The 43,353-nt window shown below is 64.2% G+C and carries 41 protein-coding genes and 2 pseudogenes (1 of these 43 cut by a window edge); 27 read left to right on the top strand and 16 right to left on the bottom strand.

Annotation, left to right across the window (positions count from 1 at the left end; all coding sequences use genetic code 11):
* The 7 genes and pseudogenes from HUN39_RS12760 to thiD form a co-directional block, all read left to right on the top strand.
* Window positions 1-115 (top strand): annotated as a pseudogene (locus HUN39_RS12760) (IS5/IS1182 family transposase); the annotation flags it as partial.
* Window positions 116-252: 137 nt separating this feature from the next.
* Window positions 253-1,407, top strand: a complete 1,155-nt coding sequence (locus tag HUN39_RS12755) for a sensor histidine kinase (RefSeq protein WP_232366077.1) — start codon at window positions 253-255, stop codon at window positions 1,405-1,407.
* 77 nt (window positions 1,408-1,484) lie between these two features.
* A complete protein-coding gene (gene queG / locus HUN39_RS12750) occupies window positions 1,485-2,639 on the top strand; it encodes a tRNA epoxyqueuosine(34) reductase QueG (RefSeq protein WP_175094875.1) in 1,155 nt (384 codons plus the stop codon).
* 130 nt (window positions 2,640-2,769) lie between these two features.
* A complete protein-coding gene (locus HUN39_RS12745) occupies window positions 2,770-3,999 on the top strand; it encodes a hypothetical protein (RefSeq protein WP_175094874.1) in 1,230 nt (409 codons plus the stop codon).
* A gap of 2 nt (window positions 4,000-4,001) precedes the next feature.
* Window positions 4,002-5,006 (top strand): WD40 repeat domain-containing protein, encoded by a 1,005-nt coding sequence (locus HUN39_RS12740; protein WP_175094873.1) that lies wholly within the window; start codon window positions 4,002-4,004, stop codon window positions 5,004-5,006.
* A 511-nt stretch (window positions 5,007-5,517) separates the two neighbouring features.
* Complete coding sequence (locus HUN39_RS12735; protein ID WP_175094872.1) at window positions 5,518-6,231, top strand: DUF4336 domain-containing protein; 714 nt, start codon at window positions 5,518-5,520, stop codon at window positions 6,229-6,231.
* A gap of 32 nt (window positions 6,232-6,263) precedes the next feature.
* Window positions 6,264-7,067, top strand: coding sequence for a bifunctional hydroxymethylpyrimidine kinase/phosphomethylpyrimidine kinase (thiD, locus tag HUN39_RS12730; RefSeq protein ID WP_175094871.1), 804 nt, complete (start codon window positions 6,264-6,266; stop codon window positions 7,065-7,067).
* 181 nt (window positions 7,068-7,248) lie between these two features.
* Here thiD and HUN39_RS12725 read toward each other — a convergent pair whose 3' ends face one another.
* Window positions 7,249-7,698, bottom strand: a complete 450-nt coding sequence (locus tag HUN39_RS12725; protein ID WP_175094870.1) for a GatB/YqeY domain-containing protein — start codon at window positions 7,696-7,698, stop codon at window positions 7,249-7,251.
* 184 nt (window positions 7,699-7,882) lie between these two features.
* Here HUN39_RS12725 and carA point away from each other — a divergent pair, with 184 nt between their 5' ends.
* A complete protein-coding gene (gene carA / locus HUN39_RS12720) occupies window positions 7,883-9,073 on the top strand; it encodes a glutamine-hydrolyzing carbamoyl-phosphate synthase small subunit (protein ID WP_175094869.1) in 1,191 nt (396 codons plus the stop codon).
* Here carA and HUN39_RS12715 read toward each other — a convergent pair.
* The gene (locus HUN39_RS12715; protein WP_232366076.1) at window positions 9,070-9,711 is read right to left on the bottom strand and encodes a hypothetical protein; all 642 of its coding nucleotides are present in this window, start codon (window positions 9,709-9,711) and stop codon (window positions 9,070-9,072) included. The genes carA and HUN39_RS12715 overlap by 4 nt on opposite strands.
* Before the next feature lie 85 nt (window positions 9,712-9,796).
* Between HUN39_RS12715 and HUN39_RS12710 the strand changes: the two genes are divergently transcribed.
* Genes HUN39_RS12710 through HUN39_RS12700 form a run of 3 tightly spaced genes read left to right on the top strand, consistent with a single transcriptional unit; the run spans window position 9,797 to window position 11,485 of the window.
* Window positions 9,797-10,369, top strand: a complete 573-nt coding sequence (locus HUN39_RS12710) for a DUF2975 domain-containing protein (RefSeq protein ID WP_175094868.1) — start codon at window positions 9,797-9,799, stop codon at window positions 10,367-10,369.
* Window positions 10,369-10,587, top strand: a complete 219-nt coding sequence (locus HUN39_RS12705; protein WP_175094867.1) for a helix-turn-helix domain-containing protein — start codon at window positions 10,369-10,371, stop codon at window positions 10,585-10,587. Before HUN39_RS12710 ends, HUN39_RS12705 begins: the two co-directional genes overlap by 1 nt.
* Window positions 10,588-10,603: 16 nt before the next feature.
* Window positions 10,604-11,485: a hypothetical protein gene (locus tag HUN39_RS12700; RefSeq protein WP_175094866.1), complete on the top strand. Its 882-nt coding sequence runs from the start codon at window positions 10,604-10,606 to the stop codon at window positions 11,483-11,485.
* A gap of 4 nt (window positions 11,486-11,489) precedes the next feature.
* On the opposite strand, the gene HUN39_RS12695 is transcribed toward HUN39_RS12700, so the two are convergent.
* Window positions 11,490-12,245 carry a GyrI-like domain-containing protein gene (locus HUN39_RS12695; protein WP_175094865.1) on the bottom strand — a complete coding sequence of 252 codons (756 nt, stop codon included), beginning with the start codon at window positions 12,243-12,245 and terminating at the stop codon, window positions 11,490-11,492.
* A gap of 141 nt (window positions 12,246-12,386) precedes the next feature.
* On the opposite strand from HUN39_RS12695, the gene dapF reads away from it, so the two are divergent.
* Together dapF and HUN39_RS12685 are read left to right on the top strand one after the other, a co-directional pair.
* Window positions 12,387-13,250: a diaminopimelate epimerase gene (dapF, locus tag HUN39_RS12690; protein ID WP_175094864.1), complete on the top strand. Its 864-nt coding sequence runs from the start codon at window positions 12,387-12,389 to the stop codon at window positions 13,248-13,250.
* Window positions 13,247-14,425 carry a MiaB/RimO family radical SAM methylthiotransferase gene (locus tag HUN39_RS12685; RefSeq protein ID WP_175094863.1) on the top strand — a complete coding sequence of 393 codons (1,179 nt, stop codon included), beginning with the start codon at window positions 13,247-13,249 and terminating at the stop codon, window positions 14,423-14,425. The genes dapF and HUN39_RS12685 overlap by 4 nt, the downstream gene beginning before the upstream one ends.
* Here the strand turns inward: HUN39_RS12685 and HUN39_RS12680 are convergent.
* Both HUN39_RS12680 and HUN39_RS12675 read right to left on the bottom strand, forming a co-directional pair.
* Window positions 14,406-15,566, bottom strand: a complete 1,161-nt coding sequence (locus HUN39_RS12680) for a PQQ-dependent sugar dehydrogenase (RefSeq protein WP_232366075.1) — start codon at window positions 15,564-15,566, stop codon at window positions 14,406-14,408. The two genes, HUN39_RS12685 and HUN39_RS12680, sit on opposite strands and share 20 nt — an antisense overlap.
* A gap of 137 nt (window positions 15,567-15,703) precedes the next feature.
* Entirely contained in the window at window positions 15,704-16,096 is a 393-nt protein-coding gene (locus tag HUN39_RS12675; RefSeq protein ID WP_175094861.1) for a PRC-barrel domain-containing protein, read from the bottom strand.
* A 329-nt stretch (window positions 16,097-16,425) separates the two neighbouring features.
* On the opposite strand from HUN39_RS12675, the gene HUN39_RS12670 reads away from it, so the two are divergent.
* Complete coding sequence (locus tag HUN39_RS12670) at window positions 16,426-17,124, top strand: TerC family protein (protein ID WP_175094860.1); 699 nt, start codon at window positions 16,426-16,428, stop codon at window positions 17,122-17,124.
* A gap of 107 nt (window positions 17,125-17,231) precedes the next feature.
* On the opposite strand, the gene HUN39_RS12665 is transcribed toward HUN39_RS12670, so the two are convergent.
* Window positions 17,232-18,107, bottom strand: coding sequence for a tetratricopeptide repeat protein (locus HUN39_RS12665; RefSeq protein ID WP_175094859.1), 876 nt, complete (start codon window positions 18,105-18,107; stop codon window positions 17,232-17,234).
* Window positions 18,108-18,224: 117 nt separating this feature from the next.
* Window positions 18,225-18,449: pseudogene (gene rpsU, locus HUN39_RS12660) on the bottom strand (30S ribosomal protein S21); the annotation flags it as partial.
* A gap of 263 nt (window positions 18,450-18,712) precedes the next feature.
* Between rpsU and HUN39_RS12655 the strand changes: the two are divergent.
* The 5 genes from HUN39_RS12655 to HUN39_RS12635 all read left to right on the top strand — a co-directional run bounded on the left by HUN39_RS12655 (window position 18,713) and on the right by HUN39_RS12635 (window position 22,705).
* Window positions 18,713-18,880, top strand: coding sequence for a hypothetical protein (locus HUN39_RS12655; protein ID WP_175094858.1), 168 nt, complete (start codon window positions 18,713-18,715; stop codon window positions 18,878-18,880).
* On the top strand, window positions 18,877-19,662 hold the full coding sequence (locus HUN39_RS12650) for a metal ABC transporter ATP-binding protein (protein ID WP_175094857.1): 786 nt from the start codon (window positions 18,877-18,879) through the stop codon (window positions 19,660-19,662). The genes HUN39_RS12655 and HUN39_RS12650 overlap by 4 nt, the downstream gene beginning before the upstream one ends.
* Entirely contained in the window at window positions 19,652-20,521 is an 870-nt protein-coding gene (locus tag HUN39_RS12645; protein WP_175094886.1) for a metal ABC transporter permease, read from the top strand. The genes HUN39_RS12650 and HUN39_RS12645 overlap by 11 nt, the downstream gene beginning before the upstream one ends.
* 4 nt (window positions 20,522-20,525) lie before the next feature.
* A complete protein-coding gene (locus HUN39_RS12640; protein ID WP_175094856.1) occupies window positions 20,526-21,401 on the top strand; it encodes a metal ABC transporter substrate-binding protein in 876 nt (291 codons plus the stop codon).
* A gap of 149 nt (window positions 21,402-21,550) precedes the next feature.
* The gene (locus HUN39_RS12635; RefSeq protein WP_175094855.1) at window positions 21,551-22,705 is read left to right on the top strand and encodes a CobW family GTP-binding protein; all 1,155 of its coding nucleotides are present in this window, start codon (window positions 21,551-21,553) and stop codon (window positions 22,703-22,705) included.
* Here HUN39_RS12635 and HUN39_RS12630 read toward each other — a convergent pair.
* Entirely contained in the window at window positions 22,696-23,226 is a 531-nt protein-coding gene (locus HUN39_RS12630; protein ID WP_175094854.1) for a DUF6101 family protein, read from the bottom strand. The two genes, HUN39_RS12635 and HUN39_RS12630, sit on opposite strands and share 10 nt — an antisense overlap.
* A 218-nt stretch (window positions 23,227-23,444) precedes the next feature.
* Here HUN39_RS12630 and HUN39_RS12625 point away from each other — a divergent pair, with 218 nt between their 5' ends.
* From HUN39_RS12625 to lpxK, 4 genes are all read left to right on the top strand, one after another.
* Window positions 23,445-24,266 carry a 3'(2'),5'-bisphosphate nucleotidase CysQ gene (locus HUN39_RS12625; protein ID WP_332310758.1) on the top strand — a complete coding sequence of 274 codons (822 nt, stop codon included), beginning with the start codon at window positions 23,445-23,447 and terminating at the stop codon, window positions 24,264-24,266.
* On the top strand, window positions 24,263-24,523 hold the full coding sequence (locus tag HUN39_RS12620; RefSeq protein ID WP_175094853.1) for a DUF4170 domain-containing protein: 261 nt from the start codon (window positions 24,263-24,265) through the stop codon (window positions 24,521-24,523). Before HUN39_RS12625 ends, HUN39_RS12620 begins: the two co-directional genes overlap by 4 nt.
* A gap of 119 nt (window positions 24,524-24,642) precedes the next feature.
* Complete coding sequence (locus tag HUN39_RS12615; protein WP_175094852.1) at window positions 24,643-25,923, top strand: 3-deoxy-D-manno-octulosonic acid transferase; 1,281 nt, start codon at window positions 24,643-24,645, stop codon at window positions 25,921-25,923.
* Window positions 25,924-25,950: 27 nt separating this feature from the next.
* Window positions 25,951-26,955, top strand: coding sequence for a tetraacyldisaccharide 4'-kinase (gene lpxK / locus HUN39_RS12610; RefSeq protein WP_175094851.1), 1,005 nt, complete (start codon window positions 25,951-25,953; stop codon window positions 26,953-26,955).
* Here lpxK and HUN39_RS12605 read toward each other — a convergent pair.
* Together HUN39_RS12605 and HUN39_RS12600 are read right to left on the bottom strand one after the other, a co-directional pair.
* Window positions 26,952-27,173 carry a DUF2093 domain-containing protein gene (locus HUN39_RS12605; RefSeq protein ID WP_014890019.1) on the bottom strand — a complete coding sequence of 74 codons (222 nt, stop codon included), beginning with the start codon at window positions 27,171-27,173 and terminating at the stop codon, window positions 26,952-26,954. The two genes, lpxK and HUN39_RS12605, sit on opposite strands and share 4 nt — an antisense overlap.
* A 184-nt stretch (window positions 27,174-27,357) precedes the next feature.
* Window positions 27,358-29,253: a porin gene (locus HUN39_RS12600; RefSeq protein ID WP_175094850.1), complete on the bottom strand. Its 1,896-nt coding sequence runs from the start codon at window positions 29,251-29,253 to the stop codon at window positions 27,358-27,360.
* A 368-nt stretch (window positions 29,254-29,621) separates the two neighbouring features.
* On the opposite strand from HUN39_RS12600, the gene HUN39_RS12595 reads away from it, so the two are divergent.
* The gene (locus HUN39_RS12595; protein WP_175094849.1) at window positions 29,622-30,272 is read left to right on the top strand and encodes a Fe2+-dependent dioxygenase; all 651 of its coding nucleotides are present in this window, start codon (window positions 29,622-29,624) and stop codon (window positions 30,270-30,272) included.
* Window positions 30,273-30,540: 268 nt separating this feature from the next.
* Here HUN39_RS12595 and HUN39_RS12590 read toward each other — a convergent pair whose 3' ends face one another.
* The 3 genes from HUN39_RS12590 to HUN39_RS12580 all read right to left on the bottom strand — a co-directional run bounded on the left by HUN39_RS12590 (window position 30,541) and on the right by HUN39_RS12580 (window position 37,600).
* Complete coding sequence (locus HUN39_RS12590) at window positions 30,541-32,304, bottom strand: OprO/OprP family phosphate-selective porin (protein WP_175094848.1); 1,764 nt, start codon at window positions 32,302-32,304, stop codon at window positions 30,541-30,543.
* Window positions 32,305-32,588: 284 nt separating this feature from the next.
* Window positions 32,589-36,362 (bottom strand): AAA family ATPase, encoded by a 3,774-nt coding sequence (locus HUN39_RS12585; RefSeq protein WP_175094847.1) that lies wholly within the window; start codon window positions 36,360-36,362, stop codon window positions 32,589-32,591.
* Window positions 36,359-37,600 carry an exonuclease SbcCD subunit D gene (locus tag HUN39_RS12580; RefSeq protein ID WP_210266952.1) on the bottom strand — a complete coding sequence of 414 codons (1,242 nt, stop codon included), beginning with the start codon at window positions 37,598-37,600 and terminating at the stop codon, window positions 36,359-36,361. Before HUN39_RS12580 ends, HUN39_RS12585 begins: the two co-directional genes overlap by 4 nt.
* Window positions 37,601-37,952: 352 nt before the next feature.
* Here HUN39_RS12580 and HUN39_RS12575 point away from each other — a divergent pair, with 352 nt between their 5' ends.
* The 3 genes from HUN39_RS12575 to HUN39_RS12565 all read left to right on the top strand — a co-directional run bounded on the left by HUN39_RS12575 (window position 37,953) and on the right by HUN39_RS12565 (window position 40,623).
* Complete coding sequence (locus HUN39_RS12575; protein WP_175094846.1) at window positions 37,953-38,525, top strand: HNH endonuclease; 573 nt, start codon at window positions 37,953-37,955, stop codon at window positions 38,523-38,525.
* A 27-nt stretch (window positions 38,526-38,552) separates the two neighbouring features.
* A complete protein-coding gene (locus HUN39_RS12570; protein WP_175094845.1) occupies window positions 38,553-39,065 on the top strand; it encodes a hypothetical protein in 513 nt (170 codons plus the stop codon).
* Window positions 39,066-39,432: 367 nt separating this feature from the next.
* Entirely contained in the window at window positions 39,433-40,623 is a 1,191-nt protein-coding gene (locus HUN39_RS12565) for a hypothetical protein (protein WP_175094844.1), read from the top strand.
* A gap of 164 nt (window positions 40,624-40,787) precedes the next feature.
* On the opposite strand, the gene HUN39_RS12560 is transcribed toward HUN39_RS12565, so the two are convergent.
* From HUN39_RS12560 to hemN, 3 genes are all read right to left on the bottom strand, one after another.
* A complete protein-coding gene (locus HUN39_RS12560) occupies window positions 40,788-41,882 on the bottom strand; it encodes an ATP-dependent DNA helicase (protein ID WP_175094843.1) in 1,095 nt (364 codons plus the stop codon).
* A gap of 71 nt (window positions 41,883-41,953) precedes the next feature.
* Entirely contained in the window at window positions 41,954-42,343 is a 390-nt protein-coding gene (locus tag HUN39_RS12555) for a hypothetical protein (protein WP_175094842.1), read from the bottom strand.
* Between the two features lie 24 nt (window positions 42,344-42,367).
* Window positions 42,368-43,353: the 3' portion of an oxygen-independent coproporphyrinogen III oxidase gene (gene hemN / locus HUN39_RS12550; RefSeq protein ID WP_175094841.1), read on the bottom strand. The gene runs 361 nt beyond the window's last position; the window shows 986 of its 1,347 coding nt (coding positions 362-1,347); its start codon lies off the right edge, out of view — the gene reads right to left on this strand; it ends in the stop codon at window positions 42,368-42,370.

The following is a 43,353-nucleotide window of genomic DNA, read 5'->3' as shown; positions in this document are numbered from 1 at the left end:
GCGCATGTTCTGCCGGTTGAAGGACTTCAGGCGCATCGCCACGCGCTACGATCGAAGCGCGACTAACTTTCTCGCAGCCGTCTGCATCGCCGCGACAATCAGCTATTGGTTATGAGTCTGGACCCTAACGTCGCTGAGCGATCGGCGGCGCCAGATCCGGGCTCAAGCGCCGCTGTCGCAACGCCGCACTGCTGCCGCGCTTGACAGCTATCGGGTGGAGTGAGGGAAGTAGCTGCAATACGGGACCATCGTATGAGCGCACCCACCGAGCGCGAGAGTGAAAAGATTGAGTCGAAAGCCGCCGACGCCGGCGATGCATCGCGCGGACTGCGGCAGCGCATTCGACAACAGGAGATATTGGCGGAACTCGGCGTTTCCGCCCTCCAAGGCGCTTCGCTCGATCAGCTGCTGACGGACACCGTGCGACTCACGGCGCAAGGACTGGACGCGGACTTCTGCAAGGTGCTGGAGCTGCTTCCGTCCGAGAACCAGTTTCTGGTGCGCGCCGGCGTCGGCTGGAGTCGTGGCGTGGTGGGCGTCGCGAAAGTCGGCGCGGATCTCGACTCGCCTGCTGGATACGCATTACGCAGCGGCCAACCGGTCATCTCCAATCACCTCGAAAAGGAGACGCGGTTCAGAACTCCCGAATTGCTACGCCAGCACGGCGTTCGCCGGGCAATGAACGTGATCCTGCAGGGTGACGGAAAACCTTATGGCATCCTCGAAGTCGACAGCCGCTCGCCGACCGAGTTCGTTGAGCAGGACATCGCTTTTCTGCAGGGCGCCGCGAATCTTCTTGGCATGGCGATCGAACGCGAGCGGGAAGAGCGCAAACTTAGAGCGGCGCTCGCGCGCAACGAAGCGCTGCTCAAAGAAATGAATCATCGCGTGAAGAACAGCCTTTCCATCGTCGGCAGCATGCTCCACCTGCAAGCCAACGACGCCGGCGACGAACAGGTGTCCGAACTTCTCAACGAAGCCTCTCACCGCGTCGAAGCGATCGCAAAGGCGCATGACCGGCTGTCTCGCGGCTCGGACGTCGATTGCATGGACGTTGGCAAATACATCGAAGCGCTGTGTCATGATTTGGATGAAAGCGTCGCGCAATGCGACGTGCGCACCGAGATCGATGAAGGAATCGTCATCGCAACCGACCGGGCGGTTTCGACCGCGCTGATCGTCAACGAGTTCATCGCCAATGCGGCGAAATACGCTTACGAAAGCCAGTCGGGAATCATTTCGGTGAAGGTCGCGCGCCAGGGCGGCGAGAATTTCATCGTTTCCGTGCGCGACGAAGGCGCGGGAATGCCCGATGACGTCGCGTCGCTCGATCGCAAGGGGCTCGGCATGCGGATCATTGCGTCATTTACGCGTCAACTCAGTGCGACGATCGAAACGAAAGCATGATCCTGGCGCCGAGTTCATCGTCTCGATCCCTCTACGAGCGCCCTGCTGACATGCAGGCGCTTGTCCCGAATGCATCGATGGCTTCACCGGCAGGTCGCGAAGGTCGACGGCCCGCAGCTGCGACGCCCGAGGAGGAAATTCGCGCCCGTGCGCTCGAGCTTGGCTTCGACGTCTGCCGCTTCGCGCGGGCGGATGTTGCGCCGGAGCAGGGCGATCGGCTGCGCGAGTGGCTACGGGACGGCGCGCATGGCGACATGGCCTGGATGCGCGAGACGGCCGAGCGGCGAGTCGCGCCGCAAGCGCTCTGGCCCGAAGCGGCAAGTCTCGTCATGCTCGGCTTGAACTATGGGCCGGACGGAAATCCCCTCGCTTCGCTGACGAAACCGGACTGCGCGACGATCTCCGTCTATGCGCGCAACCGCGACTATCACGACGTCATCAAGGGCCGGCTGAAACAGCTCGCTGGATTCATCCTCAGCCGCGCCGGGGGCGGCGACGCCAAGGTCTTCGTCGACACCGCGCCCGTCATGGAAAAGCCGCTCGCGCAGACGGCCGGCGTCGGCTGGCAGGGCAAACACACGAATCTCGTGTCACGCGATTTTGGCTCGTGGCTTTTTCTGGGCGCAATCTTCACGACTCTTCGCCTCGAACCCGACCCGCTAGAGCGCGATCATTGCGGCTCGTGCAGCAAATGTCTTGACGTTTGTCCCACGGCGGCCTTCCCAGCGCCTTACCGACTCGATGCGCGGCGCTGCATTTCCTATCTGACGATCGAGCACAAGGGCCCTATACCCCTCGAATTTCGCGCCAAGATCGGCAATCGCATCTATGGCTGTGACGACTGTCTGGCGGTCTGCCCCTGGAACAAATACGCGAGCGCCGGGCGCGAGGCGAAGCTCGCCGCGCGCCCCGAATTCGGCTCCCCGCCGCTTGCGGAATTGGCGCGCCTCGACGACGCGGCGTTCCGAGCGCTTTTTTCGGGTTCCCCAATCAAACGCGTCGGAAGGGACCGCTTCTTGCGCAATGTTCTGATTGCGATCGGCAATTCGGCTCGGCCCGAGCTTGCCGCCGAGGCCGAGCGGCTGATCGAAGACGCCGCCGCCATTGTTCGCGGCGCCGCCGTCTGGGCGCTCGGCAGACTGGCGCCGACGCGAGCGGCGGAGCTGCGCCCCCATCGATTGGCGGTCGACCCCGACGCGGCGGTCCGCCAAGAATGGCGCCAAACGGCCTGAAACAGGCAAAAGCGCCACAGTCGCCTAAAAATCGGGGTCTTTCCCAGATTTACTGCATTGCGGCAGGCTACTCGCCGGCGATTTCGTTCTAATCTCTATCGAATATCCCCTACTCAAGCGCACCTTCGCCATGTCTGTCCTTTCGCGCCGCAATGCCGACGAACCCGCAGAGGAGGCTTCTCGCCTTCTGCTGCGGATTGGCGTGTTTTTGCTGTTCGTGATCTCGCTCATCGCGCCGATTCTGGCGCGGCAGACGGTTTATGTGCTGCTGCCGATCGGGGCGGCGCTGCTGCTCGCCGCCGCGACACTGACGCCGGCGGAAGGGTCGGGGCGCTCCCTGCGCGCGATTCTGCGCTCGCCGCCGTTTCTCGCCGCGCTGTTGCTCGCCGCCTGGACGGCGCTTTCGCTGCTCTGGACGCCGTTCGAGGGACCGGCGGAACGCTTTGCCAAAATTACGGCGACGCTCGCCCTGGTTGCGCTCGCCACCGGATTTCTGCCGCTGCGCACCAAAACCTCGAATCTCAACCTGCTGCCGATTGGCGTCGCCACGGCGACGCTCTCGCTTGCCGCCGTCACTTTGCTGCTGAAGCCGCAATATACGCTCGATGACATTCTCGATGTCGGACCGCTTGGCCGCGCCGGACTTGGACTGGCGCTGCTCGTTTGGCCGGCGATGGGCGCACTCGCGGTTCGCGGCCGATGGTATTCGGCAGCCGCCCTCGCGGTGGCGACGGCGATCGCCTGCTATCTTTCCGGCGCCCCGAACGGCACGCCCGCGCTGGCCGTTGGAGCGGCTGTTTTCGCCGCCGCCTTCGGCCGCGCCCGGCTGCTGGCCATTTTCCTTGCGGCGCTCATGACGGCGATCGTGCTGCTCGCGCCGCTGACCGCCTATGCGGCGCATCTGATCTGGCCCGAACATCCGCCCGGCTTCTTCAGACATCTCGCCTTCTGGGGTCAGATGATCGAGGCGGACGGCTGGCGCACCTTGCTCGGACACGGCTTTGGCGCGGCCACCTGGGGCGTGCTCGGCGGCTATCTGACGCCGGCGACGCCGCGCAGCCTGATCTTCAAGATCTGGTTCGATCTCGGCGTGCTCGGCGCGGCCGCGGCGGCGCTCGTCGCCGCCCGCACCAGCCTGTTCGTCGGCCAGTCGCGTCCGGCGCTTGCGCCCTTTCTTCTGGGCGGCCTCGGCGCGGGATTCGCCATTTGCCTGTTCGGTCCCGCGGCCGAGCAGCTGTGGTGGCTGACCCTCGCGGGACTCGACGCCATCGCCTTTGCGCTCGTGATGCGCGGGCAATTCCGCAAACGTCGCCCGCGCCTGCCAATCGGCTGGAGCGCGCCTGCCGAGGACCAAGCCTAGCCGTGACGCTGTCTCCCACGCTCGTCGACAAAGTCGAATCCCTCGGGCTTCGTGAGCCTGTCGCAGCCGCGGCGTTCCTCGGCGGCGCGCCGGTCTTCGCGCTCGCCGACGGGACGCTGCATTTCGGCGACGGCGCCGAGGGACGCCGCATTCCGGCCCATCAAGACGCGGCCATCCTCGTCGTCGCGCAGGACGGCGACCGGCTCGTCACCGGCGGAGACGACGGGCGCGTTGTGGCGACCGACGCGAAAGGCGGCGTCGAAGTCATCGGCGACGAAAAGGGCAAATGGATCGACGCCGTCGCCGCGCGTGGGGGCGCAGTGGCGTGGACAGCAGGAAAGGTGGCGCGAGCACGCTCGGCCAAGGGCGACGCGAAGTCGCTGGATCTGCCGTCGACCTCGCGCGGCCTCGCCTTCTTCCCCAAAGGCTACCGGCTGGCGATCGCGCATTACGGCGGCGCGACCCTCTGGTTTCCGAACGCCGGCAAGCCGGAAGCGCTCGACTGGGCCGGCTCGCACCTTGACGCCACGATCTCTCCCGACGGGCGCTTCCTCGTCACCTCGATGCAGGAGAATATGCTGCACGGCTGGCGTCTCGCCGATTCCAAGCACATGCGCATGGCCGGATATCCCGGAAAAACGCGCAGCTTCTCCTGGTCGCATGACGGGAAATGGCTGGCCACCTCGGGCGCCGACGCCTGCATCGTCTGGCCCTTTTCGGGCAAGGATGGTCCAATGGGCCAGGCGCCGCGCGAATGCGGCGTGCATTCGGCGATCGTGACGCGCGTCGCCTTCCATCCCGCCGCTTTGGTCTTGGCGATCGGCTACGACGACGGCCTGATCATGCTGGCGCGGCTTTCGGACGGATCAGAGATTCTGGTTCGCCGTCCGGCCCAGGATGATGACCGCGCGCGGATCAGCGCGCTGGCCTGGGACGAGAAAGGCGCGCGTCTCGCCTTCGGCGCGGAGAACGGCGACGCCGGCGTGCTGAGCCTGCCGAAGGCGTGACCGGCCGAGGCGTAAGGAAAAATAGATTTGCTTCGAGAAGTTCACATGAGGAGCAATTTGTATGAAGCCTTCTCTCATTGTCCTCGGCGTGTTCATGCTTTCATTGTCAGGCCTTGATGCATCTGCATCGGACAATCGCGGCGCTGCGCGCGACCAATCGTCCTGTTTCGCAGCTTTGGCGGAATCGATAAGACGCCACACACCTAATTCGACGCGCCTTAATCCTGGATATGCAGAAGCGACGTTCCGCGTCAGGCCGGGCGGACGCGTCTCGGTCGTTGCCGCCTCGGGCACGACGCCAGAACATGCGGCGCTAATGCGCTGGATCATCGCGTCTTCGCGCGGCCCGAAAAACTGTGGCGAGCACCTCTTGCATCAAAGCCTCACATTGCACTGATCGGCATTCGGTTCGAGCCGCGCTAGCGGCTGAGGCGGCGTCTTTGCGCCATGTTGAGCTGCTATCAGACATCGGGTTTGAAAAGAGTGGTCTCGGGCGAACCGGGAGACGCCAATGGGTCTTGAGCAAATCGGTGACTCGCTCTGGCTCGCCGACGGCGACATTGTCGACTTCTTCAGCTTCCCCTACCCCACGCGCATGCTGATCGCGCGGTTCGCCGACAGCGCGCTTTGGGTATGGTCGCCAGTGAAACTTTCCGCCGAGTTGCGCGCCGAGGTCGATGCGCTCGGCCGAGTGGCGCATCTCGTCAGTCCCAACAAGCTCCACCATCTCTATCTTGGCGAGTGGAAGGAAGCTTATCCCAACGCGAAGCTCTGGGGGCCGCTTTCGACGATAAAGCGCCGTCCCGAACTCGCCTTCGAAACCCCGCTTCAGGATTCGCCGCCGCCTGAGTGGGGCGGCGCTATCGATCAGGCCTGGTTTCGCGGCTCTTTCATGATGGATGAAATCGTCTTTTTTCATCGTCCGTCGGGCTCCACGATTTTCGCCGATTTGATCGAAGCCTTCAGCGACGAATTTCTCTGCGCGCATTGGAGCTGGTGGCGGCGAGGGCTCGCGCGTCTCGACGGGATCACCCGCGCCGCGCCGCACGCGCCGCTCGAATGGCGCCTCTCTTTCCTCGACCGCGGGCCGGCGCGCGCCGCCCGCGACAAAATCCTCGGCTGGCCGATCAAACAGGCCGTCATCGCGCATGGCGAGTGGCCGAGCGCCAACGCAAGTGCATTTGTGCGCGGCGCTCTGGCGTGGGTCGGCTCCGAGCGAAGGTGACGGAGCCAGTCGCGCCGCGCTAATTTGCGGGGATGGCGCACATCCCCAAATTGCTTTCCATCGCCGGCTCCGACCCCTCCGGCGGCGCGGGCGTGCAGGCGGACCTGAAAATCTTCTCGGCCTTCGGCTGCTACGGCATGGCGGCGATTACGGCGCTCACCGCGCAGAACACGCAGGGCGTGACCGCTTCCTATCCTGTCGCGCCGGAGATCGTCGCCGCGCAGATCGAGGCGGTGCTGTCGGACATCGCTCCCGACGCGATCAAGATTGGCATGCTGGCGACGCCGGACATCGCCCGGGCGGTCGCCGAGACGCTGGCGCGCCACGGCGCGCGCAACGTCGTGCTCGACCCAGTCTTGGTTCCGACGCAGGGCGTCAGCCTCGCCTCGGCCGGGCTGAAGGCTGCGTTGGTCTCGAGCCTCCCGCCCTTGGCGCGGCTCGTGACGCCCAATCTCCATGAGGCGAGCGCGCTCACGCAAACGCCCCTCGCCACCAGCGCCGAGGAGATGGCGGCGCAGGGGCGGCTCCTCTGCGCAGCCGACGCCCACGCGGTGCTGGTCAAGGGCGGCGATCTCGAGGGCGAACCTGTCGACGTTCTCTTCGCCGCAGGAGAGAGGCGCATCTTCCGTGGGAGACGCATCCCGACGCGCAACACGCATGGAACGGGTTGCGCCCTGTCGTCGGCCATCGCTTGCGAACTCGCCAAGGGCGCGTCGCTGATCGACGCCATCGCCGCAGCAAAGGTCTGGCTGGAGGGCGCGCTGGAGGCGGCGGATCAGCTGCGATTGAGCGAGGGCCGCGGGCCGCCGCACCATTTTTACGCTCTGTGGCGCTAGCCCCCTCCCCAGCCCTCCCCCGCTTCGCGGGAGAGGGCGCAGATTGCGCCGTCATTAACGCTGGAGATTCTTGCAGCCTCGCGAATTCTTGTTGCAAGCCATGAATCGCGCCGTTCTCCCTTCTCCCGCGTTAGCGGGGGAAGGCGACGCGAAGCGCCGGAAGGGGGCCCGCCGGTGGCCTCTAGCCCGACAGCGCCGCCTTCACCGCCGCGCTGGCTTTGCCGAAGTCCATCCGTCCCGTGTATTTGGCCTTGAGCGAAGCCACGACCTTGCCCATGTCCTTGATCGAGGCCGCGCCGGTCTCGGCGATCGCCGCCTTCACGGCCTCCGCCACTTCCGCTTCAGAGAGCTGCTGCGGCAAATAGGCGGAAATGATCGCGATCTCGCCGCGCTCCTTGCCCGCGAGATCCTCACGCCCGGCTTTTTCATAGATTTCCAGCGATTCCTGCCGGCTTTTGATCATCTTCTGCAGCAGCGCGAGTTCGTCGTCGCCGCTCAGCGTCTTGCCGGCGCCGCGCGCCTCGATGTCCTTGTCCTTCAGCGCCGCGTTGATGAGCCGCAGCGCGTCGACCTTGGCGCGCTCGCCCGCCTTCATCGCCGTCTTAAGGTCCGCCGCTATCTTCTCGCGCATGTTGTGTCCTTGGGGTTTCCAATTCCGGGGCGGATGCATTACATCCACAGCCAATCGCGTCATGCCCGCGCTTGTCGCGGGCATCCACGTGGCGCCGCGGCCGTGGATGGCCGGATCAAGTCCGGCCATGACGCGCGGCGAGAGCGCTGTCAAGCCAGCGACGCGCCGGAGAGCTGAGACCTATATGACCATCGATCAAGATAACGGCTGGAAGAAACCCCTCCACACCGGCGTGCTGGTTCTCGCCAGTGGAGAAGTGATCGAAGGATATGGGCTCGGCGCCGTTGGCGAAGCGGTCGGCGAAGTCTGCTTCAACACCGCCATGACCGGCTATCAGGAAATCCTCACGGACCCGTCCTACGCCGCGCAGATCGTCACCTTCACCTTCCCCCACATCGGCAATGTCGGGACCAACGATGAAGACATCGAAACGGTCGATCTCGACAAGAGCGCCGGCGCGGTCGGAGCCATCTTCGGCGCGCCCTGCACCGACCCTTCAAATTTCCGCGCCCAGAAGCCGCTCGCCGACTGGCTCGCCTCGCGCGGCGTTGTCGCGATGTGCGGAATCGACACGCGCGCGCTGACGACGCTGATTCGCGAACGCGGCATGCAGAACGCCCTCATCGCCTATGCGCCGGATGGCTGCTTCGACATTGCGGCGATGAAAGCCAGGGCCGCCGCCTGGCCGGGGATCGACGGCATGGACCTGGTGCCGAGCGTCGGTTCAAAGGAGCGCTACGACTGGCGCGAGACGACATGGCGACTCGGCGGCGGCTATGGCGCGCGCAACGGCGCGCCGAGGTATCGCGTGGTCGCGATCGACTATGGCGTGAAGCGCAACATCCTGCGGCTTCTCGCCGAACAGGATTGCGAAGTGGTGGTCGCGCCGGCAACCGCGACAAGCGGGGAAATTCTGGCGCTCAAACCCGACGGCGTCTTTCTCTCGAACGGTCCCGGCGATCCGGCCGAAACCGGTAAATACGCCGCGCCGGTGATCCGCGACCTGCTCGCGGCGAAGGTGCCGACCTTCGGCATTTGTCTCGGCCATCAGATGATGGCGCTCGCCGTCGGCGCCAAGACGAAGAAAATGCCGCAGGGTCATCACGGCGCCAATCACCCGGTCAAGGACTTCACCACCGGCAAGGTCGAGATCGTCTCGATGAATCACGGCTTCGCGGTCGATCGCGACAGCCTGCCGGCAAACGCCGTCGAGACGCATCGTTCGCTTTTCGACGGCTCGAACTGCGGCATTGCGCTCACCGACCGCCCGGCCTTTTCGGTGCAGCATCATCCCGAAGCCTCGCCCGGCCCGCAGGACAGCCATTATCTTTTCCGCCGCTTCGTCGAGATGATGGAGAAGGCGCGGGCGGCCTAACGGTTTACGACCATCGGCGCCTCGGCGCGGTTAGCGAATTTCTCGCAAGGCGGCACGAGCTGATCGAGCGGCTTTTCCTTCGTCGCCGCCTCGCGCATGTCGAGATTCTTGAGCACCGTGAGATAGGGGCCCGAAGGCTGCGTGCGCAAATAGGTCGTCGTCAGCAGCGGACCTTCCGGGAGGTCGCCGCGCCGGCAGGCGTCGGCGCCAACGCCGAAGGAACCATGCGTCTTGCCGGGATCGCGCGCCTTCTCTTCCAGAAATTCCTTCTGCCGGGCGCGGATCGCCGCATAATCGGCCGGGTCGACGCGATAGGCATAGAGGCGCGTTCCGGCCTTCCGCTCGCCGGAAAGCGGCGCGACGTCTTCCGGCGCGGTCGTTTCCCTAAGCGCGAAAATCATCTCATGCTTCGCGTTTTCTTGGCCGTCGCGCCACCAGCCGATTTTCAGAGTCACGCCGCCCTTCTGCGGCTCGAAACTTTCAGGCAGTCGCACCGCCGCGCGCAGCGCGGCCGGATCCACGGAAGCGGCGTCGAAATTGCGCAGCGCCCACATGGTTGAGACCGGCACATGGCTGCAGGCGGCAAGCATGGCGGCGGCGAGCGCCAGGCTAGACAGGCGACGAACAATGCACGACATAGAATGCCTCATGTTTTTGGATTAGTTTTTAATGTTTGACATTAAATTTTTCTTGTGTCAACGTAAGCGACATAAGGAGACCGCCATGACCGACTTCCCTGCCCTTTCTTCCTTTGACGACCGTCGCCTCGACTCGCTGCGCCGCCGTATCGGCTGGCTCTGCCAAACGCTGCGCTTCGCGCTCGTCGCCTATTGCCTCTGGATTCTCTTCACGATCGCGACGTTCTGGAGCGACGAGTCGCTGGTCGTTTCCCGATTTGCGTCGCTGAAGGTCGATGTCGAAGGCCTGTCCGCCGATCAGCGACTCGCGGCCTTCGGCGTCAGCTTCGTGATCTGGACGCTGCTCGTCGTCGCCTGCTACGCCGGCTGGAGACTGTTCTCGGGCTATCTTGAGGGGCGCATCTTCACGCCCGATGCGGCCGGATGGCTGCGCTGCCTTGCGCTGGCAGGCCTCATCGCGGCGCTCGTCGATATCGCCGCGCGACCGCTAACATCGCTCATCCTCACGGCGCATAAGGCGGCGGGCGCGCATATGGTGTCAGTCTATCTGCGACCTGAAGATCTTTCGACAATCATGCTGCTCGCGACGCTCCTCGCGCTCGCCCATATCCAGAAGACGGCGGCCGACATCGCCGATGAAAACGCGCAGATCGTCTGATGCCGATCATCGTCAATCTCGACGTGATGCTGGCGAAGCGCAAAATGCGCTCGCGCGATCTCGCCGCGCAAATCGGCATCGCCGAACAGAATGTGAGCCTGCTGAAGTCTGGCAAGGTGAAGGGCGTGCGCTTCGACACGCTCGAAAAAATCTGCGAAATTCTGCAATGTCAGCCGGGCGACATTCTCGAATATCGGCCGGACGACAAACCCGCCTAACAGTCGCGAGACAGGCATGCCGCGTATCATGGCGAAGGCTTGGGGGTTCGGATTGGCGTTCATCGCAGCGGCCATGCTGGCGCTGGCGCTGCGACCGGACCTTCGCCTCGCCGCGCGCGTCGCCTGGAACGATCCTCGCCTACTGCCCGCTTTCGCGGACGATGCGCGCGTTCACTATGAGCCTGAGGCGCGGGCCTGCGCCGAAGCCGTCGCGGAAATCGCGCCGCGCGCCATTGCGCAGATCGAGGCCGCGCACGGACGCCCCTTTGCGCAGCCGCCGATCGTCGGCGTTTACGCCTCCTACGAGAATTACGCGAACGCCAACGCCATGGATGATCCCGGCATCGCCGCCGTGACGCGCGCCGGCGCCGCGCTGTTGTCGCCGACGCTCTGCAGCAAGGAGCGCGAGCGCCTCGAAGGCGTTCTCACGCATGAGCTGTCGCATGTGCATCTTTCGGGCTGGCGGCCGCTTGGCGCGCCGCGTCCGCCGCAATGGTTCACGGAAGGACTCGCGGTGATGGCGTCGCACGGCGGCGGCGCCGAGGGGGTAAGCGAAGCCGAAGCCGCGCAGGCGATCCTTGACGGCTATCGCGTCGTGCTCGACGAGCGTCGATGGATCGACTTCGCCGGGCTCGCCTTTGAGCGCGAACCGCCGCGCGATCCGAAGCTCGATGCGCTCACCCAGCGCCAGCGGCTCGCCTATCGGCAGGCGGGCATGTTCGTCGGCTGGCTGCGCATGCGCGACGAGACGGCGTTCCTGCTGCTTCTTCGCGCGCTCGAAGCGGGCAGGCCGTTCGGGCCGTCATTCGAGTCGGCTTTCGGCGAAAATGCGCCGCAGCTTTGGCGCCGCTTCGTTTCCGAACTCTCGGAACGTTCGCGCGGCGACGCTCCAAAATAATGCATCACTTCAAAAACACATAAATATCGACGTCGACGGTCGCGTCGTCGCCCTTAAAATCGGTGAGATATTCCTCGAGGATGAGATCCTTCGTATCGAGCCCCTTCTCATCGAGATAGGCGGCGATCGCCTCATAGGTGGCTTCGATCTCGTCATAGGCGCCGCGATGCTGGAATTTGAGCGCCTTTCCGGCTGGCGATGCGCCGATGCCGACGCCCTCAGGCAGCTTGGGCTTGCCTTCCGGCGCCGCCGCAAGCGGCGTCATCGCTTCAAAGGCGAAACCCGTGTCGTCGGTTTTGGTGAAAACGGCGATGGGCCGGCCGTTGACCGCAAGGCCCGCCGTTCCGACGGCGTCGTTGAGCTTGCCGAGCGCCTCGCTTATCGTCTTCGCCGCGTCCTCCCACTTGCCCTGTCCTTTGATGACGGCGGCGGGTCGGGCGTCGACGGTCACGGTCTGGCTCATCATGGCCTGCGCCGCTTCGTCGTGGGCAGTGGGCGGCGCCGCGTCGCCTGGCTTTGCCTCTTCCGGTTTCACATCGCCAGGCTTGGCGTCGCTCGTCTCGCCGGGTTTCGTGTCTGGCGCAGCATTCGGCGGGGCAGACTTTTGCGGCGTGGCGGATGTGTCCGCGTCCTCAACGCCGGCGATCGGAACCAGCGCGCGTTCGGAATAGATCGCGGCGCCCGCGACAAGAACTATGAAGACCGCCAGCGCGCGCCAATGGCGTCGCAGGCTATCCAGCAAGCCCGGTTCTTCTTCCATCGTCGAGCTTTCCTAAACGGCCAGCATGGCCTTTTCGCGCGCACATGTGACGCGCGTGCGGCGGGAGCCCGCAGTGGCGCTTTGGCGCAGCCTTCTCTATATACGAGCGCGTCTTCCGGAGAATAGGCGAAAAGCTGCCCCATGGCGCATCCGCTCGACCATCTTCCGATTCTGCGCATGAATGGCGCGGGAAACGAAATTCTCGTTCTCGATTTGCGCGGGAGCGACCACGCGCTGGCGCCGCAGGAAGCGCGCGCCATCGCCAACGCGCCGGGCCTGCGCTTCGATCAGCTGATGGCGCTCCATACGCCGCGCAGACCGGGCGACGACGCCTATATGCGCATCTACAATATCGACGGCTCTCTCTCCGCCGCCTGCGGCAACGGCACGCGCTGCGTGGCCTATGCGTTGGCGCGCGAGGGCAAGGACGCGCTGCGTCTGGAGACGGAGGCCGGCCTCATCGAAACGCGCCGTCAAGCCGATATGGTTTTCACTGTCGACATGGGCCGTCCGCGGCTGGGCTGGCGCGAGATTCCGCTCGCCCGCGCCGTGGAGGATACGCGCGAGGTCGCGCTCGATCCGCCCGTCGCCGGCGCGCCGGCGCGCTTCTCCGCGGTGAGCATGGGCAATCCTCATGCGGTGTTCTTTGTCGACGACGCGACGCAGATTGATCTCGAGACGCTTGGCCCGCGCATCGAGCGCCATCCGCTCTTTCCCGAACGCATCAATGTCTCCTTCGCGCAGATGCTTTCGCGCGACGATATTTTGCTACGCGTCTGGGAGCGCGGAACCGGCGCGACCAAGGCCTGCGGCTCGGCCGCATGCGCGACGCTCGTCGCCGCCGCGCGGTCCGGCGTCAGCGAGCGCACGGCGCGTCTGCGCCTGCCGGGCGGCGACCTCACGATCGAATGGCGGACGGACGATCATGTGCTGATGACGGGGCCGGTCGAATTCGAATTTGAAACCAGGCTCGATCCCCAGATCTTTCAGGGCGCCCTAGCGTGAACGCGCCGCTTCGCAACGCCGAGGTGGTCACCTTCGGGTGCCGGCTTAACGCCGTCGAGTCGCAGGAGCTCGCCAAAGCCCACGCCAGCGCGCGCGAGACGGTGATCGTCAACACCTGCGCGGTCACTGGCGAGGCCACGCGGCAAGCGCGTCAGGCGATCCGCCGCTTGCATCGTGAGCGGCCCGAGGCCGAGATCGTCGTCGCAGGCTGCGCGGCGCGGCTCGACCCTCCCGATTTCGCCAAGATCGAAGGGGTGACGCGGGTTCTCGCCGAACATGCGCCAAATCGCGCGCTTGCAAGCGTTGAGGGCACGCGCGGTCTGCTTGCCGTGCAGAACGGTTGCGATCATCGCTGCACCTTCTGCATCATTCCTTTTGGCCGCGGCGCGGCGCGCTCGGCGCCGCCGGGTGAGGTCGTCGCGCAGGCCCGCGCGCTTGTCGCGAGCGGCAAGAAGGAGATCGTGCTGACGGGCGTCGATCTCACGAGCTACGGCGTCGACCTTGGCGAAGGTTGGACGCTCGGGCGCCTTGTGCGCCAGCTGCTGCGACGCCTTCCAGAACTTGAACGGCTACGTCTCTCGTCTGTCGATTGCATTGAAGTCGACGAAGATCTCGTCGAGGCTTTTGCGGAGGATTCGCGGCTTTGCCCGCATCTTCATCTGTCGCTGCAATCCGGCGACGATCTGATCTTGAAGCGCATGAAGCGCCGCCATTCGCGACTAAGCGCCATTGAGGTCTGCCGCGCATTGCGCAAGCGGCGGCCCGACATCATCTTTGGCGCCGACTTCATCGTCGGCTTTCCGACCGAAACAGAAGAGATGTTCGACGCAACGCTCGACATCGTCGACGCCTGCGATCTCACGCATCTCCATGTCTTTCCCTTTTCGCCACGTCCGGGAACGCCGGCGGCGCGCATGCCGCAAGTTTCGCCGCAGATCGGCAAAGAGCGCGCGGCGCGATTGCGGGAAAAGGGTGGCGTAGCGCTGCGCCGTCATCTCGATGCGCAGATCGGCAGGACCTTACAGCTCTTGAGCGAGCGCGGCGGAATGGGCCGCGCAGCCGATTTCACCCTCGCGCACACGCCTGACGTCGATGCGAGTCGAATGATTGAGGCGCTCTGCACGGGTCATGACGGGCGCGCGCTGACGACGCGCCTCACGGCGCTTGGTAGGTGATCCGGTAGATCGCGCCGTTCTGATCGTCGGTGACGAGAAGCGATCCGTCCGCAAGTTCTGCAACGTCGACCGGACGGCCGAGATAGTATCCGGAGCCGGTGTTCCAGCCTTCCGCGAATGACATGCTCGCGGTCGTCCCGGCGAGCGTGACCATCACGCGCGCGCCGATCGGGACGCTCCGGTCCCATGATCCGTGCTGCGCGTAAAACATCGCGCCTTGATATTCCTTCGGAAACATGTCGCCGCGGTAAAACATCACGCCAAGATCGGCCGCATGCGGCGCTGTCTCCACGACAGGGAAGACGACGCCCTTCGGCGGCTCAACGCTTGCATATTCGTTGGTGCGCACATGACCGCCGCCATACCAGGGGAAGCCGAAGTTCAATCCAGCCCTGTCGGCGCGATTGATTTCGCCAGGCGGGCGATCGTCGCCCATCGAGTCGACCTGATTGTCGGTGAACCAGAGCGACCCGTCCGTGTCGAACGCCATGCCGACGGAATTGCGAATGCCGGTCGCGAAGACTTCGCGCTGCGATCCGTCGAGATTCATCCGAATGATGCCGCCGATTCCCGTCTTCTCGTATAGCGCGAGCTTGTCTCGCGGCGTGACATTGTGCGGCTGGCCAAGGGAAATGTAGAGCTTGTCGTCAGGTCCGACGCGGCACACGCGGGAGGAATGGCCGCGGCTCTCTTCGTTCCTTGGAATGAGATCGCCTGAATTTACGACGATCTTGGCGTTCGCCGCCGCGTCGCGCCATGTGCTTTCCGCATCGTCGAACCGTGTGACGTGGTTACGCTCAACGAGAAAAAGCGCGCCCCCGTTTGAGAAGCAAACGCCATGCGGCATCGTGAATGGCATGGACGGCGCGAAGCGTTCGACCGCAGCGGCCGTCTTCTCGCCGGGCGTGATCGCATAGACGTCCTTCTCCTCGGCGCCGACAAAAATCGTCTTTCCTTCTCGCCCGATGGCGAGCGTGCGCGCCCGCGGCGCTAGAGCATAGAGCGCAATCGAGAAGCCCGGAGGAAGTTTGATGCGCTTGAGAGTTGATTCTATCTCTGCACTTCGACGGTCTTGCTCTGCGCTACGACGGTCTTCCGCCCTCGCGACGGCGACGCCACAGCCCAAAGCGCAGAAAAGCAAAAGTGCCGCGGCTCCGACGCGCATTTCAAAGACCTTTCGGATAATCCTTTCGACGCCATATAGGCGGCAAAAAGGGCGGAGTCAGTTTTGGCTCCGCCCTACCGCGGGTTCCCACTTCGGTCAAAGTCACTCAGGCGTCATCGGTCTCTCGACATCGTCGACGTCGTCGTGTCTTCCCAATAGGGGGAGGACCCGTAGTTCCTGTGCAGCCGGCTTTCCCAATCGCGATCGCTCCAGCTTTCTTCGCCTGCGAATTCAGGAGCGTTCCGCAGCTGCTCTTCGGTCACATCCGCGATATATCCGCCGAGATTGGTGTCGTAACGGAACGCCTTCCAGGGCAAGGGATGCTCGCCTTCACCGATGCCAAGAAAGCCGCCGAAGGTCATAATCGCGTATCGAACCGAACCAGAGACGCGATCGATCATGAGGTGATCGATTTCGCCAATCTTGTTGCCGGCCGCGTCATACACATCCGTGCCTTCGACCTTATCACTGGAGATAAGGTTGGCGTTTGGCTGTGCCATGCCCATAGTAACCTCCTGCAGCGCGCACTTAACCGACGCCATTGTCGAACTTGCCGCGCCTTTCCAAAAAGAACACAGGGTGAAGCCCCTTGTTCCTCGCGAAAGCCAAAAATCGGCGGCTACACAAGCTTAGCGACGTCTTCCTTCTTCGGTAAAATGCCGCTAATGCAAGTGCGTGATGCGCGGCGCCTCCAGATGAAAAGCTTCAGTATCAGGTGGCCACAGTCGCCCATCGCCAATGTATCAGGCGCATTGCGCCGAGGCGGGATCGTCTTAGCGACTCCGATCGTCGGCAATCGCAGCAATGGGCTTCGCCCGGCAGGTAAGAAGCGCGCATGTCTCCGGAATTGAACCTTGGCTGGGAAGTCTTCGAGATCATCTGGATCAACCTGCTGCTCTCGGGCGACAATGCAATTTTGATCGCGCTTGCGTGCCGGCAACTGCCGGTGCGCCAGCGGCGCTGGGGCGTATTTTTGGGCGCGCTTGGCGGCGTCATTCTGCGCATCGCTTTCACGCTCGTCGTCGTCGAGCTTATGGCGGTTCCCTATCTGAAAATTGTCGGCGCCATTCTGCTGCTCATCGTCGCTGTGAAACTGCTGATCGACGAAGCCGAGCATTCCGACGTCAAGGCCAAACCCAACCTCTGGAGCGCGGTCGGCGCAATCATTATGGCGGACGCCGTGATGTCGCTCGACAATGTGATCGCCATCGCGGCGGCGGCGCATGGCTCGACCAATCTCATCGTCTTTGGGCTTCTCGTTTCGGTGCCGATCGTCATGTTCGGCGCGGGCGCGCTGCTGAAGGTGCTGGAGAGATTTCCGGCGCTGGTCTGGGCCGGCGCGGGCCTTCTCGGCTGGGTCGCGGGCGACATGGCGGGCGCCGACCCGGCCCTGCCCACATTCGTGCATGTCACGAACCACGGCGCGCTTGAACTTGGGCTTTCGATCGCCGGCTGCGTGCTGGTGCTGGCCGTCGCCTTCGCGATTGCGATTTACCGGCAATGGCGCGAGGACCAGCGCGTCTCGCGAGACTAGAGCGCGTCCCGATCACATGGAATCATGTGATCGATAAGGAATCGCTCAAAATCAAAATGGTGGAGCAGGTTCCATCGAAAAAGTCCGTCAACTTTTCGGAACCTGCGTTAGCCGCGTCCCATGCCCTGTCTGGCGAGGGGCTGCTGCGGATCGAGCGTGAGCGCGCGCTGAAAGGATTCCCGCGCCTTGGAGCGGTTGCCGCTCTTGTCGTAAGCGACGCCGAGCCAAGCCCACGCGAGCGCGCTCTTGCTGTCGACGTTGAGCGCGGCGTTGAAATCCTCGACCGCCTTATCGTATTTGCCGAGCGTGACCAAGCTTTCGCCGCGCGCCAGGTAGGGCGCCGCCGCAAAGGGATCGCGGTCGATGGCGTTGTCGAAATCGGTCACGGCGCGCGCATCATCGCCGCGTTTCTGATGGATCAGCCCGCGTGCATGAAACGCCTGCGCGCTTTCGGGATTGAGGCGAATGGCCTGGTCGAGATCGGCAAGCGCCTGATCAAGGTTGCCCTGGGCGCGCAGCAGGTTGGCGCGACCGACGTAAGCCGGCGCATGTTTGGGATTGACTTCGATCGCGCGGTCGAAGTCGGCGCGGGCGGCGTCGCTCTGGCCCATTTGGCGGAGCGCGAGCGCACGATTGGTGTAGGCCGCCGAATTATTTGGCTCGAGCTTGATAGCCTGCGTGAAGTCGGCGACCGCCTCCTGGAACCGCCCGACCCGAGCGTAAGCGACGCCGCGGGTGTCGTACGCCTCAGCGCTCGACGGATTGCGCCGAATCACTTCGCTGAGCGAATTAATGTTGACGGAGGCGGAGTTCGGGTCGGTGTCGGCGATCTCGGCGATCCCGCGTCCCGGCGGCCGGATGCCGCTCGCGGTTTCGCAGCCCGCCAGAGCGATGATGGCGAGCGCCGCCGCGCTGCGCGTTAGGGCCTGACCAGATAGGAGCGAAGCTTGGCGACGCGACGTCGCCGCACGGCAAAAGCCCATGCCTTCAGATCCTCCCAGCCGCAATGCGTCTTCCCCGTGTCTCTTCTAAGCGCAATTTTTAAAAAGCGCCTGCAATCCGGCGAGAATTCGACGGCTCCAGCCGGATCAGCGGGCGCCGACCGGCTTCGCCTTCACCGGCAGCAGGCCTTCGCGCTGGAGCTTCTTGCGGGCCAGCTTGCGGGCGCGACGGACCGCTTCGGCCTTCTCTCGCGCGCGCTTCTCGGACGGCTTTTCATAATGACCGCGCAGTTTCATTTCGCGGAAGATGCCCTCGCGTTGCATCTTCTTTTTCAGAGCCTTGAGCGCCTGATCGACATTGTTGTCGCGAACGAGAACTTGCACGTATCCATCCTGTGTTTGGGATCCGCCGCGACGGCTCCGTCGTTGAGCGGCTTTAATAGGTAATAGGTCTCCGGGCGCTGACGGAGCGCCTGACCCGTGCGGCACGGGATAACAGAATCGCCTTCCCCTGTCCACGGCCGATTGGCGCGAACGCGCCTCAACCTATACATAACGCGGCGCTCCCCGGCGCCTATCCGCGCTGGTAAGGCGCATGACTCCTTGTTCAATCTCGGCGTTATAATATAACATTGGTTATGTTCGACATGACGACGCAAGAACGCGCCCTGCCCCAGCATGTGCGCGCCGGCGCAGCCGCTGGCGCTCGAGAGGCGCGGCTCACAGCTCTCGGAGCTTCCGCCGGCGCCCGCGTTATCGTCGCCGCGCTGCTTCTTGCGGCCTTGTGGGCCGGCGCCTACTGGGCGCTGCATTGAGCGCGGCCGCCAATGCGCCGGCGATCCGGCTCGTCAATCTCACCCTCGGCTATGATCGCCGCCCCGCGGTTCACCACCTTGAGGGCGAAATCGCCCCTGGAGAAGGACTCGCCGTCTGCGGCCCGAACGGCGCCGGCAAGTCGACGCTGCTCAAGGCGCTCGCCGGGCTGCTGACGCCGCTTGGCGGAGATATCCATTTCAGCGGCCTGTCGCCGCGCGCCGTCGCCTATCTGCCGCAGGTCGTCGACATTGACCGCGCTTTCCCGATCAACGTGCGCGATTTCGTGGCCATGGGCGCTCTGGCGCGCGTCGGTCTTTTCCGGGCGCTGAACGCGGGCGAGCAGGTTCGGGTGGGCGCGGCGATCGAAACGGTCGGACTCGTCGGCTTCGAATCGCGGACGCTCGAAACCCTGTCCGGCGGACAGATGCAACGGGCGCTGTTCGCGCGTCTGATCGTCCAGGATCAGCCGGTCATTCTTCTCGACGAGCCTTTCGGCGCGATCGACGCAGCGACGATCGACGATCTTTTGGCCTTGATCGCGCGATGGCGCGCCGAAGGGCGCACCGTCGTCGCCGTTCTGCACGAATTGGACATTGTCCGCCGCGCCTTCCCGCGCACGCTGCTGCTTGCCCGCGAGTGCATATTCTGGGGCGACACGCGCGACGCCCTTTGCGAAAAGAATCTCGTCCGCGCGCGCGCCATGTCGGAAGCCTTCGATGAGCGCGCGCGCGAATGTCTTCGCGATGAGTTTGACGCCGAAGATCGCCTGCATGTTCACTGACGTCTTCGTCACGCCATTCGCCGATTATGAATTCATGCGACGGGCGCTTGTCGGCTCCCTGGCGCTCGCGCTTTCAGGCGCGCCGCTCGGCGTCTTCTTGATCCTTCGTCGCATGTCGCTTGCCGGCGACGCGCTGTCCCATGCGATCCTGCCTGGGGCCGCCGTCGGCTATCTCGTCGCCGGCCTGTCTTTGCCGGCGATGACCTTCGGCGGCCTCTTCGCCGGACTCGTCGTCGCGCTCGCCGCCGGCGCGGCCTCGCGATTTACGACGCTGCGCGAGGACGCGTCGCTCGCGGCCTTCTATCTCGTCTCGCTGGCGCTGGGCGTGACGCTCGTATCGCTGCGCGGCTCAAACGTCGATCTGCTCCACGTGCTCTTCGGCTCGGTCGTCGGACTGGACGACGCGGCGCTGCTGCTGCTCGTCGGCGTCTCGACCGTCACGCTCATTCTGCTGGCGGTTTTCTACCGAGCGCTGGTGTTGGATACGCTCGATCCTCTGTTCTTGCGGCAGACGAGCCCATTCGGCGAATTCACGCCGTTTCTGTTCCTCGCTTTGGTGGTGCTCAATCTCGTCGCCGGCTTTCACGCGCTCGGCACGCTGATGGCCGTCGGCGTGATGATGCTTCCCGCCGCTGCGGCGCGGTTGTGGACGCGCGATCTCGCCATCGCCCTGCCCCTCGCCGCGGCGATCGGCGCCCTCTGCTGTTACGGCGGTCTCGTCTTCTCCAACGAGACCAGCGCGCCGACGGGACCCGCCATCATTCTCGCCGCGGGCGTCGTCTATTTTTTCTCGATGATTTTTGGCCGCGCCGGCGGCGTGCTGCGGTTGAAACGGCCGCGCCGGCATCTCGAAGGATAGAACGATGCTTACACGCCGCAGCGCGCTCGCGCTTTCATTCGCCGCATGCGTCGCGCCAGCGATGGCGCAAGGGCAGAAAATTCCCGTCGTCGCCAGCTTTTCGATTATCGGCGATCTTGTGCGGCAGGTCGGCGGCGACCGGGTGGCCGTCACCACCATCGTCGGGCCCGACGGCGACGCGCATGTCTATCAGCCCAGTCCGGCCGACGGCCGCAGCATCGCGCAAGCGCGGCTGATTTTCGTCAACGGGCTCGGATTTGAAGGCTGGCTCGACCGTCTCGTCACTGCCGCCAAAAGCAAGGGCGAGGTGTTCACCTTAGGCAAAGGCGTCACTGCGCGAAAGGACGAAGAGGGACAAGATCCGCACGCTTGGCAGGACGTCGCCAACGCCAAAGTTTATGTGGAGGAGATCCGGGAAGCGCTGACGGCCGTCGATCCTGAGGGCGCAAAGACCTATAAGGCCAACGCCGACGCCTATCTCGCCAAGCTCGACGCGCTCGACGCGGAAATCCAGCAGGCGATCGCCGCCATTCCCCAGGAGCGACGCCGCGTCGTCTCGACTCATGACGCCTTCGGCTATTTCGCCGCGCGCTACGGCGTCGAGTTCATCGCGCCGCAGGGCGTGTCGACGGAAGCTGACGTCAGCGCCCGCGACGTGGCGAAGATCATCGACGCGGTCAGGGCGCATAAGGTTCGGGCGGTCTTCATCGAAAACATCGCCGATCCGCGCCTCGCCAAAAGGATCGCCAGCGAGACCGGCGCCCGGATGGGCGGCGTGCTCTATTCCGATGCGCTGTCCGACGCCAAGGGCGATGGCGCGACCTATATCGACATGATGCGCCACAATGTAAGACAATTGGCGAAAGCCTTGGCGCAGTAGCCCCCCTCCCCACCCCTCCCCCACTTCGTGGGAGAGGGTGCAGGCCCGGCCCTCTTAAAGAGTTTCGCACAAGGCCGATCATTAGGGTCCCCTCTCCCGCTTGCGGGGGAGGGACAGGGTGAGGGCGAACGAAACTGGAGTAAGCGGCATTGACCGAGAAAATCCCCGTTACCGTCATCACCGGCTATCTCGGCGCCGGCAAGACGACGCTTCTCAATCGCATTCTCACCGAGCAGCATGGCCGGCGCTACGCCGTCATCGTCAATGAGTTCGGCGAGATCGGCATCGACAATGACCTTGTCGTCGGCGCAGACGAAGAAGTCTTCGAGATGAACAACGGCTGCATCTGCTGCACCGTGCGCGGCGATCTCATTCGCATCATCGAGGGCCTGATGCGCCGACGCGGCAAGTTCGACGCGATCGTCGTCGAGACGACGGGGCTCGCCAATCCGGCGCCCGTCGCGCAGACTTTCTTCATGGATGCTGACGTCAAGGAGGCGGCGCGGCTCGATGCGGTGGTGACGGTCGCCGACGCCAAATGGCTTGGCGAGCGGCTGAAGGACGCGCCGGAAGCGAAGAGTCAGATCGCCTTCGCCGACGTGATCGTCCTGAACAAAACCGATCTCGTTTCAGCCGATGAGCTCGCGGAAGTCGAAGGCCGCATCCGCGCGATCAATCCTTACGCCGCTTTGCATCGCGCGGTGCGGTCGGACGTTCCCTTGCAGGCGGTTTTGGAGCGCAACGCCTTCGACCTCGACCGGATTCTGGAGATCGAGCCGGCGTTCCTCGAAGCCGAGGAGTCGAGTCACGATCATGACGATGGCCATGATCACGAATGCGCTCCAGATTGCGGCCATGATCATCACGACCATGATCATCACGACCACGACCATCAGCACGGTCATGGCCATGAGCATGGCCACGCGCATGAAGATCACCCCGCGCCTCACGCCGGGCTGAAGCATTTCCACGACGACGAGATGCATTCCGTCTCGATCCGCCACGAAGGCGCGGTCGATCCCGAACGCTTCGTTCCCTGGCTGAACGACCTCATCCAGCGCGACGGACCGGACATTCTGCGCAGCAAGGGAATCATCGCCTTCAAGGACGAGCCGCGGCGGTTCGTGTTCCAAGGCGTCCATCAGATCCTCGATGGCGATTTGCAGCGAGAATGGAAAGAAGGAGAGAAGCGCGAATCGCGCCTCGTCTTCATCGGCAGGAAGCTCAAGGAGCAGGAGATCCGCGAAGGCTTCGAGAAGATCGTCCTTGGCGCGTCGGCCGCGCAGGAGACGCTTCATTCATAAGAAATGATCTCGCGCTCCGCGCCGTACACGACCTTGGTGCGACGCGAGTCGCCGGCCTTGCGGCGAATGAGAAATCGTGGACGACGCTTGCCCAAACTGGTCTCGCAGCGCCGGCGCGCGAAGGCGGCGGCGATCTCTTCGCCAACGCTCTCGAGCGAACGCAACGCGCCATCCTCCTCGGCGACCCGCGGCAGCCCAAGCCAGGTCGCCCAGTGACGCCAGTCGGACGCAGCGGCGCCGCAGTCTTGAGTATCGCCGAGAAGAATGTCGAGGTCCGGGTCGCGGTGCGCCAGTGAAAGAACGTAGCGCGGCGATCCGTCGTCCGCGGGCTGCACCTCGAGGGCGACGCCGCAATAGGCGGTGACGGGCACAGATATAACCATGGAGATGCCGCTGAAGCGGCGGGAGATCAAAACGTCGTCGCGAGTGACGCGGATGCGCCGCGCCCCGCCGTCGGCGCGGCGATCACGCTGAACAAAGACCGTTTCCTCGATCCTGCGCGCAGTATTGGCCTCAACCATCGATCGCTCCTTGCAGCTTGAATTCCGTCTCGGCCCCATATTGCCGCAGCCTGACCGCGAAGGCGCTAAAAAGCCTGGTGAACAGCACGTAAATCATTGCTTCTACGCATGATTTAGGCGATGAGGGTGAAGTCCATGAAAACGAATTCGTTCAAATTGCTCCTATTCTGCGCAACGCGCCCGCTTGCGGCCCGCCGGCGCCTCACCTACTCCTCCTCATGATGGGCTCCAGCCAAGCAGAACTCGCCGCTTTTCTTCCAGAACTCGAGAGCGTCACGCGCAGGGCCGGCGACATCGCCATGGCTTATTTCCGCCTGGGCGAAACCACGACCGCCGCAGTGTCCTACAAGGGCGGCGGCTCGCCGGTCACCGAGGCCGATTTCGCGGTCGATCGGTTCCTGTTCCATGAGATGGCGCGCATTGCGCCCGAGGCGGCGTGGCTTTCCGAAGAGAGCGTCGACACCGCCGAGCGGCTGGCGCGCGACGCCTTGATGGTGGTCGATCCGATCGATGGAACGCTGGCGTTCTCGCGCGGCGACGCGCGTTGGTCGGTTTCCATCGCTCTGGTGGTTGGCGGCCGGCCGGTCGCCGGGATCATCCATGCGCCGGCGCTGGGCGAGACTTACATCGGCGCGCTCGGACTCGGCGCCTTCCTCAACGGCTCCCCCCTCATCGCGCCGCAGCGCGCCGAAATCGCCGGCGCGGCGCTCGTCGCGCCTCGTGCGATGCAGGACCGATTGGCCGCGTCGCCACGGGGATTCGTGATGGCGCCGCGAACGCCCTCGCTCGCGCTGCGGCTTGCCGATATCGCCTCCGGTCGGCATGATGTCGTGGTCGCCGCGCCCAATGCGCGCGACTGGGACATCGCCGCCGCGGATATTCTCCTCGCAGAAGCGGGCGCCATGTTGAGCGAGCCGGAGGGCGTCGCGCTCACCTATAATCGCCCGTCGCTCGCCCGCGACATGCTCATCGCGGCTCCGAAATCGCTGTTCGACGATAGCCTCGCGCTGGCGCGGGAGGTCTTGGAAGGAAAATTATGAACAAGACGACGCAAGCAACCTCGGCGAAGAAAGAAAAACAGCTGTTGCATCTTGTATTTGGCGGCGAGCTGGAAACGCTCGACGGCGTCGCGTTCCGCGACCCGAGCAAGCTCGACGTCGTCGGCATCTATCCGGACAATGATAGCGCGCTCGCCGCATGGAAAGCGAAAGCGCAATCCACGGTGGACAATGCGCATATGCGTTATTTCGTGGTGCACCTTTATCGGCTGCTCGATCCGGATGTGGAGAAGCTATAGGCGGCCTTCCAAAATTCGCCGGTATTGCCAGGCATAGAAGTGTCATTCCGGTTGGCCCGACGCGCGGAGAAGACGCCGTCAGATGGCGCATGTGGACCGGATTTTAATAGATTGGAAACATGTCGCTTCTGACAGTGTACCGGCTGGCGACGATCGCGGCGACGCCCTTCGCCAGCGCCGCGCTCAATTGGCGCGCCAACCATGGCAAGGAAGATCCCGCGCGGTTGGCCGAACGCATGGGCGAGTCGAATCGCCCCCGACCGCGCGGACGACTCGTCTGGCTGCACGGCGCGAGCCTCGGCGAAAGCCTGTCGCTGCTGCCGCTCATCGACCGCTTCATTCAGCGCGGACTCGACGTGCTCGTGACAAGCGGCACCGTCTCGTCTGCGCGCGTTCTCAGCGCGCGCTTGCCAGCGGGCGCCTTTCATCAATACGCGCCGATCGACGCCCCGAAATTCGTCGAACGCTTCCTCGATCATTGGCGTCCCGACATCGCGGTCTTCGCCGAGTCGGAGCTTTGGCCCAATATCGTCGCGGCCGTGCACGCGCGCGGCGCGCCGCTGGTTCTCGCCAACGCCCGCATCTCCCGCAAATCCGCCGAGCGCTGGCGCGCCGTTCCCGGCGCGGCGAAATCCGTCTTCGGCGCCGTCGATCTTTGCCTCGCGCAGGATTCCGATAATGCGGCCCGCTTTCTGGCGCTCGGCGCGCGTTGCGTGCGCATCGCCGGCAATCTCAAATTCGACGTGCCGCCGCCGCCGGCCGACTCTGCAAAACTTGCCGAGTTCAATGGCGCGATCGGCGCGCGGCCGGCGTGGGCGGCGGTCTCCACCCATCCCGGCGAAGAAGACCTCGTGCTCGACGCGCATGTCGACATGGCCGCGCAAACCCCGTCGCTGCTGACGATCATCGCGCCACGGCGCTGGGAGCGCGGCGTCGAGATCGTCGAAGCCGCGCGCGCCAGAGGATTGACTGCGGCCTTACGTTCGCAGGAAGGCGAGCCGCGCCGTGACGTCGACGTCTATGTCGTCGACAGCGTCGGTGAGCTTGGCCTCATTTTCCGAAGCGTCGGGGTCGTCCTGATGGGCAAGTCGCTGTTGCCCGGCGGCGGCGGACAAAATCCAATCGAGCCGGCGAAGCTCGGCTGCGCCATTTTGCATGGCCCCTATGTCGAAAACTTCACGGAAGTCTACGGCGAACTCGCAGCCGCAAAGGGCGCCGCGCGCGTTACAGACGCCGCATCGCTGGCGCGGGCCGCGCAGTATCTCCTCGCCGATCCCGCGCGCATGCGCAAAATGGGACGCGCGGCCGCGGAAACCGTCGAGAGATTGGGCGGCGCCTCGCGCGGCATCATGACCGCCGTCGAACCCTATCTCGCGCAAATGGCGGTGGCCCAGCAATGACCGTCGCGCGCGGCGCCGCTTTTTGAGATGCGCGCGCCCGCCTTCTGGCGTGAAGACGGCGCGACGGCGCGGCTCCTGTCTCCGCTCGGCGCGCTCTACGGCGCCATCGCGCGCAAGCGATTGGCGTGCGACGCGCCGCGCGCCAATTTGCCGACCATCGTCGTCGGCGGACTGACTGCGGGCGGCGACGGCAAGACGCCTCTCGCCATCGCCCTCGCGCAGCGTCTCAAGGCGGCGGGAGAGCGCCCTGCCCTTCTCACCCGGGGCTATCGCCGCAGGCGCGGCGGAACGTCCTCCTTCGTCGTGGACTTGACGCGTCACGGCGCGGACGAGATTGGCGATGAAGCGCTGCTACTTGCGCGCGTCGCGCCGACGATCGTCGGCGCAGACCGAATTGCGAGCGCAGACCTGGCGCAGCGCCTCGGCGCCACCGTCGTCCTTCTCGACGACGGCTTCCACAGCCGTCGCATCGCGCCCGACCTGACGCTCATCGTGATCGACTCGGACTATGGCGCGGGCAATGGCCGCTGCATCCCGGCCGGACCGTTGCGCGCGCCGCTCGATGCGCAGCTTGCGGCGGCGGATATTCTGGTCGTGATCGGCAATGGCGCGCGCGCGCGCGACATCGCCGCGCGCGCCAGCAAGCCTGTCTTCGCCGCGCGTTTGGCGCCCGACGCGAATGCCGCCGAAGCGATGCAAGGCGCGCGCGTCGTCGCTTTCGCCGGCATCGCGCGGCCAGAGAAATTCTTCAGCTTGTTGGAGGCATCCGGCGCCGAAGTCGCGGCGCGGGTCTCATTCGCCGATCACCGCCAATTCACGCAAAGAGATTGCGCGACGCTATCGAAGTTGCGGCAGGAACAGGGCGCGCGGCTCGTCACGACGGAAAAGGATGCGGCGCGAATGGGCGGTCAGCTTGCGACGCTCGGCGTCGATACGCTACCCGTCACTCTCGTTTTCGATGACGCCGTCGTTCTGGACGATGCGCTTCGCGGGCTGCGCAAGGCGGATGAAGCGCGCCTTTGCGATCGTTAATCGGGCTTCTTAACGCCAAGACGCATCAGCTTGGCGTGCGGCCCGCTGTAAGGCTCCTGCAGATCGACGTTCCAATAGCGCAGATCCTCGAGCGGAATTGGTTCGCCGGTCACGGCGCAGCGCACATAGGCGCCGGGCTTGCGCACGCGATATTCGCCGTCGAGGTATTCGACGACAGCCTCTTCAGCGGGCTGAGGCTGGCGGTCATAGCGGTTCATGCGCGTTCTCGACCCGTAGCGCCGGGGAAATGGACGCCCCACGAGGCGCCTGAGCGTCGTCACAAGCGACCTCATCGGCGAAGCCGAACGCTCCCTTTCGGCGGATTAGATTCCACGAGATATAGCATCGCAGGGCGTACAAGGAAACGCCCGCCGACGGTTGTTTGCCTGAAAGTGGCGCCGCTTACCAATAAACCTTGGCGCGAACCTCAAACAAATTGGGATGCGCGCCGGTATAATTGGCGCCGAGAAGCGTGGGGAGCGGACCACCGTTGTAAAGGTTCAATGGCGCGACGATGTTCATCACACGCGTCCAGTTCGCCTGGAATGCGACGCCCCCGTCCGGGTACCAGTTGACGCCGATCGTAAGATTCTGCTGACGGCCGCCGTTTATCCCGGCGTTGGCGATGTAGGTCCGGGCGAATGGATTTGGCGTGACGAAAGTCGTGAGCGCCAGCAGGTTATAGAGAGTATTCCCGTTGTAGGGCCCGTTGTTGAGGTCAACGGAGCTGAAACGCGCAGCCAAGCCCCAGGCGCCATAACCACCTGCGCTCAAGGGATTTTTGATCTTGAGCTGATTAAAGGTTGCGCCATTCTTGTCGCGGATATCGTAGGACTGCGCGCGCTCTTCGCCGGTGATCCAATACGTGCCCTGGATGTAATAGCCGTCGAAATAGGCGGACCGTCCTCCCGGATTGAACGGAACCAGAGAGCCGTTAACGGGAATGGCGCCGGTCGCCGCCGAAGCCGCCGTTAGATAGGTCGCACGGTTGATCGCGTTTTGATCGCGGTTGTAAAAGGCGCCGAAATATTCCGCCTGGATGCCGAACGGCCCGTGCGACGCCGCCAATTCAACGCCGAAGGATTCGACGCTCTTGGTGCATTTTCCGGCGAAGGCGGAGCTGTTGAAGAGGTTTTGGGGTATTGGTCCCACGATCGTTCCGCAGGAAAGATCCGGCGTGCCAATGAGGCCCTGGCCGAGGATATTGGCTTCCGATCTGATGCGGTTGCCCAGCGCAAGGACCCGATCGTTGTTCACCGCCGTGGAGTCGTTTGGCTGATGGTAGCGGCCGGAGGCCCCGACGTGGAGGAGATCATGCTCGGTGTGGATCGGCGCATAGGTCAAGCGGCCGGTCACGTCGAAATACTGACCGCCTCCTGTGGCTTGGAACCAAGTCGTGTTGGATGGGAATGGCGCGCCGCCGCCCGCGTTGGGAATATAAAGTCGCGGAATGCCCCAGGTCGCCGGATACCCACGCGCGGGGTTCAGGCTCGCATCGCCGAAGCTGGTGCTGAATATGCCGCCCTTGAAGGTCCAGTCGTCGCCGTAGGCGCCCATTGCAAGGCCGATATGACGATCCGGCTGGAAGGTGTCGACCGCAAGCGAGCGTTCGATGAAGTCGCGGTATTTTGAGGAATTGATCGCCTCGACGCTGAAGGGCTCGAACATGCTGCCGACCATGACGTAGGCCGGCTCCTTGGCGAAAGGCAGCGTGAACAGCGGGCTTTGGATGCCAAAATAGGCGTCGCGAATGCCGCCGTACACGTGATTGACGCCGGTGATCTGGCTTGTTCCGGTGAAGTCGTATTGCAGCTTGTAGAAGTAGATCTGCGCCGCCTTGCCTTCGACCTCGAGCCGAAGCTGGCGCCCGCCGACCTGATTGTCGAAACCGTTGAGCGGCAGAGCGATGCCGCCGCCGTCGATGATGATGCGGCCGCCGACCTTGAAGCTATACGCCTTGTCTTCGGTCTCGACGAAGAGGCCGTTCTTGAAGCTGACAAACACCGGCGGCCGTGGGGGCGTATCGGACGACCCCTTGGACGCCGCGGCGTTGGCGATATTCGTTTCGCTCTGCTGCGGACGGCCTTTCGAGTTCGAACTTCGCGACGGCGATTTCGACTGGCGCGCCTCCTGACGAAGCTTGGCGACCTCGGCTTCCAGCGGACGAAGCCTGGCGATCTCCGCTTCAAGCATTCGCAATCGCGCCTCAATGGCGCTGTCGGATGCGCCGGCGCTGGTCGAGAGCAATGCCCCGAGCGTCGCCAGGATGACTGCCTGCTTCTCCCGCCGAATCGCCAAGTCCTGTTCCGCACGTCCATTTATGTTCGGCGACAGGGTGCGGCGTTAACCTTAACGAATGGTTAGCGACATTCCTGGCCTCCTCTACGCTGGTTCTCCAACAACGCCCGCTCGCGCTTCCGTTAGGCGAACTCCGCCATCGCGAGGGACCGAGTCCTGCTCCTCCAGACAGCCAGACTTGCTGCGCCCGCGATCTTTAGGCATTTTTGGCGTGACTCTAGTATGCGGCCGATGCGAGATCGGAGGCTCCTAGGCCGATCACAACGCACTCCGCTCGGCATGATCGTGATGGCTTTATCGTAACGGCATGTTCTCGTAGAGCGTGGCGAGGGACGCGTTACGACATATTCCTGTAGAAAGCGACGAACGTGCTGCTCATCGATGATTTCCTCGACGAAGACCAATGCGCGCGCTTCCGCCAGCGCATTCTCAACGCGCCCTTTGTTTCGGGGGCGTCCACGGCCGGCGGAATGGCGGCGAACGTCAAGAAAAATCTTCAGCTTGACGAGCGCAAGGCAGGCAAAGTCCTCGACGAGATCAAGTCACTCATTCTTGCGCATCCGGGCGTCGACCTCTTCGCGATGCCGGAGAAGCTCGTCGGCGTGATCATCAATCGCTACGACGAGGGAATGGAATACGGCAATCATTCGGATTCGCCGATCATGGAAGGCGTCCGTTGCGATCTGTCCTTCACTTTGTTTCTCGAGGATCACAGCAATTACGATGGCGGCGAACTTGTGCTCGAGCAGGAGCACGGGCTCATCAAGGTCAAACCGAAAATCGGCAGCATCTTCGTCTATTCGACCGGTCTGACGCATCGCGTCGCCAAGGTGACGCGCGGCAGCCGTCTCGCCTGCGTCGGCTGGGTCAAGAGCCGCATCCGCGACGAAGGCCGCCGCAAAGTTCTACGCGATCTCAATGCCGTCCTTGGCGCCTATATGGAAAAGAACGGACATGACGCGATCGCCGATCTGCAGCTCAAAATCATCGGCGATCTGATCCGGATGTGGCACGAGTGATATGGATTCCGGCTAATTCGTTCGCTTGGACGGCGTCATTCCCGGCAGGCCAAAGGCCTGACCGGGAATCCAGAGCCAATTCAAGAAAGCTGGTTTTGCTCTGGATTCCCGATCGCGCATGGCGCGCGTCGGGAATGACAATCCGAGCCGTTCGAACGGATTTCGTGTGAAGCCCTGCCCCTGCGCGGTTCCCGCAAACGTAGATCAAAATGAAAATCCCGCCGGGAGAACCCAGCGGGATTGCTTGAGAGTCAGACGGAAGAGACTGTTACCACCAAACTTCCGCGCGGGTGAGGAAGGAGTTGGTGTCGTTCGAGCTGAGCCAAGGCTGGTTGAATGGCGCGACATTGGCAAGGACGCGGCCGTAATTGAACAGGAAGCGGTAGCCCTTTTCCGGATACCAGTTCAGGCCCAGCGTGATCTTGTTGACGCGACCGCCGGTGACCCCGACCGAATTCGCGGCGAGAACCGCCGGGAATAGACCACCGGGGGTGGCGACGCCGGGAACGAGGCCAAGCGCGCCATAGGCCGGAAGATAGCTCCAGGCGCCTTGCGAGCCGTTGTCGAGGTTGATCGAGCTCCAGCGCGCCGCGACTTCCCAAGCTCCATAGCCGCCCTTGCTGATCGGATTGAGGATCTTGGGTTGCGTCGAGAAGGTGTAGGGCGTGTTGATGTTGTGGTCTATGTCCGTGTAAGCGGTGATGCGCGTTTCGCCGGTCAGGAACAGCTGAGCCTGCGCATAAAAGCCGTCAAACGCTGCGGAGCTTTGGAGACCTTGTCCCGCCGCGAGCCGCGCCGCCTGAAGCGCGGGAACGCCCGTAAGCGCGCCGGGGGTAATTAGCAGAGCAGCCGAGTTGTAGGAGTTGCGGTTGTAGTAGGCCTGAGAGTATTCGGCCTGAATGCTGAAGGGCCCGTGAATGGCCACGAATTCGACGTTGAACTGGGTGGAGTTTTTCAGACAGTTGCTCTGAACGAGCGAACCGCCCAACGCCGGGTTAGACGCCCATGCTGAACCAAAGAGATTGTACGGTCCGCCCGGGTTGCACGACATATCCGGCGTGCCGAGCAGGCGCGTGTTGAGCGCGTTGGCTTCGTTGCGCACGCCGGGTCCGACGATCAATTCGTCGTTCGAAGCGCCGCTGGCGCCATTGTTTTGATAGTAGCGGCCCGTGGCGCCGATATGGATAAGATCTTCTTCGGTGCGAATCGGCAGGAAGACCGCGCGGCCGTCAACCTCCCAATATTGGCCGAGCCGATTGTTGGTCGGACGAATGCCGCGGTCTTGCGGGCTGGTGCTATAGATGCCGGCCTTGACGCCCCAATTGTGACCGCCGCTGGAGATCGACGCGCCGAGATGTCGTCTTGGCGTATTGAAGGCGTCCGACATCATCGAACGCTCGATGAAGGTGATGCCGGAGTTTGAGGTGCTCATCGCCTCGAGACCAAGAGGCCGCAACTGATTGGCCAGCTGAATGACGACGGGCCACTGGTAGGGAAGTCCAACGGTGGTCAAAAGCGGGTATTTGAACGCCAGCCAGGCGTCGCGTACGTTGGCCGAGCTCGCGGCGCCGGTGCTTCCGCCGAATTCGAACTGGGTCCGGTAATACCAATATTTGAACGCCTTGCCGGCGACATCGAGACGGGCGCGGCGCAGCAGCACATTGCTCGCGTCGCCATTGCCCGGGTCGCTCTGCCAGCCGCCGTCGGCATGGACGCGGCCGCCGATATGGATCGAGAAGGCTTTGTCTTCGGTTTCGACGAACAGACCGTTCTTGAAGCTGACGAAGACCGGCGGCGGCGGCGGATGGCCATGACCGTCCTTACTGACATGCGCCTGAGCGGCGTTCGCAACATTGGTCGCGCGCTTGACCTCGGCGCGTTGCTTGGCGACCTGCGCTTCAAGCTGCTGCAGCCGCGCCTTCAATTCGCGAAGTTCGGACGCGGTGTCGGCCGCGGCCGGAGTGGCCGAAGCCGTCGCAATTAAGCCGAACGCAGCGATGGCGAGCGCGCGTTGTCCAACTCCAAGTTTCATAGGTTTTTTCCCCCGGGTTAACTTTCGGGCGACAGTGAAGCCGACGCTGGATGACAGAGCCGTGACAAACTTTGCCCTAGCTGTAATGTGACGCTGCAAGAGACAGCGGGTGTGGCGCCAGCGCCACAGTTCTGGCGGCTGATCATTGTTTTTTGTGGCTTTGCCGCCACAGCAGTCGTTTTTTTTTGGATTCGTCGCCGCAAATTTGGGGCTGTTTCGGCGCGACTCATCCCTGGGGAAGAATCGATCGGCTACTTCTTTCGGGGTTGGCGTGGCATCACGGGTCACGCGTAATTCGGCGCGCGCAGCCGCACCACGCTGACTCCGCCGCCTCGCCGCTCGACGCAGATTTTCGTGGCGATGCGCTGCTGGAGCGAATCGACATGGCTGATCACCCCCACCCGCCTGCCCTGCCCCTGCAGCGTCTCCAACGCGTCTATGACGACGTCGAGGGTCGCGGAATCGAGCGCGCCAAATCCTTCATCGATGAACAGCGTGTCGACGAATGAATCGCGCCCCTCGAGTCCGGCAAGCGCTAAGGCAAGCGCCAGCGACGCGAGGAAGCGCTCCCCGCCGGAGAGCGAACGGGTCGAACGGCGCTCGTCGCCAAGATCGCGGTCGATGATCTGGAGCCCCAGAGAGCCCGCGTCGCCCGAGCGCTCCAGCGCATAGCGCGGCGCAAGCAGCGCCAGGCGCTGATTGGCGAGCGCGACGAGATGCTGCAGCGTCGCGGCCTGCGCGAAACGGCGGAATTTGTCGCCGCTCGCCGATCCGATGGCGTCATTGATCTCGTTCCAAAGTTTGGCGTTTGTGCGCGCGCGCTCGAGTTCCTCGCCGAGCGCTGTCGCGCGTTCCCGCGCCTCATCGTCCTTCGCGCCACGCTCGCGCAGCGCGCCGAGCCGCGCCGACATTTCGTCGAGGCGACCAGCGATGTCTTTCTCCTCCGCGGCGAGCTCCTCACGCAAAACCTCCGACGGAGCGACGGCTTTGGCTTCATCGTAATCAACCTGCCGCGCCTTGACGGCAGCCTCGGCCGCCGCGCGCTCGGCTTCCGCCGCCTCGACGACGCGACGCAGCTCCGCCTGCTCTTCGCGCGACGTCGCAAGAAGAGGCGCCGCGCTCGCCTCGTCGAAGCCGGCGGCCTCGAGCGCCATTGCAAAGACCGCGCGCGCTTGCACGGCGCGCGCCGCCGCGCTTTCCGCGGCGCTTGCACAATGGACGCGACGCGTCTCGCAGGCGGTTTTCGACTGCTGAGCTTCAGCGAGCCGCTGGCGCGCCTCGTCGCGCGCCGCAATAGCCGCCCTGTGGAGACCCTCAATACGCGACCGATGCGCGGCCGTCGCTTCTCCCCCCAGAAGCAACGCGCGCGCATCGCGCGCCTCAGTCAGGCTCCTTGCGCGCGCCTGATGATCGTCGTTGGCTTCGGCCTCGCGGACGCATGCGCTGTCTGCTTCCGCCGCAACGCGCTCCGCCTTCAGTCCGATCGCGGCGAGGTTTGCGGCGACCGCATCCGACCGCGCCAGCGCCTCCCGATAATGCGCGCCCGCCGCCTCGAGCCGGCGGCGCGCGGAAACGGCGTCGCGATCGAGATCCGCGGCCGAGAGGTCGCAAAGCTGCAGATAAGGCGCGAGCGACCGATCGAGTGATTCGAGACGCTCAACCAGTCCGGCGCCTTCCGCCCTGGACCGCGCGCGCGCTTCGCGCATAGCCTCCAGCGATACTGCGAGCGCCGCACGCTCCTGCTGACGCGCGTCGAGCGCCTGACGAATTGCGTCGCGCTCAGCGCGCAGCCGATCCCGCTCCTCACGCAGCCGACGCGCGGCGCGAAGCTGTTGCGCGACGCCGTCGCGCGCGGTCGCAAGCTCCTTCGCCAATGCTTGTAGCCGCGGCGAGGCTGATGGAATTGACGTCGGCGGCGCCAGCTCCGGCGCCATATCTCGCGCGCAATCGGCGCGCAGCAGCGACGCATATTCGGCCTCGGCGCGCGCGCGAGCCGCTTGCGCTTGTGCGGCGCGACGCGACGCGTCTTCGTGAAGCGCTTGAGCCTGCGCCGCCCGCGTGCTCAATGAGACAGTCTCCTCGTCCAATCTGCTGAGCGTTCGCCGCGACTCGTCGCGCCGCACACGCAGCGCTTCGATTAACGCGCTCGCCGCATCATGCGTCTCGGAGAAAGGATGTTCGCGCGCGCCGCACACGGGGCACGGCGCATCCTCGTTCAACGCCGCGCGCAATCGCAGCGCATGGGGATCCGCCGCGGCGTCCGCCAACTCGCCGAAGCGTTCGGCCTCGGCGCTTTGCGCTGCCTGTCGCGCGCGCTCCGAACGTACTCCCTCGAGCTTCTGTCGAACCGCCGCTTCGTCCTCAGCGTAGCGGGCGATGTCCTGATGCGCGGAAGCCGCCGCGACGTCCGCCTCGTCAAATGTGCGCGCGCATCTACGCAAAGCTTCGATCAGCTCGACGGCGCGCGTCAAATCGTCAGCGCGGGCGAGCGCGGCCGTTTCGTCGAGGGCGACGAGCGCGCAGTCGCGGTCCGCAATTTGCGCGGCTAGCTTTTCACAGGCCGCTCTGTCTTGCGCGTCGCGCGCGTTAAAGTCCGCAAGCGTGGCGTCGCCGCGATCGATGTCGGCGAAGGCCGCTGCGAGCGCGCCATCACAGGCGCGCTTGGCTTGCGAGATTTCGGCGCGCTTCGTCAGCCAATCGTCGATGTCTCGCCAGCGTTCGCTGAGCGCCCGCGCCGGCTCGAGGCGCGCAAGCTCCGCGAGCGCCGTCTCCTTCTCGCGTTCAATATCGGCGCGCCGTTCCATTGTTTCGGCGCGTTCGTCCCGCTTCGCCTGCGCGCGCAACGCGGCGTCCCGAGCGACGCTCCGCGCCTTCGCTTCCTCCTGCGCCAAATTGGCGATGCGCGCGTCGAGCGCCGCCGCTTCGGACCAGATCGGCGCAAAACGGGTCATCTCGGCTTCCGAGGCGGCGACCTCCTCTGAAGCCGAGCGCGCGCGCGCCTCCTGAGCGGCGAAAGCTTCTTGAGCGGCGCCCGCTTTCGCTTGGGCGTCGGCGGCGTCTTCGAGCGTCGTCTTTTGCGTTTCCTCGGCGCGCCGCGTCTCGTCCCGCGGGGCGCGCAGCGGCTCGACCTGCGCGAGCGCCGCGAGCGTTTCGCGCCGCGGCGCCATCTCGTCAAACGCCCGCAACGCGCCCGCGCGCGCCGTCATCGCCTGCGCAAGCTTTGCGTGCGCCTGAGCCAAGGCGTCGAACCGGCGCAGCGCATCAGCCATCGCGCTGCGCCTTTCGGCGACTTGCGCACGTTCGGCTTCGGTCGCTGCGACGTCTGCATCGATCGCGGCGCGTTCGTCTTCCGACATCACGCCGATCTGGGCGCAACTGCGTTCGATAAGAGCTGTCGCCTGTTGCGCCTCGCGGGCGCGCTCAAAGGCCCGCTGCGACAGAACGCCATAGATTTCAGCGCCGGTGATTTTTTCGAGAAGCTCGGCGCGCTCCTTCGCGTCGGCGCGCAGAAAGGCGTCGAATTCGCCCTGCGCCAAAAGCGCCGTGCGACGAAACTGGTCGAAGGTGAGATCGGTCAATTCGACGACGCGAGCGTTGACCGGCTCTATGCCGCTCTCGACCGGCGCGACGATTTCGCCGGCCTCGTCGATTCGCCACAGCGACCTGGCGCGCTTTTGTAGCGCGCCCGACGCTCTGCCGCGCGCGCGCTGTAGGTCGCAGCGCGCCCGATAGCGCAGCCCGTCCTTGCCAATAAAATCGACCTCCGCGAACCCGCGTCCGGCGCCGCGGCGAAGAATTGTGCGCGGGTCGCCAGAGCCGAGCGTCTCTCCAGACGGATCTGGCGCGCCTTCGCTCGCGCCGGCCGCGACGACGCGCGGGAATTTGTCGTAAAGCGCGAGACAGATCGCGTCGAGAATCGTCGACTTGCCGGCGCCGGTTTCTCCGGTGATGGCGAAGAGGCCCGCCGAGCGCAGCGGCTCGCTGTCGAAGTCGATGGCGAAGCCTTCGGCGAGACTGGCGAGATTAGCGCCTCTGATCGCCAGAATGCGCAATGTCACGCCTCCTGCAGAAGACGCTCGAAACAGTCGAAATGATTGTCGGTCGGCGCGACGCCGTGCGCCTGCTCAAAGGCTTCGCGAAATAAGTCCATCGGTTTGCGCTCGGCGAGGCGCAGCGGCGTCGGGGCCGCCGCAGGGGCTTCCGGCCGCTCGACGCTGGTCGAAACGACGCGCAGCGGGAATTTCTCGCAAATGGCGTCGAGTTCGGCTTTCAATCCGACAGCCGGGCCGTCGACCCTGATCGCGAGATGCGCGAAGGGCCAGGCGTCTATCGGCGCTGAGGCGTCCAAATCGAGCGCCGCAAGCGCGGACTCAAGTTCAGCAAGGCGCAGAGCGCCGCTCGCCGGCGCCCGCAAATGACGGACGTGACGGATGATCGGCGCGTGTTGGACGACAACCGCGCCGCTGTCATCGACATCGACGATGCTGACGCCATGCGCATAGCCGATTTCGGTCTTCGACATGGGAATGAGCGAGCCGGAGTAGCGGATCGTCTCGCGGTCGACGGATTGCGGACGATGCAGATGGCCAAGCGCAACATAAGCGATATCGGGCGAAAACATATCGGACGGAAGAGCGTGTTCGCCGCCGACGAGAATCCGTCGTTCGGACCCTTCCGATTCGAGCGCGCCTGCGACATGAAGATGGCCGGTGACGATGAGCGGCGCCGCGCCGATTTCGCGCCGCGCGCTTTCGACCGCCTCGCGATAGGCCTCGCGCACGGCGCTGGCGGCGCCGCCTCCGCTCGTTACGGGCAGATCCACCGCGCGCGGATAGGGCAGCGCGAGCAAATGTGCGCCAATTCTGCCGCTGGCGTCGCGGATTGGCGAAAGATGCGCGCGGGCGTCGAAGGCGCCGTCGCGACGCGCAAAAGCGCCGATCGAAACGACGTCGGCCATCTCGAACAATGCGCGCGGCGCTTCGAGTCGCGCCGCCGGGTCATGATTGCCGGCGACGAGCGCGATGCGCGCATGCGGACAGGCGACGCGCAAGTCGCGCAATGTGTCGTAGAGCAGCCGCTGGGCGTCGGCGGAAGGATTGAGGCTGTCAAAAACGTCGCCCGCCACGATGACGGCGTCGACCGCCCGCTCCCGGGCGATGGCGACAAGCTGGGCCAGCGCGTCGCGGTGCTCGGCGTCGCGCGACCAGCCCTGCAGCGTCGCGCCAAGATGCCAGTCGGCCGTGTGAAGGAGGCGAATCACTCCAGCAGTAGGCAACAGGCCGTCGACCGTGAGCAAGGGCCACGCTTGGGCGCGCGCTGGCCTTGGGACGAATAATTCGCGGTTTTCGACGGCGGTCGCCCCGATCTGGCAGCCAAGGACGAGCGGCGAATAGGCGAGCGGCGACAGTTCTGCATAGAAGTCGTCGAAACAAAGACATACCGATTACTTTTTAGATCCAAGCCGCTTCTTGCAGCTTACTGTTTCACCAGCGTTTATCGCCTTCTGAAGGCGAAGCCCTCTTCCGCGGCGGAAGTCTCGGCGCGGGCCTTCACAAGCCTGTCGTCGTGACTGTAAAATATGCGCCATCGCAAAGGGCTGGACCTTGGCGCGGTCCGTCAGGCCCCTCCTCAATCCGAGAGGAAGCAGGGTGACTGCACATTTTCGTCAACAGACCGTGTCGCCGCAGGCGTGCCCCGCGCTCGTGCTCAACGCCGACTACAGGCCGCTGAGCTACTATCCGCTCTCGCTGTGGGGGTGGCAGGACGCAATCAAGGCGGTCTTTCTTGATCGCGTGAATATCGTCTCGGAATACGACAAGACCGTCAAAAGCCCGAGCTTCGAGATGCGTCTGCCGTCGGTCGTGTCGCTCAAGGAGTATGTGCGGCCGACCCGTCAGCCGGCGTTCACGCGGTTCAACGTGTTCCTGCGCGATCGCTTCACCTGCCAATATTGCGGAGAACATGAGGAACTGACGTTCGATCACGTCATTCCTCGATCGAAAGGAGGCGCGACGACGTGGGAAAACGTCGTCGCGGCGTGTTCGCCCTGCAATCTGCGCAAGGGCGACCGCCTGCCGAGGGAGGCGCATATGTCGCCGGCGCAGGCGCCCTTTCAGCCGAGCGTCACCGACCTGCATCGCAACGGCCGGCTGTTTCCGCCCAATTACCTGCACGAAAGCTGGATGGACTATCTCTACTGGGATTCGGTGCTCGAACCATAACTTGGCGCGCCAGGAAAGACAGCTCCAATGATGCGCCGGATCGTGGTCATGGCTTTCGGCTTCGTCCTCGCCGTGGGCGTCGGGACCATTTTTCTCATCGTCTCGGCGCTCCTTGATCCGACGACGCGGGAAGCGGGGTTTGTCGCCGCGACGTCCGGCCTATTCGCCTTCGTCGAAGAAGATGTGCGCGCCGGCGGATGGAGCGATCCTCTGGCGACATTCGGATTCATCGTTTGGGCGATCATCATCGCCACCTGCGTCGCGCCCCTCGCGGTCGCGGCGCTGATCGGCGAGATCGCCGGCGCACGCTCGCTCCTCTGGTATTCGGGAGCGAGCGCGACGCTCGCCGGCGCGTCGCCGTGGATCGCCCGCGCCGCAATGGGACTTGATCGCGCCCGCGAAGCGAGCCCGCTCGAATTAAGAATCGCGCTGTTGTTTTTTCTGACCGGCGCTCTGGCGGGGGCGATTTACTGGTTGATCGCCGCGCCGCCGCCCGCGCGTCTGATGGCGCGCCCCAAACCGCCGCTTGGCGAAGTTTAACGCGCAGCCTTCCCGGGAAGAGGCCGCGCCAATAGACGCGAGCGCGTCGCAATAATTTTCGCGCGAGGCATTCCGGCAAATCGCCGCCATCTGAATGAGCGTCGAGTCGCAAGAATCCTTCATGCTCGAGGTCTTATCCATGCTCACAGCGTGTGCAGGCGCGCGCATGAAGCAAGCGAACGAAGCAAGAATGAGCGCTGAAGCGATCATTGCGCCAGGGAGTGCGTGATCTCCATTTGGCGACACTTCGAGTGAACTGAGGCGCATATGCGATCATGACGCGCGGACGCCGGGAAATCCCCGAGTTTTCTTGGACTCCGGCGGCGTCAGGATTGACGCCAAAAGCCGGAAGTGCTCTTAACCGAACATGGCAGACTACCATTCTCTGATCGCGAGAGCGGTCGCCGCTCTGCCGCAGTCCACGCCGGACACGCGCCAAGCGGTCTATGAACGCGCCCGCAAGGCGTTGTTCAATCAGTTGCGCGGCATCCAGCCGCCGGTCGCGGACGCCGACATCGCCGCCGAAGGCCGCGCGCTCGAAGACGCGATCCAGCAAGTCGAAACAGAGCGCGCTGCAAACGACGCGCAAGCGACACGGGCTCGCGATGGGATGTCTGCGCCGCAGCGCAAGCCACATCCGATCAGCACGGCCAAACCCCTCGAGCGCGCGCCGAGTGATGGCGCAGAATCGACTAGGCGCGATGCGCCTCACTCCTCCATCGCGGGCGAAGACGATGTTCCGCTGCGCGAATCACAGAGGCCGCCAGCGCCGCTGCCGCCGGCGCCGAGGCCGCAGCGTTCGAAGCGTCTCATTCTTTCCGTCGCCGGCGTCGTCGTGGCGCTCGTGGCGGTCGTCGGAACGCTCGCCTGGCAGCTTCGCGAGCAGCCCGAGGATTTGGCTAAGCTGAAACCGGAGGAGTCGCCCTCCAGCGAACCAGAAAGCGGCAAGATCAACGATCGCGTCGGACGCGAAAGGGAGCCGGTCAAAGCGCCGACGCCGCGCAGCCCCGCCGTGCCGGTGGCGCAAAAGGCGGAGATGTGGGTCGGCTCGCTCGCCGAGCCCACAAAAGTCGATAAAATCTACAATGGCTCCGCCGTCTGGCGCCTTGAGAACGTCGGTGGGCCCGGCGAACCCGTCGGATCGGCCATCCGCGGCGACATCGACGTCCCCGACGCGAAGCTGAAGATGACTCTGCTGTTTCGCAAGAACACCGACGCCACCCTTTCGGCCTCGCACACCATCAACGTGTCGTTCACGGTGGCGCCGGGCAGTCCCATCGGCGGCGTCAAGGCCATCGGCCCCATCCAGATGCGCCGCTCCGATGCACAGTCGGGAGAAAAAGTCGCCGGCATTCCCGTGCCCATCACCGAGAACAATTTCCTCATCGGCCTGATGCGCGGCGACCATGAGGCGCGCAACATTCTCCTGTTGCGGTCGCTCGCGGCGATCGACCTGCCGATGCAGCTCACCGACGGCCGCGCGGCGACGATCAACATGGAAAAAGGCCCCTCTGGCGAGCGCGTCTTCGCTGACGCCATCGACGCCTGGGGAAAATAAATCCCAGCTTCGCTGCAACGGCCATGACGACAGCGGGCCTCGTTCTAGAGCGCTTATCGATCACATGGAATCATGTGATCGATAAGGAATCGCTCAAAATCAAAATGGTGGAGCAGGTTCTCATCGAAAAAGTCTGTCAACTTTTTCGGAACCTGCTCTAAGCGTCACATGACGAGCGTCAGTCTCTTCGCGGCGCGCGTCACGCCCGTGTAGAGCCACCGCGCCCGATGTTCGCGGAAGGCGAAGGACTCATCGAAAAGCGTCACGTCGTCCCATTGCGACCCCTGCGCCTTGTGGACGGTGAGCGCATAACCGAAATCGAACTCGTCCGAGTCCTTGCGAAGCGCATAAGGAATGTCGCTTTCCGCGCCGAACAGTTGCGGAACGACCGCCACGCGCTGAAATTTGGCGGCTTCGCCATCTTCCGGCGTCACTAGCATTCTCACCTTGCCGCGGCGCAGGGCTCCGGCGCTCTTTACCGTGAACAGCGCGCCGTTCAGAAGTCCCTTCTTGCGATTGTTGCGCAAGCAGACGAGCTTTTCGCCGGACTGCGGCAACTCGCCCGTAAAGCCGCGCAGCTGGCGAAGGCGTCCATTATAGGCGCGCCGCGTTTTGTTCAGGCCGACGAGCACCTGATCGGCGCCGGTCACGAGCGCGGGATCGAGCGCGTCACGGCTGATGACGCGCGTATCGCCGAAGACGCCGCGTTCGACGCCCTCGCCTGCGCGGATCGCCATTGACAGGCGGATGATCGGATTGTCCGCCGCCTGCCGATGCACTTCTTTCAGCATCACGTCAGGTTCGGCGTCGGTGAAGAAGCCGCCGCCTTTCACCGGCGGCAATTGCGCCGGATCGCCGAGCACCAGCACCTTCTTGCCGAAGGACAGAAGATCGCGGCCGAGCTCCTCGTCGACCATCGAGCATTCATCGACCACGATGAGTTTCGCATGCGCCGCGGCGCTGTCGTCGTTGAGAACGAAGGACGGCTCTTCGGTCTCAGTGTCGGTCGCGCGATAGATGAGGCTATGAATCGTGCGCGCGTCCTTGCAGCCCTTGGAGCGCATGACGAGCGCCGCCTTGCCGGTGAAGGCCGCGAAGGCGACATCGCCGTCGACATGTTCGGCGAGATGACGCGCGAGCGTCGATTTGCCCGTTCCGGCGTATCCGAACAGCCGAAACACCTGCCGCGCGCCAGGCGTTTCAAGCCAGCGCGCGACGGCGGTCAGCGCTTGATCCTGTTCGGGCGTCCAGATGGGCATGGCTACGTGTCGAATCCAGGCGTCACGATGGCGGAGGCGACGCCGGCGAACAAGCGCCATTATCACTCTTGTCAGGCGCTGAAGCCCGCGATCAACAGCGCGCCGCCGAGCGCGAAGGACACGAGCGCAAACACGGGATAGCGCTTTTCATATGCCATTCGGGCGAAAATGTCGCGCACCGTCTGCGGCGGCAGAAAGAGCGTCAGGAAACCGCTGATCAGCGTAATCCAGCCGACAAGCGAGACGAGCGCCGCGACCATGTCGCTCCAAATGTCGTGGCCGATCACGATGGCGAGACCGATCGCGAGGCGTATCATGCCGACGAAGGCGATGGCGACGGGCTCGCGTGAAACGCTCTCGATCATCTGCAGCGCCACGTCCTTGCGCACGAGCATCCAGGCGGACATGATCAGAGCATAAGCCCCGATCAGCTTTGCGAGAAAAAGCGTAAGCGGCGTCATGAACGCCTCCTTGCCGAATCGCCTTCACACCACCGAGGAATGGCGGGCTGGCGCTGACTGCAGGTAGGCGTCAAAGGCGGCTGCGACAAGGCGAACGAAGGGCTTTCCACGTTCGGTGACCGCGAGTCGTCGGCCCTGTACGTCGATGACGCCGTCGTCCGCAAGTGCGTCGAGAGAGGCCTGTGCAGCGTCGAAGGCGTCTTCCGCATAACCATGACGCGCAGCCACCGCGCCGTAGTCAACATCGAAATCGCACATGAGGCGTTCGATCAGATCGGAGCGGGCGATATCCTCGCGCGTGAACGCGACGCCGCGCGTCGTCGCAAAACGCCCCGACTCGACCGCGCGTCGCCATCCCGCGAGATCGGTGGCGTTTCCGACATAGCCCTCCGGAAGACGCCCGATGGACGAAACGCCAAACGGCAGCAGCGCGTCGGCGGCGTCGATCGTGTAGCCTTGAAAATTGCGGCGCATGCGCCTTTCGCGCGCGGCGATCGCCAGCGGGTCCTCGGGACGCGCAAAATGATCGAGTCCGATCGCCTCGAATCCCGCGCCTTCAAGGGTCGCCCGCACCGCCGCCGCCTGCGCCAGACGCTCGCCGGCGCCCGGCAGCGCCGCGGCGTCGATCAGCTTCTGGTGCGACTTGAACCAGGGCACATGCGCATAGCCGAAGACCGCGAGCCTCTGCGGTGCGAGCGACGCCGCAAGCGAGGCGGTGTGCTGGGCGTCTTCGACGCTCTGCTTGGGCAGGCCATACATCAGATCGAGATTGATCGCGGCAATCCCAGCCTCGCGCAGCAATTTCACGGCGCGCGCCACCGTTTCATAGGGCTGTATGCGGCCGGACGCCTCCTGCACGTGCGCGTTGAGGTCCTGCACGCCGAGCGAGGACCGCGTGACTCCGGCGCCGGCAAGCGCCTCGACGAGATCGGCGTCAAGAATGCGCGGATCGAGTTCGATCGCGTGTTCCGTTTCGGCGGAAAGATCGAAATGATCGCGCAGAACTGCAA

The organism is Methylocystis silviterrae (assembly GCF_013350005.1).
In the GTDB taxonomy this organism is placed as follows: Bacteria; Pseudomonadota; Alphaproteobacteria; order Rhizobiales; family Beijerinckiaceae; genus Methylocystis; species Methylocystis silviterrae.
This window is presented reverse-complemented; position numbering and strand designations above follow the sequence as displayed.

Coding starts and splice junctions, on each gene's coding strand:
- HUN39_RS12755 (WP_232366077.1), top strand. CDS start 253: ATGAGCGCACCCACCGAGCGCGAGAGTGAAAAGATTGAGTCGAAAGCC.
- queG (WP_175094875.1), top strand. CDS start 1,485: ATGGCTTCACCGGCAGGTCGCGAAGGTCGACGGCCCGCAGCTGCGACG.
- HUN39_RS12745 (WP_175094874.1), top strand. CDS start 2,770: ATGTCTGTCCTTTCGCGCCGCAATGCCGACGAACCCGCAGAGGAGGCT.
- HUN39_RS12735 (WP_175094872.1), top strand. CDS start 5,518: ATGGGTCTTGAGCAAATCGGTGACTCGCTCTGGCTCGCCGACGGCGAC.
- thiD (WP_175094871.1), top strand. CDS start 6,264: ATGGCGCACATCCCCAAATTGCTTTCCATCGCCGGCTCCGACCCCTCC.
- HUN39_RS12725 (WP_175094870.1), bottom strand. CDS start 7,698: ATGCGCGAGAAGATAGCGGCGGACCTTAAGACGGCGATGAAGGCGGGC.
- carA (WP_175094869.1), top strand. CDS start 7,883: ATGACCATCGATCAAGATAACGGCTGGAAGAAACCCCTCCACACCGGC.
- HUN39_RS12715 (WP_232366076.1), bottom strand. CDS start 9,711: ATGTCGTGCATTGTTCGTCGCCTGTCTAGCCTGGCGCTCGCCGCCGCC.
- HUN39_RS12710 (WP_175094868.1), top strand. CDS start 9,797: ATGACCGACTTCCCTGCCCTTTCTTCCTTTGACGACCGTCGCCTCGAC.
- HUN39_RS12705 (WP_175094867.1), top strand. CDS start 10,369: ATGCCGATCATCGTCAATCTCGACGTGATGCTGGCGAAGCGCAAAATG.
- HUN39_RS12700 (WP_175094866.1), top strand. CDS start 10,604: ATGCCGCGTATCATGGCGAAGGCTTGGGGGTTCGGATTGGCGTTCATC.
- HUN39_RS12695 (WP_175094865.1), bottom strand. CDS start 12,245: ATGGAAGAAGAACCGGGCTTGCTGGATAGCCTGCGACGCCATTGGCGC.
- dapF (WP_175094864.1), top strand. CDS start 12,387: ATGGCGCATCCGCTCGACCATCTTCCGATTCTGCGCATGAATGGCGCG.
- HUN39_RS12675 (WP_175094861.1), bottom strand. CDS start 16,096: ATGGGCATGGCACAGCCAAACGCCAACCTTATCTCCAGTGATAAGGTC.
- HUN39_RS12670 (WP_175094860.1), top strand. CDS start 16,426: ATGTCTCCGGAATTGAACCTTGGCTGGGAAGTCTTCGAGATCATCTGG.
- HUN39_RS12665 (WP_175094859.1), bottom strand. CDS start 18,107: ATGGGCTTTTGCCGTGCGGCGACGTCGCGTCGCCAAGCTTCGCTCCTA.
- HUN39_RS12655 (WP_175094858.1), top strand. CDS start 18,713: ATGACGACGCAAGAACGCGCCCTGCCCCAGCATGTGCGCGCCGGCGCA.
- HUN39_RS12645 (WP_175094886.1), top strand. CDS start 19,652: ATGTTCACTGACGTCTTCGTCACGCCATTCGCCGATTATGAATTCATG.
- HUN39_RS12640 (WP_175094856.1), top strand. CDS start 20,526: ATGCTTACACGCCGCAGCGCGCTCGCGCTTTCATTCGCCGCATGCGTC.
- HUN39_RS12630 (WP_175094854.1), bottom strand. CDS start 23,226: ATGGTTGAGGCCAATACTGCGCGCAGGATCGAGGAAACGGTCTTTGTT.
- HUN39_RS12625 (WP_332310758.1), top strand. CDS start 23,445: ATGATGGGCTCCAGCCAAGCAGAACTCGCCGCTTTTCTTCCAGAACTC.
- HUN39_RS12620 (WP_175094853.1), top strand. CDS start 24,263: ATGAACAAGACGACGCAAGCAACCTCGGCGAAGAAAGAAAAACAGCTG.
- HUN39_RS12615 (WP_175094852.1), top strand. CDS start 24,643: ATGTCGCTTCTGACAGTGTACCGGCTGGCGACGATCGCGGCGACGCCC.
- lpxK (WP_175094851.1), top strand. CDS start 25,951: ATGCGCGCGCCCGCCTTCTGGCGTGAAGACGGCGCGACGGCGCGGCTC.
- HUN39_RS12605 (WP_014890019.1), bottom strand. CDS start 27,173: ATGAACCGCTATGACCGCCAGCCTCAGCCCGCTGAAGAGGCTGTCGTC.
- HUN39_RS12590 (WP_175094848.1), bottom strand. CDS start 32,304: ATGAAACTTGGAGTTGGACAACGCGCGCTCGCCATCGCTGCGTTCGGC.
- HUN39_RS12570 (WP_175094845.1), top strand. CDS start 38,553: ATGATGCGCCGGATCGTGGTCATGGCTTTCGGCTTCGTCCTCGCCGTG.
- HUN39_RS12565 (WP_175094844.1), top strand. CDS start 39,433: ATGGCAGACTACCATTCTCTGATCGCGAGAGCGGTCGCCGCTCTGCCG.
- HUN39_RS12560 (WP_175094843.1), bottom strand. CDS start 41,882: ATGCCCATCTGGACGCCCGAACAGGATCAAGCGCTGACCGCCGTCGCG.
- HUN39_RS12555 (WP_175094842.1), bottom strand. CDS start 42,343: ATGACGCCGCTTACGCTTTTTCTCGCAAAGCTGATCGGGGCTTATGCT.